Origin of the sequence: Nocardioides sp., assembly GCF_030019515.1 — a bacterium.
GTDB lineage: Bacteria > Actinomycetota > Actinomycetes > Propionibacteriales > Nocardioidaceae > Nocardioides.
In genome coordinates, this window is the sequence record NZ_JASEEQ010000007.1 from 1 (window position 1) to 57,671 (window position 57,671).

At 65.2% G+C, this 57,671-nt stretch carries 49 protein-coding genes (1 of these 49 running past the window's edge); 25 read left to right on the forward strand and 24 right to left on the reverse strand.

The window, feature by feature from the left end; translation table 11 throughout:
• The coding region (locus QMC84_RS11235) for a hypothetical protein (protein ID WP_300374881.1) at positions 1-187 on the forward strand (187 nt) is incomplete at its 5' end.
• A 150-nt stretch (positions 188-337) separates the two neighbouring features.
• Here the strand turns inward: QMC84_RS11235 and QMC84_RS11240 are convergent.
• A complete protein-coding gene (locus QMC84_RS11240) occupies positions 338-1,885 on the reverse strand; it encodes an SIR2 family protein (RefSeq protein ID WP_300374882.1) in 1,548 nt (515 codons plus the stop codon).
• A gap of 198 nt (positions 1,886-2,083) precedes the next feature.
• On the opposite strand from QMC84_RS11240, the gene QMC84_RS11245 reads away from it, so the two are divergent.
• Positions 2,084-2,857 (forward strand): HD domain-containing protein, encoded by a 774-nt coding sequence (locus QMC84_RS11245; RefSeq protein WP_300374883.1) that lies wholly within the window; start codon positions 2,084-2,086, stop codon positions 2,855-2,857.
• Positions 2,858-2,959: 102 nt separating this feature from the next.
• Here the strand turns inward: QMC84_RS11245 and QMC84_RS11250 are convergent, their stop codons facing one another.
• The 5 genes from QMC84_RS11250 to QMC84_RS11270 are packed head-to-tail and all read right to left on the reverse strand — an operon-like array spanning position 2,960 to position 8,698.
• Positions 2,960-4,612, reverse strand: coding sequence for a TM0106 family RecB-like putative nuclease (locus QMC84_RS11250; protein ID WP_300374884.1), 1,653 nt, complete (start codon positions 4,610-4,612; stop codon positions 2,960-2,962).
• A 15-nt stretch (positions 4,613-4,627) separates the two neighbouring features.
• On the reverse strand, positions 4,628-5,377 hold the full coding sequence (locus QMC84_RS11255; RefSeq protein ID WP_300374885.1) for a hypothetical protein: 750 nt from the start codon (positions 5,375-5,377) through the stop codon (positions 4,628-4,630).
• A gap of 3 nt (positions 5,378-5,380) precedes the next feature.
• Complete coding sequence (locus tag QMC84_RS11260; RefSeq protein WP_300374886.1) at positions 5,381-6,199, reverse strand: hypothetical protein; 819 nt, start codon at positions 6,197-6,199, stop codon at positions 5,381-5,383.
• Positions 6,200-6,229: 30 nt separating this feature from the next.
• A complete protein-coding gene (locus tag QMC84_RS11265) occupies positions 6,230-7,690 on the reverse strand; it encodes an ADP-ribosylglycohydrolase family protein (RefSeq protein ID WP_300374887.1) in 1,461 nt (486 codons plus the stop codon).
• Positions 7,691-8,698 carry a YbjN domain-containing protein gene (locus tag QMC84_RS11270; RefSeq protein ID WP_300374888.1) on the reverse strand — a complete coding sequence of 336 codons (1,008 nt, stop codon included), beginning with the start codon at positions 8,696-8,698 and terminating at the stop codon, positions 7,691-7,693.
• A 67-nt stretch (positions 8,699-8,765) separates the two neighbouring features.
• On the opposite strand from QMC84_RS11270, the gene QMC84_RS11275 reads away from it, so the two are divergent.
• The 5 genes from QMC84_RS11275 to QMC84_RS11295 are packed head-to-tail and all read left to right on the forward strand — an operon-like array spanning position 8,766 to position 12,830.
• Positions 8,766-9,467: a hypothetical protein gene (locus QMC84_RS11275; protein WP_300374889.1), complete on the forward strand. Its 702-nt coding sequence runs from the start codon at positions 8,766-8,768 to the stop codon at positions 9,465-9,467.
• A gap of 52 nt (positions 9,468-9,519) precedes the next feature.
• A complete protein-coding gene (locus QMC84_RS11280; RefSeq protein ID WP_300374890.1) occupies positions 9,520-10,701 on the forward strand; it encodes a hypothetical protein in 1,182 nt (393 codons plus the stop codon).
• Positions 10,702-10,741: 40 nt separating this feature from the next.
• Complete coding sequence (locus tag QMC84_RS11285; RefSeq protein WP_300374891.1) at positions 10,742-11,773, forward strand: hypothetical protein; 1,032 nt, start codon at positions 10,742-10,744, stop codon at positions 11,771-11,773.
• Complete coding sequence (locus QMC84_RS11290) at positions 11,766-12,260, forward strand: O-acetyl-ADP-ribose deacetylase (RefSeq protein ID WP_300374892.1); 495 nt, start codon at positions 11,766-11,768, stop codon at positions 12,258-12,260. Before QMC84_RS11285 ends, QMC84_RS11290 begins: the two co-directional genes overlap by 8 nt.
• Positions 12,261-12,281: 21 nt before the next feature.
• Positions 12,282-12,830, forward strand: coding sequence for a hypothetical protein (locus QMC84_RS11295; protein WP_300374893.1), 549 nt, complete (start codon positions 12,282-12,284; stop codon positions 12,828-12,830).
• Between the two features lie 287 nt (positions 12,831-13,117).
• Here the strand turns inward: QMC84_RS11295 and QMC84_RS11300 are convergent, their stop codons facing one another.
• Both QMC84_RS11300 and QMC84_RS11305 read right to left on the reverse strand, forming a co-directional pair.
• Entirely contained in the window at positions 13,118-14,305 is a 1,188-nt protein-coding gene (locus QMC84_RS11300) for a hypothetical protein (RefSeq protein ID WP_300374894.1), read from the reverse strand.
• 2 nt (positions 14,306-14,307) lie between these two features.
• Positions 14,308-14,565, reverse strand: coding sequence for a hypothetical protein (locus QMC84_RS11305; protein ID WP_300374895.1), 258 nt, complete (start codon positions 14,563-14,565; stop codon positions 14,308-14,310).
• Between the two features lie 98 nt (positions 14,566-14,663).
• Here QMC84_RS11305 and QMC84_RS11310 point away from each other — a divergent pair, with 98 nt between their 5' ends.
• Positions 14,664-15,161 carry a helix-turn-helix transcriptional regulator gene (locus QMC84_RS11310; protein ID WP_300374896.1) on the forward strand — a complete coding sequence of 166 codons (498 nt, stop codon included), beginning with the start codon at positions 14,664-14,666 and terminating at the stop codon, positions 15,159-15,161.
• 643 nt (positions 15,162-15,804) lie between these two features.
• Positions 15,805-16,080 (forward strand): hypothetical protein, encoded by a 276-nt coding sequence (locus tag QMC84_RS11315; RefSeq protein ID WP_300374897.1) that lies wholly within the window; start codon positions 15,805-15,807, stop codon positions 16,078-16,080.
• Positions 16,081-16,932: 852 nt separating this feature from the next.
• Here the strand turns inward: QMC84_RS11315 and QMC84_RS11320 are convergent.
• The 6 genes from QMC84_RS11320 to queC form a co-directional block, all read right to left on the reverse strand.
• Positions 16,933-17,691, reverse strand: coding sequence for a 7-cyano-7-deazaguanine synthase (locus QMC84_RS11320; RefSeq protein WP_300374898.1), 759 nt, complete (start codon positions 17,689-17,691; stop codon positions 16,933-16,935).
• On the reverse strand, positions 17,636-18,913 hold the full coding sequence (locus QMC84_RS11325) for a PfkB family carbohydrate kinase (protein WP_300374899.1): 1,278 nt from the start codon (positions 18,911-18,913) through the stop codon (positions 17,636-17,638). Before QMC84_RS11325 ends, QMC84_RS11320 begins: the two co-directional genes overlap by 56 nt.
• 508 nt (positions 18,914-19,421) lie before the next feature.
• Complete coding sequence (locus tag QMC84_RS11330; RefSeq protein WP_300374900.1) at positions 19,422-20,210, reverse strand: GTP cyclohydrolase, FolE2/MptA family; 789 nt, start codon at positions 20,208-20,210, stop codon at positions 19,422-19,424.
• Positions 20,211-20,213: 3 nt separating this feature from the next.
• Positions 20,214-20,582, reverse strand: coding sequence for a 6-carboxytetrahydropterin synthase QueD (gene queD, locus QMC84_RS11335; RefSeq protein WP_300374901.1), 369 nt, complete (start codon positions 20,580-20,582; stop codon positions 20,214-20,216).
• Positions 20,579-21,214, reverse strand: coding sequence for a 7-carboxy-7-deazaguanine synthase (queE, locus tag QMC84_RS11340; protein WP_300374902.1), 636 nt, complete (start codon positions 21,212-21,214; stop codon positions 20,579-20,581). The genes queD and queE overlap by 4 nt, the downstream gene beginning before the upstream one ends.
• Positions 21,211-21,909, reverse strand: coding sequence for a 7-cyano-7-deazaguanine synthase QueC (queC, locus tag QMC84_RS11345; protein ID WP_300374903.1), 699 nt, complete (start codon positions 21,907-21,909; stop codon positions 21,211-21,213). The genes queE and queC overlap by 4 nt, the downstream gene beginning before the upstream one ends.
• Before the next feature lie 103 nt (positions 21,910-22,012).
• Between queC and QMC84_RS11350 the strand changes: the two genes are divergently transcribed.
• From QMC84_RS11350 to dbpB (QMC84_RS11365), 4 genes are read left to right on the forward strand one after another with little or no spacing between them, the layout of a single operon-like run.
• The gene (locus QMC84_RS11350) at positions 22,013-22,879 is read left to right on the forward strand and encodes a hypothetical protein (RefSeq protein ID WP_300374904.1); all 867 of its coding nucleotides are present in this window, start codon (positions 22,013-22,015) and stop codon (positions 22,877-22,879) included.
• Complete coding sequence (dbpB, locus tag QMC84_RS11355; protein WP_300374905.1) at positions 22,876-24,012, forward strand: DGQHR domain-containing protein DpdB; 1,137 nt, start codon at positions 22,876-22,878, stop codon at positions 24,010-24,012. Before QMC84_RS11350 ends, dbpB (QMC84_RS11355) begins: the two co-directional genes overlap by 4 nt.
• On the forward strand, positions 24,009-25,238 hold the full coding sequence (gene dpdA / locus QMC84_RS11360) for a tRNA-guanine transglycosylase DpdA (RefSeq protein WP_300374906.1): 1,230 nt from the start codon (positions 24,009-24,011) through the stop codon (positions 25,236-25,238). The genes dbpB (QMC84_RS11355) and dpdA overlap by 4 nt, the downstream gene beginning before the upstream one ends.
• The gene (gene dbpB / locus QMC84_RS11365) at positions 25,231-26,337 is read left to right on the forward strand and encodes a DGQHR domain-containing protein DpdB (RefSeq protein WP_300374907.1); all 1,107 of its coding nucleotides are present in this window, start codon (positions 25,231-25,233) and stop codon (positions 26,335-26,337) included. The genes dpdA and dbpB (QMC84_RS11365) overlap by 8 nt, the downstream gene beginning before the upstream one ends.
• A 227-nt stretch (positions 26,338-26,564) precedes the next feature.
• Here the strand turns inward: dbpB (QMC84_RS11365) and dpdD are convergent, their stop codons facing one another.
• The 10 genes from dpdD to mobF all read right to left on the reverse strand — a co-directional run bounded on the left by dpdD (position 26,565) and on the right by mobF (position 48,476).
• On the reverse strand, positions 26,565-28,601 hold the full coding sequence (gene dpdD / locus QMC84_RS11370) for a protein DpdD (protein WP_300374908.1): 2,037 nt from the start codon (positions 28,599-28,601) through the stop codon (positions 26,565-26,567).
• Positions 28,598-29,119 (reverse strand): phospholipase D-like domain-containing protein DpdK, encoded by a 522-nt coding sequence (gene dpdK / locus QMC84_RS11375; RefSeq protein WP_300374909.1) that lies wholly within the window; start codon positions 29,117-29,119, stop codon positions 28,598-28,600. Before dpdK ends, dpdD begins: the two co-directional genes overlap by 4 nt.
• Entirely contained in the window at positions 29,116-33,510 is a 4,395-nt protein-coding gene (gene dpdJ / locus QMC84_RS11380) for a protein DpdJ (protein WP_300374910.1), read from the reverse strand. The genes dpdK and dpdJ overlap by 4 nt, the downstream gene beginning before the upstream one ends.
• Complete coding sequence (locus tag QMC84_RS11385; protein ID WP_300374911.1) at positions 33,507-34,196, reverse strand: hypothetical protein; 690 nt, start codon at positions 34,194-34,196, stop codon at positions 33,507-33,509. Before QMC84_RS11385 ends, dpdJ begins: the two co-directional genes overlap by 4 nt.
• The gene (gene dpdH, locus QMC84_RS11390) at positions 34,189-37,227 is read right to left on the reverse strand and encodes a protein DpdH (protein ID WP_300374912.1); all 3,039 of its coding nucleotides are present in this window, start codon (positions 37,225-37,227) and stop codon (positions 34,189-34,191) included. The genes QMC84_RS11385 and dpdH overlap by 8 nt, the downstream gene beginning before the upstream one ends.
• Entirely contained in the window at positions 37,224-38,108 is an 885-nt protein-coding gene (locus QMC84_RS11395; protein WP_300374913.1) for a hypothetical protein, read from the reverse strand. Before QMC84_RS11395 ends, dpdH begins: the two co-directional genes overlap by 4 nt.
• A 1-nt stretch (position 38,109) precedes the next feature.
• Positions 38,110-40,680 (reverse strand): protein DpdF, encoded by a 2,571-nt coding sequence (gene dpdF, locus QMC84_RS11400; RefSeq protein WP_300374914.1) that lies wholly within the window; start codon positions 40,678-40,680, stop codon positions 38,110-38,112.
• A complete protein-coding gene (gene dpdE, locus QMC84_RS11405) occupies positions 40,673-43,915 on the reverse strand; it encodes a protein DpdE (protein WP_300374915.1) in 3,243 nt (1,080 codons plus the stop codon). The genes dpdF and dpdE overlap by 8 nt, the downstream gene beginning before the upstream one ends.
• Positions 43,916-44,043: 128 nt before the next feature.
• Positions 44,044-44,580, reverse strand: coding sequence for a hypothetical protein (locus QMC84_RS11410; RefSeq protein ID WP_300374916.1), 537 nt, complete (start codon positions 44,578-44,580; stop codon positions 44,044-44,046).
• Positions 44,581-44,996: 416 nt separating this feature from the next.
• Positions 44,997-48,476, reverse strand: coding sequence for a MobF family relaxase (mobF, locus tag QMC84_RS11415; RefSeq protein WP_300374917.1), 3,480 nt, complete (start codon positions 48,474-48,476; stop codon positions 44,997-44,999).
• Positions 48,477-48,813: 337 nt separating this feature from the next.
• Between mobF and QMC84_RS11420 the strand changes: the two genes are divergently transcribed.
• The 12 genes in view from QMC84_RS11420 to QMC84_RS11475 are tightly spaced (at most 44 nt apart) and all read left to right on the forward strand, a layout consistent with a single transcriptional unit that may run on beyond the window.
• Positions 48,814-49,428 (forward strand): hypothetical protein, encoded by a 615-nt coding sequence (locus QMC84_RS11420; RefSeq protein WP_300374918.1) that lies wholly within the window; start codon positions 48,814-48,816, stop codon positions 49,426-49,428.
• Positions 49,416-50,375: a hypothetical protein gene (locus QMC84_RS11425; RefSeq protein ID WP_300374919.1), complete on the forward strand. Its 960-nt coding sequence runs from the start codon at positions 49,416-49,418 to the stop codon at positions 50,373-50,375. The genes QMC84_RS11420 and QMC84_RS11425 overlap by 13 nt, the downstream gene beginning before the upstream one ends.
• Positions 50,376-50,406: 31 nt before the next feature.
• Complete coding sequence (locus QMC84_RS11430) at positions 50,407-51,078, forward strand: SAF domain-containing protein (protein WP_300374920.1); 672 nt, start codon at positions 50,407-50,409, stop codon at positions 51,076-51,078.
• Complete coding sequence (locus tag QMC84_RS11435; protein ID WP_300374921.1) at positions 51,078-51,845, forward strand: hypothetical protein; 768 nt, start codon at positions 51,078-51,080, stop codon at positions 51,843-51,845. The genes QMC84_RS11430 and QMC84_RS11435 overlap by 1 nt, the downstream gene beginning before the upstream one ends.
• On the forward strand, positions 51,842-53,314 hold the full coding sequence (locus tag QMC84_RS11440) for an ATPase, T2SS/T4P/T4SS family (RefSeq protein WP_300374922.1): 1,473 nt from the start codon (positions 51,842-51,844) through the stop codon (positions 53,312-53,314). The genes QMC84_RS11435 and QMC84_RS11440 overlap by 4 nt, the downstream gene beginning before the upstream one ends.
• Positions 53,311-54,168 carry a type II secretion system F family protein gene (locus tag QMC84_RS11445; RefSeq protein WP_300374923.1) on the forward strand — a complete coding sequence of 286 codons (858 nt, stop codon included), beginning with the start codon at positions 53,311-53,313 and terminating at the stop codon, positions 54,166-54,168. Before QMC84_RS11440 ends, QMC84_RS11445 begins: the two co-directional genes overlap by 4 nt.
• Positions 54,165-55,067, forward strand: a complete 903-nt coding sequence (locus QMC84_RS11450; protein WP_300374924.1) for a type II secretion system F family protein — start codon at positions 54,165-54,167, stop codon at positions 55,065-55,067. Before QMC84_RS11445 ends, QMC84_RS11450 begins: the two co-directional genes overlap by 4 nt.
• 44 nt (positions 55,068-55,111) lie before the next feature.
• Positions 55,112-55,300: a hypothetical protein gene (locus QMC84_RS11455; protein ID WP_300374925.1), complete on the forward strand. Its 189-nt coding sequence runs from the start codon at positions 55,112-55,114 to the stop codon at positions 55,298-55,300.
• A 22-nt stretch (positions 55,301-55,322) separates the two neighbouring features.
• Entirely contained in the window at positions 55,323-55,676 is a 354-nt protein-coding gene (locus QMC84_RS11460) for a TadE/TadG family type IV pilus assembly protein (protein ID WP_300374926.1), read from the forward strand.
• A 38-nt stretch (positions 55,677-55,714) separates the two neighbouring features.
• Positions 55,715-56,098: a pilus assembly protein gene (locus QMC84_RS11465; protein ID WP_366145745.1), complete on the forward strand. Its 384-nt coding sequence runs from the start codon at positions 55,715-55,717 to the stop codon at positions 56,096-56,098.
• Positions 56,095-56,520 carry a pilus assembly protein TadG-related protein gene (locus QMC84_RS11470; protein WP_300374928.1) on the forward strand — a complete coding sequence of 142 codons (426 nt, stop codon included), beginning with the start codon at positions 56,095-56,097 and terminating at the stop codon, positions 56,518-56,520. Before QMC84_RS11465 ends, QMC84_RS11470 begins: the two co-directional genes overlap by 4 nt.
• On the forward strand, positions 56,517-57,671 hold the 5' portion of the coding sequence (locus tag QMC84_RS11475) for a LysM peptidoglycan-binding domain-containing protein (protein ID WP_300374929.1). Its footprint extends 1,944 nt past the window's final position; only the first 1,155 of its 3,099 coding nucleotides appear in the window; its start codon is at positions 56,517-56,519; its stop codon lies beyond the right edge, outside the window. The genes QMC84_RS11470 and QMC84_RS11475 overlap by 4 nt, the downstream gene beginning before the upstream one ends.

The following is a 57,671-nucleotide window of genomic DNA, read 5'->3' on the forward strand; positions in this document are numbered from 1 at the left end:
ACTCCTCGTCAGCGACCGCGAGCAGTCAGCCCCTGATCATCGGTGGATCGAGGCTAAGGCGCCGTCCTCGGAGAGGCGGGCCGCTGGCGGGCGACCTCGCCAACCTGCTCCGGCACCACCGCCGCTGGCGGCTGTCGCACGCGAGCAGAAGTGGTTCAAGGTCGACGCCATGCCGTCGTACGTCTGAGGCAGCGGTCCGGCTCGGGCGCGTTCCACCGTCGAGCGCCACGCCGGCCCTCAGCTACCCGAAATGGGACGCTCCAAATGACCGCTGGTCGACAGAGGGGAGCCGGTTTGGCCCGGCTCCCCATCCGACCCGACCCGAACGTCGACTGGCTCAGCCGACATCGGGAGGCGCGCCCCGTCCCACAGGCCGTCCGTCATCCCCCTCACTCGATGCACCGAAACCTTCCAGAGCGTGCGCTAGCGCCGCCCAGCCTTCATAACGCCTGGAGCGCTGCCCGACCCTCTGCGCAAGACCACGGATTTCGCGTGCGATTTCCCGGTCCTCCTTGGTGGGCAGTAGGCCCACAAAGCGTTCGTCGAGGAGCCAAGTCGTGTCCTGACACGCGTGCATCGCGACACCATCGAGGAATACCTCAAGCTCGCGGGCCGACCCGGGAAGGATGCCGTCGCCCATCCGCAGCCATCTGACCTTGCCCTCCCACAGCGCCGCACGCGCCTCGTCCCCCGACACATCGAGGAGCGTGGCGAAGGGTTCGCTTGATCCATCGCGGCCGCTAGTGCGGTAGTCGTCGACCTCGAGGAGCAGCCGTACGACGTTGTCGTCCTTGAGCGAAAGTCCCACCATCAGCATGTGCCGTGTGAGCGCAACAGCCTGCAACACGGACGCCGCTGGCTTGACCCGGGCGTCGTACCGGACAAAGTCGCTGCGCGTGAGAACAATAGAGGTCGGGTCATCCAGAGAGCCGTGCATCTTCAGCAGCCAGTGCTCGGATGGATCACCCACGGTCGCAGGAAGCGTGCGCAGCTCCAGGTTCGGGTCCGCAGCGCGGACAGCGCGTTCGAAGAGTGAGTCGTAGTTGGTCGTCAATGTCTCTCGCGTCCGAAGGCCGGCCAGGAGTGCGTGGGCCAGCGACGGCCGCACCGTCCGATGCATGGCGGCCACTACCGCCGGTCCCAGCTGACCGCTTAGCAGCCGGGAAAGCAGTTCGGCTTGATCCAGTGGAGACTCCGCGAGCTTTCTGACCTGCGAGAGGACGCTGCGATCCTGGTTTGCCCCGAGCTGATCGATCAGCTCCTCCCACGACGGCAGCCCTGCCGGGATGCTGGCGCCCGCGCCGATCATCAGAGCCAACTGCCCGCGGGCGGCGAGATCGCCCAGCCGGCGCTGCCCCCGATCCGACGGCTCACTTGATCGCAGGGACTTCCGCTTGTGCTGCACCGCGGCATACACCGATCGGTCTGGTGTGACCACCACGACGTCGATTTCATGCTCCTGCACGGCGTGTTCAAGGGTCTCGAGGAGGGCGACGACCACCTCGCCCTGCCGCCCCGCGAGACCACCGAGCCCGATGCCCAGGACCGGGACGGCCACCAGCGGCAGCAGCCGTCCCTTCATTGGCTCGAGACCGCTCTCGGCGATCTCCCGCATGACAGTCGCAAGCCTGGCGGCGAGACCAAGCGGTCCAACGTCGTGCAGGTGAGAGTCGCCGACGTCGATGAACCAAACCGGCATTCCATCCGCTGCCCGGCCATAGCCACCGGGCGACCACTCCGAGGGCTGTAGCCGCCCGGGATCGCGGCCTAACAGTTCATCCCAGTGAGGCTCCACAACGAAGTACTCATCAGTCGGGATCACCGCTGCATCGTGCACGAGGTCCTCGATACGGCCGTTGACGACGAAGACATGACCACCGCTCATGAGCTCATCTTGGGCCTCGCCGGATCGTGCCGGAAGTGGTGGGCCACTCAACACGCGCCCCACGAGCAGGCCCGCGCCCGGTCGAGGGGCCTGGTCCCGGGCTCACGGCGTTCGAGTATTGGATTGACACCCGACCTCCAGGGAGTCTCCTGTCCCTGTCCGGGCACATGTGTCGACCGTTCTCTCTACCGTTGACGTATGGACCACGAGCCGATGACCTTGGAGGACGCGCGAGCGCTCGCCCAGACCGCGCACCGCGGGCAAGAAGACAAGCTCGGCGTCGAGTACATCCAGCACGTCGAGGCGGTCGCGGCGGGGCTTCTCGACTTCGATCTCGACATCCAGATCGCTGGCATGCTCCATGACGTTCTCGAGGACTCCCACTTCACTCTGGACGACCTCCGAGCACGGGGTGTCCCCGAGCGGTCGTTGGCGGCGATCGAGATGGTCTCCCGCAACCTCCACCCGGACCTGAGCTACGACGAAGCGATTCTCCAGATCAGCACCTCGTTGGACGCCACGCTGGTGAAGATCTCGGATAATGCACACAACTCCCGACCCGACCGAGTCGCCGCACTGGAACTGGTCACTGGGAAGCCGACGAATCCGAGGTACGCGCGAGCACGCGAGGTTCTCTACGAGGCCGCGCCGGCTGACCAGGTCGCCAAGATTCTGCGCAGAGTCTCGCCACCGCTTTTTCGCGAGCTGCCTGCAGCCGCTGTCGTGGTGGACAGCCTTCAAGAGTTGTTCGCGATCTTCGACGTCGCGGACCTCGACGGACTCGCGGGGTCCATCGGTGACAACCTCGACCCGGACGTGTACCCGGGCGACGACCCCGAGTCCGCTCCTGAGCTGATCGTCGGTCGCTACGGCTTCTCGCTCGAGTTCCCGACAACGCTGGCCGCCTTCTGGGACGACGTCGACCAAGCCGAGCAGTGGGAACTCGATCGAGTGGAGGCCACGGAGCCATGACCGAGCCAGACGTGTTCGTCTGTTTCATACGATCGGGACCGGGTGCAACTGACGGGCATCGCGTCGTCGGCTCTTGCTGGCACGGCCTGCGACTTGAGACTGTCAGAGGCCGTTACGGATCGCAGCGGTGGCGCGAACGTCGTCCTCGTTGTAGGCGAGGATGCGCTTCTGTCCTGAAAGGCGAGCAACCTCATCGTTTGCGGCGCGCGCTTCCATCAACCAAAGTTGAGACTGGAGCCCGCCTGGGTCCTCGTCTCGCCAGTTGAAGCCGAACTCCGGTGCGACTTTCTTGATCCCGAGTCCGAAGAGGCCGAAGTAATGCTCTCGGATGATCGGAAGCAGATCGACAAAGTGCGCAAGCAGGTCCGCGACCGCAGGCTCGCCGAGGAGCCGCTTCAGGTAGGCCGGCTCGGGGTGGGCGTAGTGGTAGACCAATAGCGACTGTCCAGCTGCAGCGGCGGCGGCGATCTGTCCTCGCAGCCAGGTCGCGAAGCTCTCGGCAAGTGCGATCGCTCCGGCGTCATCGAGTTCCCTCCACGCGACGACCGGGCGGTAGACGGGTTCCTCACCTGCACGGTTGACCAGCGCGCCCCAAAGGTAAACGTGATCGTCGGGGTCCCACTCGATGTCGAAGTCGATCTCGACGTCGGCTCGTGGGACGGAGATTGGTCCCGTCGTTTCACGTTCGAGATTCCGCCCGTCGCGGATCATGCGAGCGCGCCGAATTGCGGTCATGAGTCGGCCGAGTGGGTCCTTGAGATGGGTGACTTCTGGGAGGTATGACGCCTGCAGGGCGGGATCGCTCGGGTCGAGGCCCGCGAGATCCTCGATGCTCACGACCCCGGCGTCGGCCAACGCGGCCCATTCCCGGACGGAGAGTCGACCGGACTTGATCTGCCTGCTCGCCACAGATTCGCCAGCCACGTCGCGGCAGTAGTCGAGCCACGGGCACGACTCGCACTCGTCGGTGAAGATCGGCTGGACTAGAGCCGGTTCGCCGGAGGCCGCCGCTCGGGCGACCTTGAGCCGGAACCCCTGCTCGTGGTCGTAGCGTTCCAGAGCCGACCGCTTGGCGGTACCGCGGGAGCGGGAGTAGGTCTCGAACAGGGCAGTGTCGAGGTCGACCCAGGTGAGTAGCCGACCGCTGGTGGTCAGGTCGGGGACGATGTCGCTGCCGATGATGAAGCCCCTTGGAGGCCCTTGTGGCGCGCGTCCGATCGCCTCGAGCATTCGCCAGTAGTGGGCCAGTTGAAGGTAGTCGTCGAATCGTGCGGCTGTCTCAGCGCCGAAGCCGTTGGCCGTGAGGATGTCACTCGGGTCTTCGATGGTGGAGTAGCTCAACGTTCCCTTCGCTCGACGCGCGACAATCCGGTGACCTTTGACGTCTCCGGGCAGGTAGCCGCCCGACGTGCCGAGCAGAATGTCAGGGCGGCCGGTGCGCCCACCCTCGGTGTCGTCGGGAAGCCAACCGCCGAGGATCACGTCGACGTCGTCCTCCATCGCCTGGACGGTGGCGGCGATGGCGTTCGCCTTGCCGCGCACGTCGGACAGGTCGACGTACCGCGAATCAGCCAGGCTCGCCTCAAGTTCGTTGAAGATGGTGACCTCGAATGCGATGCCGGCGTCGAATCGCATCTGGAGGCTGGCAGGGACCTCCCACTCGACCTTCTCGATCGACGGGTCCCATTCGTTGTGAACCCTCCGAGCACAGCGCTTGGCGTCGTACCCGGTCAGAAGAACGGGCTGTTGCGACATGAGCACCTCGGTCGTTCAGCAGTTGACGTAGCGGATCGGGTTGGCGTCGCCCTTCTTGTAGAGATGGGCGACGCTGGTGTTGAGGTATGCCGCCATCTCGGCAGCAACCTGCCCACTGAAGCCCCAGCGGAGGCCATCCTTGTCCGCCTCTTCAGGTGTCCAAGGACGCCAGGCATCGATCTTGTACACCTGGCGGATCACGCCGTGGTTTATCGAGAACGCGTACTTGGCGAGGTTTCGCCGCTCGCCGATCTTCCACCAGAAGCGGGTCGCGCGGTACAGCTCGTCGGCCGTCATGGTCGGCGTCCACAGACCCGGGATCTTGATGAGGAGCGACGGCTCGGTGATTTCGGGGGCCCGTGGGGCGTCGTAGAGGCTCGTCACGACGTTCGCGCTCGCGAGCCCGCGTGTCGAGTGGTGGTGGCCGAGCACAGCGTTGGCGAGCGAGAAGTACTGGTTCTCTTGTCCCGTGTCGACAAGCCGGTACGCATCGATGACGGCGGCTTCAACCTCATACGCGAGCTTCTCAGAGGACAGTCCGTGGCGGAGGATAAATGCTTCGACGTCGTGACCTCCGGCATGGATGCTGCGAATCAAGTCGAGCTTCGCGCTGAGTTCCCCGTCGGTCGCGACGATCGCATCTTGGGCGTGCTGGAAGACGCGGTTGCCTTTGCCCTTCCCGATGTAGAAGACCCGGCCGTCCAGCGGATTGCGCAGGGCGTAGACGTACCACCCGATCTTCTCTGCCACGTACGGGCTGAACATGGCTTACCCCTTGTCCTTTGCCCACCACAGGAACGCAGCGGCGTGCTGTTGGTGCTTGAAACCGTCGCCTAGCAGCGCAAGCAGGAGGTCGTTGCTCCACAGGATCAGGCGGCCGATGGTCCAGTTGACCTTCTCTGGGTCCGGGAGTTCGAGCCCCCAGATCGAGCGGGCGATCTCGCGTTTGCCGGCCTCGCCGGTGTACTTGAGGATCGTGAGGTACCGGTCGGGGTAGGCAATGCAGAGCACCTTGGTCAGCAGCGACTCCTTGAAGCCCTTCATACCGAAGGACTTGGTGTCCTGGATCAGCGCGGTGAGGCGGTCCTCTAGGTCGACCGGTGAAGTGCCCCGCAGGAGATAATCGATGACCTTGCCGACCCGATCGGCGCCTGCGTCAGCGCCCATCTCGTTCCAGGCGTCGTTGAACACGGACATGTTGCCGGGGTTGGCACCAATGTTGCTGTTGGCGAAGTCCTTCAAGTCCTGAGGATCCGCGGAACGCAGGCCCTCGGCGCTGAAGACTTGCTGATACTTGGCCCAGTACGGTGCGACATTCGGCTCCGGCTCCGGCTCTCGCTTCAGGAACTCAGCCTTTAGCCCCCCGGCCCGTGCCAGTCTGTTCGGGTCGACATCGTCTGGCTTGGGGAACCGCTTCTTGATGTCGTCGAGCGTCGGCAAGGCGACCTTCTGCCGCGCCGGCTCACCGCGCAGCCACTCATACCCGCACTCCGCGCAGCGCAGCCTCCGCTGGGTTCCCGTGAGCGTCTCGACAAGCACGACGTGGTCGTCGGTCTTGCAGGTGGGGCAGTCGAGATCAAGCGCCATGGGTCGTTCCTTCCGAGGTCACAAGGCCATTCAAGCCTGAAGGCCGGACACTTCGAGGCGTTTGAGGGCAGCCAGGAACCCGGTGTTCGGCCGAGCCGCAGGCAGTACGGAACAGACCGCCTCACACGCCTCGGCCGCGTCGACACCGCGCAGCATGGCGTACGCGATGGCGACGGTCGGCGTACGACTCTGGGCAGCGACGCAGTGCAGGAGTACAACGTGACCCTGTTCGCGCAGCGTCGCGACCGTTCGAGCGGCATCCGCCAGAATGAAGTCGAGATTGGGATTCACGGCTGGGTCGGCGTGGTCGATGAGCCTGTAGGCGACGTGCTCGAGGTCGGCCCGGATCTGCTCATGGCCGACGAGACAGAGGCTGACGACGGCCGTGACTTCCTCCGGCACATTGTCGAGCGCGGAGGCGTCGGCGAGCACCACGCCGTCGTCGTACGGGTGCCGCACCAAGGTCTTTGCGGATCCGTACATCGAGTAGTCGATGTGGCCGGAGAAAGGCCAGTCGTAGACGCCAGGGCCCTTGTTAGCCGCCAGGTGGGCGAGCTCGACCAGTCGTTCGCCGCGGATGCCGGGATACCCGTGCGAAAGGCGTCGCCACTCTGCCGGTATGGCCGACGCCCCGTAACGCGCCCCGAGCAGCGCGCCGGCGATCGCCGCGACGGTGTCCGTGTCGTCACCGATCCGGACGGCGGTGACGAGGCTGTCCACGAGGTGCCGACACGCCTGGCCTTCCGTTGGTTCGGGGGTGTGCGTGATCGCGGACCATGCCGCTTGGAGCGCCGCGACTGCCCAGCCATTGGGCCGAAAGCGCCCGGGTTCGGAGCCCTCGGCTTCGTCGATGCGGTCGGTCCAGTAGGCCGCCGCCTCGTCGGTCAGGTAGTCGAGACCGGCACGGACCTCGAGTTCGGCGTGCAGGATCGCGTGGCGGATCGCCAGCGACCACAGCACGCAGGCCTCTTGCGCGTGGGGGTCGTAATGGGTCAGCGCACCGACCTTGCGTGCCGCCTCTACGAGGGCGACCGGGTCGTCCAGATACGGCAGCGCGACTGGCGCCGTGCGCATGAGCGAGCCGTTGCCAGCGGTGTGACCGGTCTGGGCGTGCAGGTCGTGCGACGTAGCGGTCATCGTCGCGGCCGTCGGATCGGCACCGACAGCGCCCAGGATGGTTCGCGTCTGGTTGCCGATGTCGGGCGGGCGGGAGTCGTACCACGCGCGGAAGTTGCGGGCGATCTGCGTGAGCGCTTCCTCGCTGCGTAGGTCGGCGCCCGTAGCGGCGACGTTCAGGATGGCCCAGGACATGGTGGTGTCATCGGTCCATTCGCCGGGGGCGAAACCGCCGAGGCCGCCGCCGATCATGCGGGGACCTTCGGGTCCGACCTTGGCCAGACCGAACTCGTATGGCGCCCCGAGGGCGTCGCCCACGGCTGTGCCGAGCTCGGCCCCGCAAGCACGGTCGAGTTGTGCGGGAGACAGCTTCATTCAGGCCACCTTCGCGCCGGTGCGGTAGGCCAGGTCGTCGCGGATGGACGTCATGGCCTCGAGGAAGAGGTCGAGCATCGCGTCCAGGTGGCTGGGCACGAACGGGAAGCCAGGAAGGACGAGGGTCTGCCAGACCGCCCGGTCGCGCAGGGTCCACCGGACCCAGAGGTTGTCCCGGTTAAGCAGGCCAATCTCAACCGCGGTAGCCCGACGTGAGTGCACGTCGTGCGCCACGCGGGCCATGATCTCGACGGCAGGCTGGTCCCCCCGGACCCGGACCCAGACCGGCTGGCCCAGGTGGTGCAGCACGAAGTCGCCGTCGTCATCGATGGGGGGTTCACCCTCGTACTTCTCGCGGAGCAAGCTCTGCACGATGTGGAGCAGGTCGTCCCGGTCGACCGGCTTTAGAGCCAGACGGTTCAGCACCGATTCACGCCCCCGGACCGTCCCCGCCGTCGCGGGAGCAGTCGGTTCGTCAACTGGAACCTCTGCAGTCGCGCACAACCCGAGAATGTCGGCGCTGTCCGCCGCAGGCCCCCACGCCTGATAGGTCAGCAACTGCGGGTGGACGACGCCGAAGTGGTAGCGAATTGCCCATACGACGTGGTTCGCGATCTCGTCAGCGCTGGTGACCGTCCGCTCGATGTACCAGTTCTGCTCGGTCGCGTCGTTGCCCGACCATCCCATCAGCGCGAAGAAGTCGGAACCATCCTCATCGAGCTGATACTGGGGCAGCAGATATGCGTTGCCCGAGACCTCCGCCCGGATCATCCGACCGTCGCCGAAGCCCGCGAACTGAGCGTACGGCGGACAGCCGGCGTCGCCCTCGGGATCCGGGTCGGTCAGCTCGATCAGCAGGTGGTCGCCCTCGTCCGGGTCGACCATCGTGGAGAGGTAGGCCGTCAGGTCCTCCTCCAGCTTCTCCCACAGCGCGTCGAGTTCCTCGATCGCGTCGCTGCCCTCTCGGGGCGTGCCGGCGGGCGTTCCGCCGTGATTCGTGTTCGTCATCTCGATCCCCCTTTAGCATCCTCGTGTCGCTAAACATTAGCACGTCAAGTGCGCTAATGTCTGGTATATGACGAGTCCGACCGATCTGGAGAAGTTCCCCCGCCCCGGAGTCACGGTTGACCTCGCGATCCTGACGGTAGTGGGGGCCTCCGACACAAACCCTGAACTGCGCCTTCTGGTCCAGGACCGCGCGGACCCCGCCGGCCGCGCCCTGCCTGGCGGGTTCATCCGGGAACGATGGACCGTCGCCCAGACCGTGGACGACGTTCTGCGACGCAAGGTCGGCATCAATCTGTCGACCTCCGTCGAACCGCGTCTGCTGCGCGTGTTCGACGATCCCGGCCGCGATGAACGGACCTGGGCCATCTCGGTCGCCCACTCGGTATCCATGCGCGAGGCTGACCTCGCCAATGCGGACGGCGACCTCGTCCGCGTGACTGGGGATGGTCGGCTTGACGGCGAAGGATCGCTGTTGTTCGACCACGACCAGATCGTCGCTGCCGCTGTGGAGTCGCTGCGCGAGCGGTACGAGTTCCGCTACCGCTACGTCGACGTGCACCCCGATCCGGACGGCTTCCTCCCGTCGCCGTTCACCCTCCACCAGCTCCGCAAGGTCCATGAGGCCGTCGTCGGCGCCGAACTGCACAAGGACAATTTCAACCGCCGCATGAAGCCGTTGCTCGAACCGCTTCTCCGCAAGGGCGAACCAGTGCTCTCCGAAAGCCTTCGCGGCCGCCCAGCAGCGCTATACCGTCGACAGCGTGGCTAGCGAAGGGACTGCGACGACAGCACCCCCTTGGAGGATCACGCACGTTAAGGGCGTGGAGGTCAGGCACAAGCGCGACCAGAAGAACTCGATCACCAACGCGTTGGGCCTCACCCAGTACGACGAACGCCTGGCCGGCGTCGTCGAGTCACCGAAGGCGAAGGACCAGATCTCCGCCCTACTGGACCTGATCGACCTGCAGCAATCCGGCGCTGAGGACTCACCAACCGGCGTGGCGCTTCTGTTGGCCTCCCCCGCCTCCGAAGCCATCGGCGCATTGGAGACATTGCGCAATGCCGTAGCGGCAGACGTACCGGTGGCGGTGCTCAGACTGGACGCCGTCTCGAATTCGTGGACGCCCGTAGAGCGCCCGGACTTCGACCTCGCTACCGAAGATCCGCACTACAAGGGTTGGCCGAAGTTGCTCGGCGCGCGTTTCAAGGCGCCGTCACTCGTGGAACAGCTCCTGGCGGCAGCGCAGACGCCGAAGCTTCGCGTCTATCCACAGCTAAGTGCCGTCGGCGAGTGGTCACTACGACTCGAGGGGCTGCAGGTAGGCCGGGTGCGCAGCAACAACAGCGGCTTCCTCGACGTCGGCAGGCTGGGGAAGGTCACCACGCCCGGCCAACCAGGCAATCAGAGCACAGAGAGAAAGACCTGGCTCGAGGTCCACAGGCGAGGGCGGGTCGACTTCGACGAGAAGGACCTCGTCACTGCCGCCGCGAAGGTTCAGGCGTTCGCGCAAGCGTGGCACGCGAAGGCAGGGGGCAAGGCAAACGAGCACGCACTCGAGTCGCGGATCTTGCGGGGCGACGTACCGGTCGGCATCGACGGAAGGCGTCTCGAGCTGATCAAACCCGACCCTGGAGTGAACTGGGGCAGTCAGTTCCCGACAAAGTGGGGACCTGGCGGACGTGCGCGCTACCTCGACGCTCTGCTCCGCGACCCTGCCGAGCAGGATGTGCCGTGGGCGGTGGAGATGAAGGTCGGGCTCGGCGGCGAAGGCCAGTACTACCGACACGCGGTCGCCCAAGCCGTCCTCTACCGCCACTTCATTCGCAATGCCGCAGACCTGCGCTTCTGGTTCGAGCACTACGACCTTGACGCGACGAAGTGTCGAGCCGCGGTCGTCGTGCCCGAGTTCAAGACGGCACACTGGGAAACGCGGCTCACGCGGCTCTGCGAGCTGTTCGGCGTCAGGCTAGCGACGGTCCCAGAAGCCGCCACCTTGCCCTGACCGCGGGTTTCTGTCGGTGGCTCCGGCAAGACTGTCCCTCGTGAGTGAATCGAAGCCCCAGCGAACGCCGCTGGCCGGGGAGGGACCCCGGAAGACGAACCCCTACGCAAGCGAGCACAACAAGCTCGCAGTGGCCTGGAAGCAGCGGTCTCTGACGCTGCCCGACGACGCCCGAGTGCCCGGCGTCTACGAGAGGCACCAGCGTGCCTACCCCGTGTGCCTCCCGATCGAGTACACGTCCCACAACCTGCTCCCCGAGGTTCGCGACGGCGCGATCGAGCTCTTCGTCGAGCTCGACATCCCCTGGCACGACTCGGTCGGCGGCGGGCCGAGCAACCACCTGCGGGACTCCCAGGTGCAGTGCGTGAACGCGCTGTTCCAGATGGTGAGCGACCCGGAGCGCATCAAGCTCGCGTTCGGCGGTGCCATCGACATCGCCGAGGTCCTCCAGATCGAGGAGAGCCGCTTCATGACGTTCGAGTACATCGGACCGACCGACTACTTCGGCGAGGGCATCCGGCACGGAAAGGACGTCGGTCGGCGACGCGGCACCAACTGCACCAGCGTCGACGCCGCCTTCCTCTACAGGACCTCCACCGGCGCAACCGAGCTGGCCCTCGTCGAGTGGAAGTTCACCGAGTCCTACCTGACCGCACTCGACCGCAACTCCGACTCGGATGCGATCAGGATCGGGCGGTACTCCGCCGACCTGGAAGCTGCCGATGGCCCGGTCCGGAACGACGTACTGCCCATCGAGCTCCTGCTAGACGAGCCGTTCTATCAGCTGATGCGCCAACAGCTCCTGGCCAACCGGCTGGAGCAGGCCCGGGCACACGGCGCGGACGCCGTGCGCGTGGTGCATGTGCTCGCTCCGGACAACACTGGCTATCAACACTCGCTCGTCCGTGCCGAGCACCGCGCGGCCGGCGGAAGCGTCGACGAGGTCTGGACCAAGCTCCTACGGACACCCGACCGCTTCCACCACGTCGATCCCGTGGTGTTCCTCGACCCGGCCGTGACAAGCGACGAGTACGTCGACCGCTACTCCCCCGCGTCGGCCGCCGATGCCTGAGGTCACCGTCGTCCTCGGCGACATCACCACTCAGGAAGTCGACGCCGTGGTCAACGCGGCCAACTCGCGGATGCGCGGCGGAGGCGGAGTCGATGGTGCCATCCACCGGGCGGGCGGCGACGAGATCCTGACCGACTGCATCGCCCGCTTCCCGCACGGGCTGGCCACCGGCAACGCCGGCTGGACCACCGCCGGACGAATGCCCTCCCGCTGGGTGATACACACCGTCGGCCCCAACTACCGCGCCGGCCAGACCGACCGCAGCCTCCTCGTCTCCTGCTACCGACGCAGTCTTGAGGTCGCCGACGACCTTGGCGCCTCGACCGTCGCGTTCCCGCTCATCAGCGCCGGGATCTACGGGTGGCCCCATGACGACGCCGTCCTGGCCGCAGTCAAGACGCTCCGAGCCGCCGAGTCCGACATACGTGAAGCGAGGATCGTCGCTTTCAACTCAGCCACGCTCGCAGGCGTGCAGACTCTTCTCTGACCACCGAGACAAGGACCTCCCATGGCATTTCAAGTCTGCCCGCAACAACCTTTCGAGGAGATCGACGGCGTCTGGATCAGCGATGAGGTCGGGACCGAGTTCACGTGCCCGCGCGCCGATCACGTAACGCCCGGGCCCTTCACCTGGTTCAGCTCACCTCCCCCACCGCCCGGGACGGATCTCTCCGGTATCGCCGAGGAACTCGGTCTCGGAGTCGAACTGCCAGCAGTTCTCAAGCAGTTCGCCGGCACTTGGGTTGAGTACGGCGTGGTTGAGCGAGCCTACGCGCTGGCCAACCCGAAGGACTGGGCCTTCCTCATGGACCGCTACAGCCACAGCGCCGTCGCCCCGAAGCGGTACACCGTCTCCGCCTTCCTCGCCGCCACGCTGGGCAATCTCGAGCGCACAGGCGTCGTCGCGTTCCACTCCGGGCCCGCCACCGGCCGCTGGTCCTACAACGGCTCGATCTCCTACTGGGCCCTCCCACCTGCTCCTGACTGGGTAGACCGCCAGTCCTGGGCCGACTCGGGCCAACCACTCGACTATGTTCCGGGCAAGACAAAGGACTGAAGGAAGCTGACAGCCGGCGCACGTGGACGGCTTCTGTTCTGCCGAGTCGCATCGCTCGCTGGTGTGTCACAGTGCACCTAGGTTGAGGCGTCGGGCTTCATTGGCGGCACGCTCGGAGGCGCGGGTGTAACGGACCAGCATGTCGACGCGAATCCAGCCCAATCGCCATGAGCCCCGATTCGGAGCCTCCGGCCGCGAGCCAGCGGTGTGCGGCGGTGTGCCGCAGTCGATTGAGGTCGAAAGTCCTTCACGTCTGCGCGGGCGGCCCGGCGGCGCAGACCGCGAACCTACTCGGCATCGGGACCAAACGACCAGTCTGCCGGGCGCACATCACGACCGAGATCCTCGCTCATGTCGCGCCAAAACTCTTCAAACTCGTCCGTGAGCTCTTGGCGTCTCTCCTCGAAGATGGCGTCCACAGTGTCTCCAAGGTGGGCGAGCCAGTCCCCGCTCTCGGCTGCGCAGTATGGGAGCCCAATCGCCGGCAGGTCATCCGGAGAGATGGCGCGGGCTGCTCTCAGGGTTGACGGGCGAAGGACGAGGTACTCGAAGGTGCGCCTCGGGCCGCGATCTCGTTCCTCAGCCCATTGGACCTCCTTGCGGTCCTTCTCGGCCAAGACCGCCGTCTCTTGGTCGCGGTTCAGGACCACCCAGGGACCAACCACGAAGTAGTCCTTGTCGTCTCGTTCCTGCGCCAGGTACACAAGGTCGCCTACCTCGGGCACAGGCGGCAGCACCGTGCGAACAGGCAGGACGACGACGTCCTCCTTGACGACGGCCAGCAGATTCCGCGGCGTCCGGATCAGGTGCACATCGACCTTCGGTTCCTCGTGGTTCCAGTGATAGCGATCGACGGAGTCTTGCCCGAACATCGTGTAAGCGCGGGGCTGGTGGTTGGCGAGCCGCACCTGCGCGGCGCGTCCGGCGAGCGCAGTCGCTCGCGTTGATGACGAAGCAAGCATTGACGCTTTCACTGCCCAGGCATCGCGCTGGGCGTCACCTTCTCGAGCGAACCCATGGGTGCGGGCACCGTCCGAGGTGGGGTGCCCGCGGACGACGTGCGACAGCTCATGGATGGCAGTGCTGCCCAGGACGGGCTCGAACTCGAGACCGAGTTCGTCGGCGATCTGCCGGACGGTCTCGCAGTCGAGGAAGATGCCGGGCGCTCCGTCGGGAACCCCGGCTGGCAGAACAAGGCTCGTCTCAGTGAGGTGAGCCACGCCGTGCGCGTAGAACTCACCACGAGCCGGGATGTCGTGGGCTGGCTGCTCACCGCCGGCATCCAGGAACTTCTCCTCCACGCGCACCGGGAACCGTTGCTCGTGCGTGGCACGGTCGCTGAGGAATACGTGAACAACGTCAGGCGGGTCGGGCAGCCCGAGTAGCTCGGAGAGATGGGCATGGGCTTTCGGCAGCCAACCCGTGAGGAACACTTTGGCCGTCGCGAAGTCGCCCTCATTGTGGATCTCGAACACTGTCACGACTCCCCCGGGACCTCGGGCTTGGCGTCAGGTAGGAGCAAGTCGAGTCCGAGCTCACCAACGGCAGCGAGCACATTCTCACGAGTCGTTGGATCGTCGGAACCGGCAAGTTTCACGGAATGGTCCAGGGCGGGGTCGACGAGCCCCCGATCGACGAACTCTTGCCACACCTTGTCGGGCGGAAGCGAACCGAGCAACTCCATGAGTCGCTTGCCCTCCTCCTCGCTTGGTGACAAGTTCCCGTGGCCGTCCATTCATCGAACTTAACCCGGTGGGGAATCTCTCCGCCAACGGTCGACAACCGCCCCTGACGCTTCGCGTCGCGTTATCGGGGCACAATGACTGAGCCGCTGTGCCGATCCTGGACCTGTCCTACGTGATCCCAGCAGCCAACGAAAACCGCTGGAGTGATCTGCTGGCGTGCTTGATCGCCACGGACCCGGACCCGATGGCCCGGCCCTCGATTTTGGAAGCTCGCGGCGACCCTTGTCGCGCTTGGGCAGGTCACCACGCCGTATTTGGCAGCGTTGATTATAAACCAACGGTTATAATCACCTACATGGCCCGTCGACCAAGGACCGACGCAGAGCGCGAGTTCGGCGCTGCGTTCAGTCGACTCCTGAAGGACGTTCGTGCGGCGCAGGGCAAGTCAGCGCGGGACGTGGCGCGTGCCACAGATCTCAGTACCGACAACATCTATGCGATTGAGCGGGGCGACGTCTTGTCGCCAGGCATCTACACCGCGCACCTCCTCGCTCGCGAGTACGGCGCCGACCTCAATGAGATGGCCTCCACCGCGCTGAGCCAGGTCCGAGCCTCCGATACGGGCACAGGTGCCCACGGTGAGTGACCGGGCGCGACGTGCCACCTATGAGGTGACGAACTCCTTGTTCGACCGGATCGACCGGATCGACCGAGAGTCAAACAGTGACGGAGCAACCATGACGATCTCGACACTCAGCAGGCAGTCTCAATCGACTACGTCAACCGGAACCGACCACGATGCCGGGCACGCTCGCTCAGGCGACGCGGTCGTCACTCTCACCAGTCACGCGACACAGCGGAGTTTCAGGTGGGGTCAGCCCTGGCAGCTAGGCAGCGCGGCCTACTGGGTTTCTAGGTGCGAGGAACACAGCGGCCCTTCAACGCGACACGCCTTCGGATCGAGCCTGGTCGAAGAGATCGCTGCATGCATTCTCGGCGGATACGGAATCCCTGCCAGGGTTGGTTTAGCAGCCTTTGCGTCCCTTCGCGATCAGGGACTCCTCGATGGACGGTCGGCGCCGACCGGCACGGAGTTGGAGCGTGCGCTCCAGTCGCCGATCGAAGTCGGCGGTCGGCTAGTCCGATATCGGTTTGCGAGCCAACGCGGCCACCGCCTCGCGCGCACCCTGTCCACGGTCGCGGCCGAACAGCCTCCCAGCGATCCCCACCAATTGCGCGCATGGCTCCAAGAACTCCCTGGGATTGGACCCAAGACTGCATCGTGGATAGTGCGCAACCACCTGGCGAGTGACGCGGTGGCAATCATCGACATCCACATCCAGCGAGCCGGGGTCATCGCGGGCGTCTTCAATCCGGCGTGGGAACCCGGCCGCGACTACGACGTAATGGAGGCATTCTTCCTTGCCTGGGCTGCAGCGGGGAGGGTCAGGGCATCGGACCTCGACGCAGTCATCTGGTCGGACATGTCAAAGCTAGGCCGGTCAGCCGCGCGCGCATTGGGCGCACCGCACGATTCGGCCAGTTGGTACGCGGAACAGACGTGACCTGAGGCCTTCCAGTGTCGAGGGACTCAGGTGCCTCCGCCGACGACCAGTCCACCCGCACTCACTACTAGTGGTCCCGCTTCGGAGGAAGCCTTGCCCGGTGAGTCGGCAGGCACCTGACCCGCTATGCCGACGATCGAACTATTCAGACCGAGGTCGGTAGCCACTAAGTGCATCACCGTGAGCAGCGCGCCAGCGTCACGCAAAAGTAGGGTGAGCGGCGCGGAGTATCGGCGCCGGACGCGATGAACATTGGCAATCAAGCAGACCGTCACCGGCGCAGGGGAACTTCGCCGAGCCGCTTCTGTCGCAGCGCTCTCGACTGCAACCGCGTACGCGTGTTGCTCTGCCGCGAGCGGAAATAACTGCACCCGATATGGCGCGAAGACGTACGGGCCCTCGGGCAAGCCTTGCACGGCACGAACGTAGACCAGAAGGTCGAAGGGGTGTGTGGCGCCTGCGGACGGCGAAGGCCGGTGCGACCACGGACCGCCGTCTTCCCCTTCACCGGGAGCGATCAGCCTGGCCGATCTGTACAGCAAGGTCACCAGGTCGGCGCGCGAGAGTGGCGCCAGCGCCGCCGTCTCACTGTGACGACTCTCCAGTATGTCCGCGAGATCTCGACTGGGCGCGAGCGAAGCCAGTCTGCGATCACCATCGTCGAGGCACCCGACCTCATCGCCCGTGCGCAGCGCCGGTTGTGCGGCAAGGTCGGCGATCCCAGGTGGCGCTGCTTCCGGCTCAAGACTCTGCGCGGAAGCAAGTGCGACCCACTCCGCCTCGCTCAGAGCTGGCTCACCGCCGGACGAAGACGGTGGGGTGGAGCTCCTTGACGACGTCATCTCTGCTCGTTCAATGGCTCAACATCTTGAGATCCATCAGTACTTGCTCTCGCTTCCAACAACCAGGGCACGCCGCACAGGGTGACTCAGATCGGTGGCACGAGTGCGTCCAGCCAAGCAAACCCTCATCAGCACCGGAGACTGTAACGAGTTCCACGGCCGACAAGTGGATCGCGGGCGCCCTGACGGCAATGCCGCCCTCCTGCATGCGGGTGACGCAATCAAGGGCATCGTAGAAGGCGAGGGTGCCGTCGACGTGGCGGGCACCGTCTGATTGGACCGTCGCTGTCAATACTTGTCGCAGTGGTGCTCCGTCCTTGGAGGTCCGACCCAGCGCCCATGCCGCGGCGAGGGTGCAGAGGAGTTGGTTGCGCAAAGGCCACCACTCTGGGGAGGGACTCGGAACGTTCGCGAAGGTTCTTCCAGAGCCGTCTTCGTCGGCTGAGGAATCGGGAGGACTCTCGCGCAGCAACAGTCCCGATCCCACCGACGCTAGGTCGACGGTCAGTTGCGCGATCCGGATACCGAGGTGCCCAGCGATAGCCCTTGCCGCCCGAACCTCCGCTACGGCTGGCCGCTGGCCGTAATCCACTACCAAAGCCCACGCGGGGCGGACCAAGGAAGCCAACGCCGCTGAGTCGATTCCACCCGAAAGAAGGAGCACCGCATCCTTACCCGCGTCGGGAGCCAACGAAGGTTCGGAGACCCTCGGTTCAATCACCCAGACTCTCCTCACCGACGCGATGGGTTGCACCGGCGCGTGACGCACCCAGAGCGCGCCACGCCGCGCGGTAAACCGCAGTCGAAAAATCGGTATGCAGTTCGCCGGAGAGCCCGGCAAACATCTTCGCGCCTTCCTTGTCCGGACTTGACGCGTATCCCACGCAAGGGATCTCCGCGCGCTCGGCATACCCGGTCTCGAACACAGTGCCGAAGTCACTTCCGTCGAGGAGTGCAAGTACCGAGCCGCATTGATTCAGTCCGTCAATGTCCTTCTGAGCAACCGAGGCGTCCCCGAGGCCGACATCATGGAACGGCGAGAACACAGAGACACCCTGTGCGGTCAACGCGTCCCGCGCTAGTTCAACGAGCAAGATCTCCCCCAGGCTGAAGAACGGGCCGGCCAAGTAGACGCGGGGGTCCTGGTCGCCCACCCCTGACTCCAGCGGAACTAGGCCGATCGCAGCCATTCGAGTGAGATTACCCGACAGAATCTCTTCGGGAAGCGCGTGATTCTGAGTCGAGCACCAATATGCAGCGGCAGCTGATCCGACGCGGGCGGCCTCGACCGGGTCGGCTCCCGATTCGCCCCACGCGTGGGCAAAACCTGCAGCGAATGTATCGCCAGAGCCGAGCGGCCAAACTCGTCCTGTGGGAAACGCTGGCACGTGGGTCGTCTGGACATCGCCCCCAGGCGTCGCAACATGGACGTCGGCGCCCGAGGCGCCCGCCTTGACTACCACGGCGACCGCGCCGGTTTCCCGGATCAGTCTGCCGACGGCGATATCCAAATCCGGAGACTTCCCGAAGACCCTCGCCTCCGTCGCATTCAGGACAAGCGCCAACTCATCCGAAACAAGACCGCCACGCTCGAGCGAGTTCCGGCCGGCGGGCTGCTGGGGATCGAGGACAAGTCGCTTCGCCCTGATCTCGCGCTCCACCGTTTCAAGCATGCCGAATGTGAGAGCGACATCGGCATCCCCCCTGAGGACCTCTCCCACAGTCGCCGTCGTACCGACGACTCGCGGTATCGATAGTGGAGTGAAGTACTCGAACGCAACGGGCTCGGACCTGGCCACGACGACGCGCTCGGCAACCCCGACCGCGTTGGCGACCAACTCCGCACCTATCGCGAGTTCGTCGTCCACGGCGGTCGTCAGTTGTGGTTCAGAGGCTGCCAATGCCGCAGCCGCGCGCATTCCGGATCCCTGGACAGTGTCCCACCCTGGATGGAAGCAGAGTTCGTGGTACGTGCCGCCGACGATCAGCATTACAGGCGGTTCGAGATCCGGACTGTGACCGCGCCACCACTGATCGATACAACTTCAGCGTTGTAGGCGTACCCATCTTGGAGGCATCGACTGAAGTCAGTCGCTCGCTGGGTGATCGCACCGACGCGAGCACCCGAGGCCCGAACGACGACGACGGCGGGCGGAGCTTCCTCCAGGACGAGGGCGAGGATCTCGCCGACGGTCAACGTAGCAACCTCGGTCGGGTCCGGTGACGCCAAGGTGGTTTCGATCGAAATGAAGCAACGATCAACTGCGCCACCGCCGTCAATCTCCTGGCCCCCGAAACCTCCGGTAGGCCCGCCGGCCTCACTGCTGCTGCCGCCGGCCCCGCTGTACGAAGCGCTGGATGGATTGCCACTCACCGATTTCTCCTTCCCAGAACCTGCGGGCTGACACCTCGAGAGCGTAGCCAGAAGGTCCGACAGAATCGGTCTCGGCTAAACGGCGCATCTCAATGTCATTGAATGTCAACTTGTCAGGCATCTCCTCACAGCTTTCTCAATGGCCAACTGACGCTGGCCACGGCGTCGTGGCTGTGGATGCTCTCGAAGTTTCTGACGCTCACCGAGTGAGCGAGGCCGAGCGTCCGGCAAGCTTCGGAGAGATCGCGGGCCATGTCTTCCACGAACGCAGGTTTGTCGTGCGCCCGCATTGTCACCACGCGTTCGTCGACCCGCTTGATGATCGGAAAGACAGGAGTGGACCCAACTTCGCGGATCATGTCGAACTGGCGCCTGACGGCCAACGGATACACGTCGTCCGCAGACCCTCGTACGGACAGTCCGACCCGGCTGCGCTGATTATGCGCGCCGTAGTCACTGATCGCTTTGCTGCATGGGCAAAGGCTCGTGACGTCGGTGTAGACCGTCGTCTCAACCTCTACGTCGCCGGTACTGATGCCAGCAACGATTGCGACGTCGCTGGCCTGCCAAGCTCGAATACCGGACTCCGGCGCGACCACCTCGAAGGCGATCGGTAGCGAGATGGCGAGCGCCACTGTTTCGACATCCAGTCGCGCCGCGGCGGCCTTAAGGATGGTGGGAAGCTCACGCGGATCGAACTCCCTCACGTGCTCGTGCACCAGTTCGATCATGCGGCTCATGTGGGTGCCCCGCCGGTCCGCAGGCAGTTGAACTGTGACGTCGACCGATGCCACACCTCCCTGCACGGTTGAGCCGTCGCTGAACTGAATCGGGTACCGAACGCCGGCGACGCCGACCTCATCGAGCTCGATGCCACGACCGTCGGGCTCGTCCTGGATGTCTGCGAGGTGCATCGCTCACGCTCCTCGGTATACGCAGCCAGACGTGCAGGTTTCACGCACCCGAACCTCGGTCATGTTCGGAAGCACGTCGATCAGTCGATCCCAGATCCACTTGGCCAGCACTTCGCTGGTCGGGTTCTCTAATCCCGGAATCTCGTTCAGGTAGTGGTGATCGAGTTGTTCCTCAATGGGCTTGAACGCCGCCTTGATGTCGCCGAAGTCCTGCACCCACCCGGTGTCCTCGCCGACGGGGCCCGCGACATGAACGACAGCCTGGTATGAGTGGCCGTGCAGACGCGAACACTTGTGGCCTTCGGGCACGTTCGGCAGCCTGTGAGCCGACTCGAAGGTGAACTCCCTGTAGATCTCAGAGGTGTAGGTCACGGTATTCCTAGGTGCTTGTGCGTCTGCAAACTCAGTTGCCATCGCGGGTGGTCAAGACAGAACTTCACGGCCAACTCGGTGTTCGCGGTCACGTCTGGACCGTCCATCGGCTGCACTCGGAAGCTCTCGAAGTCCAGGTGCTCAAACGCGGTCGGGTCGACACCGCCCTGCGGGACAACGAACTTGAGTTCGTGGCCCTTCTCGACGATGAGCTCCGAACCGATCTTTGGGCTGACGCAGAGCCAGTCGATGCCGGGCGGCGGAGCTACCGTTCCGTTCGTTTCAACCGCTACGTAGAACCCGCGCGCGTGGAATGCCTCGACGGCCTCGACGTCCAACTGCAGAAGGGGCTCGCCTCCGGTACAGACGACCATCGGTTGTCCGCCGCCATTCATCGGCCACTTCGCCGCCACAGCCTCCGCGAGCGCCTCCGCATCAGCGAACTTGCCGCCGCCCTCGCCGTCGGTGCCGACGAAGTCGGTGTCACAAAACTTGCAGATCGCTCGTTCGCGGTCGGCTTCCCGGCCGGTCCACAGGTTGCAGGAACTGAAGCGGCAGAACACCGCCGGTCGGCCAGCGTGCGTGCCCTCGCCCTGGAGCGTGTAGAAGATCTCCTTGACCTTGTAGGTCACGCGCCCGACTCCTGGTAGGTCAAGGGGTCACTCAGGCCCGCCTCCGCGAAACCTTTGAGGCGCAGGAGGCAGGAGTCGCAGTGACCGCATGGGCGACCTTCCGCGTCGGGGTCGTAGCAGGACGAGGTCAGCGAGTAGTCCACACCCAGTCGCTGGCCGATCTCGACCGTCTGAGCCTTCGTCAGGTCGATGAGCGGCGTGTGGATCTTCAGCGAGTTCCCCTCGACCCCGGCCCGGGTAGCCAGGTTTGCCATCTCCTCATAGGCGGCAATGAACTCGGGGCGACAGTCGGGGTATCCCGAGTAGTCGAGGGCGTTCACGCCGATGAAGATGTCGGTCGATCCGACGACTTCGGCGTAGGCGAGGGCAAAGGAGAGGAAGACCGTGTTGCGAGCCGGTACATAGGTGATCGGGATCTCGTCTCCAGAGATCTCGTCAGCGGTTCCATGCTTTGGAACGTCGACATCTGCTGTCAGCGCTGAGCCGCCGAAGACTCGAAGGTCGATGTCGCAGACCACGTGGCGCGCGACGCCGGCAGCGGCAACGACGCGCTGCGCAGCCGCAAGCTCCACCTCATGGCGCTGTCCGTAGCGGAAGCTCAATGCGTAGGGCTCGAAGTCCTGGTCCTTGGCGATAGCGAGCACCGTGGTGGAATCCAGTCCCCCACTCAACAGGACGACGGCTTTCCTCTTCATGCGCTACACCTCTCCGATCCACACACGCGCTGGGTTGCTGCCTGATCCAGAAACTACACGATAGAGTAGCCGCACAAGACACGTAGTTTTGGAGTGAGAGGTCATGTCGCGACAGAAACTGACGATCGTCGTCACCTGCACCGACAGGAAGTCAGCGACCCCGGCCCACGAACTCATGGCTCGCAACCTTCCCCCCGGACAGGTAGGCGAGCGCGCCCGGGCATGGCGTGGTGCACTCACCGGAGCCCATGGGACGACTCCGCTCCTCGATCTCTACAGGGGCGAGAGTTGGAGTCAGGTCAAGCTCCTCATCGCCACGGCGCAGGGGGTCGGGTACGAGCCTGAGGTGCTGGTTGCATCGGCCGGCCTTGGCTTGCGGTCCGTTCACGACCGGTCGTCCGCTTACGCGGCAACATTCAGCACTGGCCACGAAGACACCGTCGCGTCCTCCACCACGGAAGCACGAGAGTGGTGGGATGCCCTGCCACATATCGCCCGCGGGCGTCGGCATCGATCGATGTGGGTGCTCTCGGAGAACTACGCTCGCGTCATCGCGACGGACCTGACTGACCGGTTCGCGTCCGATGAACTCCTCGTCTTCGGGGGATCAAAGGAGATCCCCTCCGACGCTCGCATCGCTTCAGACCGGGCGCTACGACGCGCTCTCGGCGGTACGGCCACGAGCCTCAACGTCCGCATGGCGATCCAATGGCTTCGCCTGTCACGAGAAGGCTCGTTCAGCCCACACGCCACCGGCGCGTGGCTCGCCTGGGCCGATCGTGAGCGACACCGCGAGGTCTACAACAGGCAACAACTGACCGACGACGGCGTACTTGATTTCGTCGACGCCTTGCGGGCACGCACCCCTGGCGTTTCAAAGACCAGTGCGCTGAAGTCCCTGCGCGACGCTGGACTGGCTTGCGAACAAGGACGGTTCTCGATGCTCTTCCAGAAAGTGGCCACATCGTGACTGACCCGCATTGGTTGGTACGGCGAGCCCTCAAGGTCCTTCAGAGCGACGAGACACCGCTCTACCTCTTCACACTCGCCGCGGAGGAGGTCGACCTAGTAGCTGACGTGGCACGCATCGGTCGGGACGAAGCAGGGAAGCTCATCGGCTACCAACGCCCCGAGAAGCAGAAGCACGTCAAGCAGATTCAGGAGTACCTGGACTCCGAGAGCCCTGTGTTCCCCAACGGGCTGATTCTCGCGCTTCCACCGGAAGTCAAGTTCAAATCAAGCCGGGGTCCGGGAACCAGCGACGGACTGGCCATCGCGGGAACGCTCGAGATTCCGATCGCGCTCGACGACGATGGGCCGCGCCCAGCATGGATCGTTGACGGGCAGCAGCGGAGTCTCGCCCTCGCACGAACCAAGAACCGCCGCCTACCAGTGCCGGTCGCCGGCTTCGTGACGCAGAACCTTGAGGTCCAGCGAGAGCAGTTCCTGCGCGTCAACACGGTGCAGCCGCTTCCGACCGGGTTGGTCACCGAACTGCTTCCGGAGATCTCCCGTGTGCCCTCGGCGCGCATGGCCACAAGGCAACTGCCGTCCGCGCTGGTCGACATGCTGAATCACGACGTCGACTCTCCGTTCCGCGGCCTGATTAGGCGAGCGTCTACGGCGACGGGCGAGAAGAAGGCGGCCGTGGTGACAGACACGAGCCTCGTGGAAGCCATCCGCGAATCCATCGAATCGCCTTCCGGAGTCCTGTTCCCCTATCGCAACATTGCCACGGGCTCCACCGACACCGAAGGGATCCGCCGAGTCCTCATCGCCTACTGGGGCGCCGTCCGCCAGACGTTCCCAGAAGCCTGGGGCAAACCTGCGACGAAGTCGCGCTTGACTGGCGGCGTCGGCATCCGCGCCATGGGTCGGCTGATGGATCGCGTTATGACACACGTGCGTGACGATGACCCGGATGCTCAGCAGCAAGCTGCGGCCGAACTCGCGCTTGTCGCTGAGAAGTGTCGTTGGACAGGCGGCGTCTGGGAGGACCTGGGGCTCCCGTGGGACGACTTGCAGAACACCCCGAGACACATCAGTGCGCTCTCGAACTACCTCGTCCGCACGTACCTCGCAGAGCGGACCGGTCGAAGGTGAGGTTCTACTTTCCAGACAGTCAGGATCTGGTCAGCCCTTCCTACGACTTCCTCCGTGACGAGTACCCGGCCCACCGGGTACGGCAACGCGACGACCGCTATGCGCACGAGGTTCTCTCGGCAGCCCCTTACCACGGCATCCTGGTCAGCAAGTCGATCGTTGATGGATCAATAAAGGGTGCCGGCAAGTATTCGACTGCCCAACGCGCCCGCCTCCACCGCATGGGGGTGCATAGGTTTTTCCGACTCCCGTCAGGGGTTGAGGCGCTCGGCGACAACGGCGCATTCAACTACGTAGATGAAGCGGTTCCTCCGGTCACGGCGGCTCAGACCCTCGACTTCTATGAGGAGTGCGGCTTCGATGCAGGCGTGAGCACGGACCACGTGGTCTTCGGCTTCACGGAAGATCCCTCGAGCGACGACGTCAACCCCGATTGGGAGGAACGCCGACGCCTCACCCTCCGGTTGGCAGAAGAGTTCATCGCTCTAAATCGCGACCGCTGCAGCTCCGTGGAACCCGTAGGCGCAGCTCAAGGCTGGAGTCCTGAGTCCTACGCCGAAAGTGTCAGTTCGCTTCAGGACCTCGGTTACGAGCGCATCGCACTGGGCGGCATGGTCCCCCTAAAAACGAGCCAGATTCTCGCGAGCCTCACGGCGATCGGAGACGTCCTCAAAATCGGCACGCAGCTTCACCTGCTCGGGATCACACGCGTCGAGTCGATGGACGACTTCGCAAACTTGGGTGTCACGAGTTTCGACAGCACGTCGGCCTTCCGCCAGGCGTTCATGGACGATCGTAAGAACTTCCACACCGTCGAACGCGCCTACGTTGCCCTCCGCGTCCCGCAGGTCGACGGCAACCCCACTTTGAAGCGCGCCATCCTCGCTGGAAACGTGAGCCAGAAGGACGCAATCACCGCTGAACGCGAGACTCTCAAGGCGCTGCGCAGCTACGACGGGTCGTCCACGTCCAGACGGATCTGCCTCGACCGCCTCGGCGAGTACGAGGCCATCTGCCAATCCAAGAAGTCGTACCTAGCTGCCTACGAGGAAACCCTCAAGGCAGCGCCGTGGACCCGCTGCGACTGCAGAATCTGCAGAGACCACGGCGTCGAGATCGGGGTCTTCCGTGGCACGGAACGAAACAAGCGCCGCGGCTTCCACAACATGTCAGTCCTTGCCGCGAAGATGGCGCAACTCAAATCTCACAGGAGAACAGATGGCTGATCGCTACGAACTGCGACTGCCCGCCCTCCGAATCCGCCAAGGTGCGCAGTTCATCTACACATTCGGGGTAGACGGCAAGCGCATCCATGACTTCGCGACAGTCAGTCGCGTTCATCGAGATGACATCACTCTGCAGGGCTACCAACGTCCTGAGGTTCTCAGTCACATTAGGGCGATCCGGCGCTACCTCGAGTCAGATGGAGCCATGCTCCCCAATGCGGTCGTCGTTGCGTTCGACGAGAGCGTGAGTTTCGTCGAGTCCGTCGCGAGCAGTTCGGTCGAATACGTGTCCGCCGGAGAACTGGTCATTCCGATCGACGAGTCGTTGCCCGAAGATCAGAAGCCGGCCTGGCTGGTGGACGGGCAGCAGCGCAGCGCCGCGATCCGCGACGCCGACCTCGCGGAGTTCGGGATTGCCGCCGTTGGCTTCATTGCTCGCGGTGAGGCGGAGCAGCGCAGCCAGTTCATCCTCGTGAACAACACCAAGCCCCTCCCCAAGGGTCTGATCCACGAACTGCTGCCCGACACGATGGGTCACCTGCCGACGGCGTACGCCCGGAAGCAACTGCCCGCAGAGGTCATGGCTCGACTCAACTTCGGCAACCGAGCGGCCGGTGCGCCGTTCGCTGGACGCATCTCAACCCCGACGATGGCCGATGGTTACATCAAGGACAACAGCGTCCTGAAGATGATTGAGAACAGCCTCTACGACGGCGCCCTCTATCAGTACCGCGATCCTGAAGACGGATCCGGCGACGTTGATCAGATGGTCCTTCACCTGAACTACTTCTGGACCATCGTGCAACTTGCATTCCCAACTGCATGGGAGTTCCCTCCGACCAAGTCTCGCCTGACCCATGGCGCCGGCGTCCAGGCGATGGGCTACGTCATGGACGCACTGACCGACGGCGTCCCGACGGCGGAGTTCGCCGGCATGAACCTCGAGGCGACGATCGGCCGCCTTGGCGAACACTGCGCGTGGACGAGCGGCACCTGGGATTTCGGCGAAGAGCAAGTTCGTCGGTGGAACGGCATCCAGAACACTCCCAACGACGTCAAGGTGCTAACCAGTCACCTTCTCCGCGCGCTCAAAAGGTGACGTCAGTTCGCGGAGCGCAACTCTTCGAGCCCAGCCTCGACCACTCTCAGCATCGATGCGGCCCCGCACCCGTCCGGGTGACAGACCTTTCCGCGATCCGCATTGTCGATGATGAATCCGGTCGCGGCGTTAGCGGCGCGGCCGGTCGCGATGGCGATGAGGTCCGCCTTGCGGCTGTACTGGCGCCCGTCTCCTCACGGGCTACTTTCTGCGGGCGGTGCGCTGAGTCAGATCGACCAATCGAGGATCGCAGACTCGACGACTCGGAGCATCGAGCCCGACCCGGAGCCATCGGGAAATACGATCTTCGCATCAGGACGGGCGTTGTCAGAGATGAAGCCCGTTGCGGCATGAGCGGCCCGCCTTGTCGCGATGACGATGATGTCTGCCCCACGGGTCTGACCTTTGAGTGACTGATTGCCCACCTTCACCGCCGAAGCCGAGACACGCGCCCTCGGCCACTGCTCGTGGATGGCTGCCTGGACCCGAGCCAGGGTCCCCGTGTCCAGGCTGTACAACAGGATCTGCGGATCCAGTTCCGAGTTGCCGTCGGTCGCGCCGTCATCCTCCGCTTCGGCAACCTGTACGGTCCAGTCGAAGTCCAGGCCGACGTCGCCGCCGACGAGAGATGCCAAGCGACGGAGGGAGATTGACAGCCGCCGCTTCTGCTCGTTGAGGGGGGCGAGAAGGGTGGTGACCAGGTCGCTGCGCCCAGTTCCGTCGACAGTCGGCCCGCACACGACGGCGTCCGCGATGTCGAGAACCCGAGTGGCATTGGTGACGGCAACCCATTGCGGGGCGTAACTGCGGAGGTCGTCCAGCAGCTCGCGGTAGGCGGCCGATCCAGGTGCTCCGCGGAGGAAGATTTGAATCAAGGAACAGAGTGCGCCGAGGTCGCTCGGGGCGAATCGCTCGGCGAGCAGGTAGTGGCGGATCAACGCCATCGCCGTTGCTGACGCTGGGTTGTCCGGATCATCGGTGTCCAGGAACCAACTAACGCCGGCAAGCAGATCGTCGACAGCCAGTTCGGGGAGTCCGTCGACAACAGCCGCCAATTGTTCGTCGATCGAACAGGCAGGCGCCCATTCGTCGGCCGCCCCCGCATCGAGGCTGACCTGCTGTGGGGTCCCCAATTGTGCAACCCAGTCCAGCCATGATCCTGCGGCGGACGGAGGAGGTACGTCATCCTCCGAGGGATGAGGCTCGACCGGCTCCTCTGCTGGAGACTCGTACTGCCCGGCATCCGCTTCCTCGACCTCCGTGAGGACCGGCGTCAACGCTGGCGCAGGAGGAGGCACCGCCGTACCCGGTGCTGCCCCCAGAGCGGAAATCAGCGCACGAACGCTGGCAGCGACGCCAGAGTTCTCCTGGAGCGCAGCGGCCAGGAAGCGGTCCTGTCGCAGCAGCGCGACCAGCGCGCAGACAGTGGCGACGCCACCGTCCTGTGTGGCGTGCAGGGACGCGTCCACGAGCATGGCGATGTCCGGGTCGGAGTCGCGGATCAAGGTGATGGCCTCATCCACGCCCTCGGACTCCAACACCGGGACGACCCGGGCCCGAGCCCAGGCGGCGAGGACGGCCTCTCTGACCAGGCGCGGGGGTTCGGTGTAGATGAGTGTCGGCAAAGATCCGTGCGTCAACAGTTCGTGATCATGGCCGAGATGCGCGAGGCGGCGGATCTGCAGGAAGGCGACATTCTCGTGCGAGATCCCGCCGAAACCTTCAATCTCTTTCAGCAACGTCAGCGATGTCTGAGCAGCGCCGGAGGCCAGTGCTACATCGAACTCGCGCAGCATCCGTCCGACAGGACGCGCTGCGGTCGGCGTTCGCAATGAGGCTGCACCGAGCGTGCTGACCAAACGCTGGAGTGCTTTGAAGGTCGGGCCTGCCGTTTGTTGCGTCGGCCGCAGCACGAACGTGGTCCCCGGACCCACAAGATCCAGGATCGCCCGTTCGATCCGGTCGGCCGGGTCGAGTCGCGCTACCCGGCCGTCGAAGGGACACCAGTGATGGGCGACGGACGCTTCGAGGAGTGAACGGACCCGCCCTGCATGGGCGGTGTCCCAACAGATCACGTAAAGGGTCGAGGGAAGCGCTATGAGATCGCGACGCGGCAGGATTACCGGGCACTCGCCACGCTTGATCAGGGCGGTTAGGAACGGCCCGATCGTGCTAACGATCTGGTTGTTCGGGTCGGCATTGGGCCAGATGCCGTTGGGCGGACCGAAGAACCGGGAGACGAACTCGTCGGGCGTCAGGTTCACGACGACCCGCCGATCCATCGGGTCCGCAACTCGAGCCGCTGCCTGGCAGCCTCACCGGGGTCAACTTGGAAGTCGATGCTCTCCTCGTTGACTTGGACACCATTCCAAGTGAAGTTCATCGAGCCCTTCATCAGCCAAGTCCAGCCGACCAGGAACTTCTCGTGCAGGTCTGGACTCGAGTAGACCTTCCACGAATCGGGGTCACCGACGCTCTCGAGTCGTTCGATGAAGCGCCGGTTGTGCTGCTCCTCGCGCAGCGCAACGTGGACGTGGGTCCCCCGTCGGCTGAGCGCACCGAGCACGTCCGTCAGCGTCAGACTGGAGCGGGCGTCAGTTCCGAGGACGGCGTCGAACTGCCTGTAGGCATTATCGATCACTACGAGGTCCGTGACCCAACCGCTGACCAACCAGAGTTCCTTGCTCGGTGAGCAGAACTCGGAGAGCAGCGCGGCCGTGAGGACGTCACTGATCGCGAGCCCGTTGCGCGGTCGGGTTCGAACGGTGCGTGAGCCACTCATTGCAACTCCTCCGCCAGCGACAGGTGCGCTCGGACCAGGCCGTGCCGCTGGTTGATCGCCGTTACCCGGCCATAGACGCGAAGGCCGTTACGTTCCACCGGCGTGACCGTAGCGTCCCGCAGTGCCCCAGCGACCGTGGTGCGTTTGGGATACGGCGCCGTGAGGACGACGCGCCCGTTGCGCTCGACGGCCTCGACGTACCTCGCGTGCCAGTCCGGGTCGGTGACATCAACCTCCACCGTGCCGTCGCGCAGAGCCCGATCAAAGATCAGCCGTTCGACCACGACGTCTCGCCGGTACGGGTGCCAGTGCTCGAGGAGTTGGGAGCGCGCGGACGGTCCGCGCAACCACAGCATCGAGAAGGCCATGTCGGCGGTAAGTGGGGCGATCGGAAAGCCGAACCTGCCCTCGTTGGCATGGAATGCCACCGCACGAGCATCGAACTCCAAGCCGAGTCGCTCCTCCTCGGTCACCCAGGCCCGCGCCAGTTTCGCGACCAACTGGTCGATTGCCGGCTTCGACCCGGGACGCAGCAGTCGGGCGGCAAAGGTTGACACGAGCAGGTGACTCGGAGGGCCGTCATTCTCCGTCCACGCCTCGAGCAGTTGCTGGAGGGCGACGTCCATCGCGCCGATACCTTCGGCAGCCCGGAAGTCGTTCACGGTTGGCGCGAACGTCGAATTCGGGTCGGCCAGGTCCTCGACGAGCCGGCGCATTGCGTCGTCGACGTCCTCCGCCTCCGTCGGCGAACAGGCACGCGCAACGGCGTCCCAGAACCGACCCGGATTGAGCGCATAGTCACGGTGCAGCGACTCAAGCAGACCCAGCCCGCCGATGGAGGTCTCGGAGATGACCACTCGGAACCGGCGGTCGTCCTGGATCTCGACATCGACCATCAGGTCGGCATCCTGGGCGTCGGGCACGCACTCCTGAACGGCAGTAAGAACAGCGCAGCCGAGGGTGTCGACCAAAACACGATCGAGGAGTTCGGAAGTCTGCACGGCGAGGTCGTCGGCGACGAACAGGAGACCGTGTTCCTCGATGACGGTACACACCAACGGCGTCGCGACCAGGTCTCGCAGGCCCGCCAGAACGCGACTCTCGTCGATCCCGCTCTCCTCTGTCCGGTAGAGGACGGCGAAGAACTCTTTGAGGTTGGCAGCCCAACGTCCGTTTGCAAGCGCCGCGGTGACGTCCGCCGACACTCCCCGATCGAGACCAAAGGACATGTACGCATGCATATACACCTCGGTGAGCCAGCCGAGTTGGAACCCGTTGGCCACCTGCTCGAGCCGGGGGTCCTCAAGCACCCGCCGCCGGAACGCCAACGTCCGCCACGCAGCGGACGAGGGGAAGTCGCCGAGCCACTCTGCGGCGTCCTTGGGCAGTCGGCCGTCAAGGATCAGCCCGTCGACATCGAGTTCGAATCCGAGTGCGGCGGCCTGGCCACCATGGGCGTACCGCACCGAGAACGGCGTCCGGGTAGAAGCCTTGCCCCGCCGCTCCTGCAACTCACCGTCCGAGCCGATAGCCATACGCTGCACCCGCAGCGGCCCGCCCGTCACGTGCAGCGCGAATCCGCACCGATCTATGAGATCAGCCCAGGTCGAGGGCATCGGGATATCGACCTCGTGCAGTGCACTCTCGGCGTACTCGAACGCCGAGCGCCACACGGGTTGGGCGGACGAGCTATCGGCGACCTCCGGCGGCGGCCTCTCGAGCTTGAGCACCAGGGGCCGCACCACGACGAACTCCTCACTGCCTGCGGTCTTCCAGACTCCGAGGCCGTGCCCCTTCTCGACGATGTCCGTAAGGTCGAGGTCAGAGCCTGGCGCCGGAAGCCGCAGCCAGGTGCGGTGGCTGGCATGGCTGTAGCCGAAGCGTCGCCGGACCCGACCCGGAACCGCCTCGCGCAACGCCGCGCCGATCGCCATCGTCGCGCCCTCTTCGTCGTTTACCCGGAAGGGGAGCGCGAACCGAACGTCGGGGGTGTTTAGCGAGTCGAACAACGTGTCCGTCATAAACTCGGGCAGCGGCTCGCGGCCCTCGGCCCCTGGATCGACGTCTCCGGCCAAAGGCGTCCAGTTCGACTCCAGCCGACGCAACGCGGTGGGGACGACGGAGAGCAGGAGCGAGCGCGGTTCTTCCCGGAGTGCTGCCTCAGCCTCATCGGCGGAGATCAGTAGGCTTCGCCGCAGGTGAGCCGCGAGCTCGCTCTGGAGTTCGGCGCTTCCGAGCAGGTTGCTCAGCAGGGCGGCTACTTCGGTGGACCGGTTGTGCGCGTTCCCCTTGTACGGCGGCCTCAGAGCCCATCGCCCGTCGACGTTCATTCGGCGGGCGATCCAGTCGATGAGTGCGTGCGTGGCCTGGATCTTGATCACGAAGCGGTTGCCGACTGGGAGCGTGCGGGCGCCGATCTCGGGGTCGAGCAACTTCTCGTAGGTCTGGTAGGCGATCCGATCGCGGCCGTAGTCGGAGAGCACCACCGCCGTGATCGGGCGCATCGCCAGCCGACGACCCGCTCGACCCCGCCGCTGCAGGAAGGACGCCATGTCGCGAGGTGCCTTGTGCTGAATAACCGCCCCGACTCTCGGGTCATTGAATCCGACCTCGAGAGACGATGTCGCCACGATTACGTCCGCCGCGGTATCGACACCGGCGTCTTGGGACGACGTCCGAGCGACTCTCAGTTTCCGGGTCATGCGCTTCAAGTGAGCCGGCAGATCCCACGACTGGCCCTCGCGGTAGCGAACTCCGGCCTGAGGACCGTTGGGCGAGCGCAGGTCGGCAAGGATCTGACCGCCCGCCAGCCCCCGCGGGTCCTCCCCCTCAGCGTCTCGCAGGTTGTCGTGCAGTCGGTTGATCACGTCGAGGTCATCGGTGAACGCGAAAGTGACCGAGCCATAGATTCCCGGTTGGTTGTCCAGCACCCGCCCCAGCAGCATCGCCGTTTGGATGGTCGTGGAGAGCAACGATGCGCCGGATACCGGGTCTCCGCGCAGCACAATCCCGTACTCGCGACTCGTGGGCAGCAGGTCGATCGTCGCAGGGGCGATCACCTCGACGTTGGCTCGCTCCACCCCGGTCAGGTTGGAGAAGAAGTCCCCGGCGTCACGCAGCGTCGCGGAGAGTCCGACCATCACAGGGCTCGGTGCTCCATGCTGTCGGTTGGCGTAGCGCCATCGGCGGAGCATCAGCGCTACTTGGGCACCGTGAACACCGGAATAGGTGTGTACCTCGTCGAGCAGGACCAAGCGGGTGCCGTTCGAACCCTTCCAGCCAAGGACTCCTGCGAGGTTCGAGTCCGTCGACTGTTTGCTCAGCATCTCCGTGGTGGTGAAGAGGATGTCTGGCGGCCGGGTCTTTAGCGATTCCCGAGTCAGCGCGACAGTCCCCTCCGGTGTCTCCTTCCCGCACTTGGGGCAGACCAGTCGCTCGACGCCCTGCGCCCGGTCAGCGTCGGTCCACACCAGGTGACTGCCACAGGCGTCGTTCAGGCACGGAAAGTACGGAGCGACCCAACTCGCACCCTGTCGGGTCCACCCCCTATGCCCCTTGGTTTCCGAGAAGTCTTTTGCGCCGTATGGCGTGCCTCCGTACAGAAGTCCGATGCGACCGGTCCTGCTGCCCGCACCGCCGAGAGGACCGAGGTTTGTGATTACCCGCAAGGTCTCGCGAGCTTGATCGCTGAGGAGGGCATTGCGTGGGTAGAGCGCCAACGTGTGCGGACCTTTGCGACTAACGTCCATGTTGGCGGCGATATCGAGCAGTGCGGGTAGATAGAACGCCCGGGTTTTGCCCGAACCGGTGCCGGCGGTGACGATGCGCCCGGCGGGATTCGGGTCCCGGAGGGCGGACAGGATCGAACGGGTCGCATGGACCTGGAAACTGGCCGAGTCATCGCTGCCGACGATGCTGCGGGCCACAGTTGTCTGCGCCTCAGTCCAGCCGTCGAGTTGCTCCAGTTCGCCGATCAGCTCATCGGGTGTGACAGAACGCGCGGGGTACCGCCGCGGAGAGACCCGGAGTCGGTAGTCAGCGACCAGTGCACTCGATTGCCTCCACCAGCCAGCCTTCGTCTGGTCCTTGGGTAGGAGTTGACGCAGGTTCCGCAGCAACCTAAGCGTCTCCGCCAGACGGGTCCGGTACTGGGGCTGGGTTTCGGGCAGTTTATGCAGCAGGCCAGCGTCGAGAAGGTGCTCGAGGTACTGGTCGTTGGAGAGCAACACCGCACCCCGGTCGGCGTCGAGGTCCAATTGCACCTCGATCGCGCTATCGACCTCGGCCGCGCTGAGGAAGCCGTCGACGACGCCCCAGGAGAGCAGGCGAAGTTCGAGGTCCTCAAGCCGACTCAGAAGGTCAGGTACGCCCGCCCAACGGTCCTGGGTCATGTGGTACTCAAGAAGATCTGTTCAGCGAGTGACGCATCGTTACGAATCAACGCCAACTCCTCGTCCGTGACCTCGGACAGCCGCAGTCGTCCCCCGTTTGAGTTGAACCGTGCGAGCAGGGCGTTGAGGTCCCCGGCATCCTCGACATCCGCGAGAATGTCTTTCACATGATCCAAACTCAGCTTGAAGAGCGTGATGTCGGACTTGTTCGGCGGTGCGACCGCGACCAACCTCAGCTTTCGTATCCGCTCCTTGGCCGACGCCTGACCCACCCCGAGGCGAGGCAGCAGTTCCTGCGGAAGCGACGCGATCTGAGCGTCGGCCCACCCCCGCCACGCGACTTTGTCGCTTTCGCTCATCTGGGACCGGAGACTGGCAGTGTCCCGGACCCGTGCGTTCAAGTACTGAGCCGTAGGCCGACCTTGAGACGCGACCCGTTCCCGGAGTGCAGTCGCCGGCTTGTCTAGTTCCGAGACTGCTTCGACTGGAACTCCAGCTTTTCTCAGGGCGCGGTGCACGGCCAGGACACCCGCAAAACCTGTGAGTTCGGCGTCCAACTTGTTGAGCGCGGTCTGGGCTTGATTCTGATCCTGCGAGGCACCCTCATCGTCCCGCTTCGTTCGACCGATCGCCGCCAGTCGCTTGGCTCGTGACAGCAAAGTGCCGGTTGCTGCCGTGTCACTCATCCGTCCCATCCTCTCCCTCAGCACCCTGTTCGGGATCGTCTTCAGCCAGGATCTCGAACCACCGTTCGATCGCCCTGTCGATGTCGGCATCGAGGTCGGCCACTTCGCCCGCATCCGCGGCCGCGTCACGCAGTCCCGCATCGATCCATTGGCTGCTGGATTCCAGGTAGTTCGCGATCGCGACCAAGTCTCCTTGCACCTCCGTGCCGACGACCTCCAGCAGTGCGAACCCGGTCTTTGACTTCGCGGACTCCAACAACTTCTCGAGTTGGACAAGCCCGGCCGGATCCCAGGTCCGGGCCGCGGTGTTAAGGTCCGCCAGCGCCGCCAGGTTCGCAACCTTGACCAGGCCATAGGGCTGCCCGATCTTGGTGACGTCGAGAATCGCGTCGACGGTTTCGAGGTAGCTGACGCCCTGCGGCAGGTAGGCGCGGGTCCTTTCGACCAGCGCCGTCCAGTAGTCGAGCTGGGTCTGGCTCGCCCGTACCAACGCCTTGAGCTTCTTGTCAGCGTCCTCGCACCACGGCGGCACCACCTGCATCGCATCCGCGGCCACTGCTTTCTTGGCCTTCCGTACGATTTCGGTCAACCGATGTGCGTCGAGCGCGTGCACCGCACCGCTGCTGCCTTGAGCTGCTCCGACGCCGGCGAGCAGGCGATCAACCGCGGCATCGCGCGCGATGACGTACTTCTCGAATGCGTCCATCCACTCCGGTGAGCGAACCGAAGCGTCGAGACGTCCCTTGCCGTCGTTGCGCCAAAGCACGGCGTTGATCAGATCGAGATCGTTCGACTTCGCAGGGAACTGTCCGCAGGCGGCCGCGCCTCGCAATAACGACGCTGCAGCCTCGATGAGTGAGGCGTCGTCGACTGCGAGCACCTGCACGATTCGGTCTCGGGCCTCGACGACAGATCCGTCCACCAGCGCATCAAGACGCGGCAGCGCCTCTCCGGCCAATTGCGGCAAACCAGCACCGATGTAGACCAGACCGCGAAGCATCATCGCCATCCGTGCGGTGCGCTTCACCGTCACCAACGGGACCACGTTGAGATGCTCGTCGGAACCCTCGATAGAGACGCTTCGGGTGCCTGCGGGAATCGCCTTGGTGACGGTCGGGACGTCCGGGTCCTTGATGACCAGTTCGAACCAGTCCAGTCTCGCGATCAGAGCTTCCCGAACGATCGCTCGGATTTCGCTCGCCAGCGCCGGGGGCATCTTCTTGTCGTTCGCCCAGTCATCGATCGCTTCGATCTTCCTCTTCACAGACCGGGGAATGTCGCCCAGACCGTCACGCTCCCCCTCGCGCTCCCCCTCCTGATCTCCGTCGCGGTCGCGATCGCGATCGGCGCCGTCCGTGTCGAAGATCGTCTCAGGGATCGGTTCATGGCTGAACGCGGACAGGATCCCCGCGTCAATCTTCTTCCGGCCGCGATCGCCCCAGAAGTTCAGCAGCACGTCCAAGCGCCCGGCCTCGCCCTCGGAGTAGTCAGCCTGGATCTTCTCTTGGACATGGAGCGGCAAACGCGGGAGAGACATCGCCGTCGACTCCTCGGCGAGGAAGGAGGACAGCGGAAACGCGCCGTCGTCGATGACGGCAGCATTGTCGTTAAGGACGTCGCGGACCGCTCGGGAGAGCACCTTGCGTGGGTTGAAGTTGGCGCGTCCCTGGCCGTCCGGGGCTTTCTCTGCGCAGGCGTTGACGGCTCTGATGAGAGCCGGCCTGTTGTAGGGATAGAGGCCGTAACCCGCGCTCGACACACCAAAGGACTCGTGACATGACGTGCTGTAGATGCACGCCATACACGCGTTTGGCACATCCGGCGACGCGCTTTCGATAGCGTCCTTCCCGACCCGGGCTGCGTTCAGGTATCGACCGACGAAGTCGACGAGTTCTTCGGTGTCGGCCCCCGCGAGATCAACGTCGACCTCGTAGAGCGGCGACGTCGGCTCCGCACGTCGACGGAAGGTGTCCGGGAGTGACTCGTAGTAGTAACCGGCTGTCACGGCCATCATCGTCCGCACGGTCGCGTAGCGCTCTTGGCCCTTGACGACGCCGACTTCGACGATCGCGTCGAGCAAATCGCGGCGTACTCCCTGGATTAGGGCAACGTCCTCGATCAGCAGAACGATTTCTTGGCCGACCAACTTCTCCCGAATCCGCATGAACGCCTGACTCACGTCGCCGACGCCAAGGCTGGCCGCCTTGGTCACAGCTACGTCGAGGAGTTCATTCAGCATCCGCACGGCCTCGGCCTGCATGGCGGCATTGCTGGACAGTCGGGTAAACAGTTTCTGGGTGGCTGCTGCGGCGTCCTTGAGGTTCGCGAAGTCGACTATGTCGAGCGGGAGTTCGTCGACGGTGAACTCGAGCGGCACGTCGGGTTCATCGGGGTCGCGACCATGCAGTGCATGGTCCGCTCGTCGCTTGATGAAAGAACCGGGGCGGAGAAGGTGCCGACGGAACAGTGGGTCGAGAAAGAACAGACTCAGCCCATTCTCGCCGACCAGTGGCATGCCGAGTGGAGTCTGTGACTCGTGAGTTCGGAGAGCTTCGGCCAACTCGGCGAGGATCTTCTGTTCCATCTGCTCCACAGTGACACCGCTGCCGAGGCTGCCAGCCCTCCGACGGATATCGTCGAACTCGGGGTCGGTCTGGTCGAGGAGGAGCCTCTCGATGACGTCCTTCAGGCTGGTCTCGGTCTTCTGCAGGTAGATCACGTGCCGCTTCGGCTGCGCGGCGATGTTGGCGTGGGTCCAGCGCACCAAGTGCGACTTGCCCGCTCCCGACTCGCCTAGGACGGTCGCGACGAGGACCCCGTTGTTCGGCTCGCTATTGAGGAACTCGTCGAGGACCTGGCGCTCGTTGACCGTTTCGATCGCGTCACGGCCGCCCTTGCCGCCACGACGGGTGATCCGCAACGGCGTGTGCGTTGCGAGCAGCACGGCGTCCGACGGTGTGGCGGCTTCGGTCGGGATGGTGGCGGTGACGACCTCCGGGGACCAGCAGACGAAGTTGACTTGCGTACTCATCGCGCTGCCTTCTTGATCGTCACGGCTGAGACATATCGCGGCTTCCCATGCTCTTGGGCGTCCGGCAGCGCCATCACGCCCGAAGGGTCGGACTGATACTTCATAGTCAGAACCTGGCGCTCCTCGGCGCTGGCCAGGGCAAGACCGAACGCGCGAAGACCGGCATCCGGATCGTCTGCGAAGCCCGGATAGGTCGCGCTCGGGTGACCAGGCAGGACCGGCAGTTCATTGCGGAGGAACTCCACAAGACTGCCGATGGGGATTTGCTCCCCCTCCGGAAGCGGATCACCGAACGGATGTTGGATGGCGTCGATCACCGCCACCGTGGGGTCGGGAACCACTTTCGCTCCGGTCCCCTTCTGAGCGGACCCGGTGCTCATGGCCGATAGCGCCGCCCGTCCGAAGCCCAACGCCTCACACCAGGGTCGGAAGGTGTTCCAGCGCGCGCTGTTCGTGAACAGGCCCTTCGGCATCACTGGAGCCACGTTCACCTCGAAGTCCAGCGGCTCGGTCGGCGATTGACGCAACAGCCAAATCAGTCCGGCACGGACGTCGGGCGCGCCCTCGAAGCCTGCGCCCAACTCGTCGGGCGGCGTGACCAGTCGGTTGCGCAGCAATCGCAAAAACGCGTGCGGACCGGCAACCTTTTCAGCACTATGCAGGCCGTCGGCGGACCGCTCCACAAGTTTGAACTCGACCAGGCCGGCGAGAGCTCGCTTGACGTGCGCACCGTCGCCGGGAGTACGTGCTCGCATCGCGTCGGGAACCACGAGCGCCAGAACCTCGTCCTGCCCCAGATCCGGACTATCCATGACGGCCCGATAGGTCAGCCACATGGCCTGTGGGAAGCACGCTGCGGGAGTCGGGTTCAGGATGTCCACGTCACAGGCCCTTCAGGATTGAGGCAGCAGCAAGTGCGGAATCGGCGGTGTCGCGCAACATCCATCCAGGCTTGGTCGGATCGGGTGTGTCCTTCGGGCCAACAATGTAAGTGGGCAGGCCAAGTCTGACCCGGTCCTGGACTGCCATGTCGACCTCCGGAGCTGAAAGAAGCGCTACAACCGGCCCTGCGTAAGTGTGGATCAACGGCATCATCGAGTGCGGATCATCGTGGATGATCGGCGATTGGGCGACGGCGCGCTGAAGTTTCGCGGTCGTCTTCTCGGAGGCACCCCAGAAGACGTGCACCTGCCGCTGGGCGAACCGAAGGAGCAGCGGACTGATGTCCTCACCCTCGTCGTACCAGGCAAACAGGAACGCGTTCCCTGACCGCCAGGATTGCATCGGGTCGGCGTCCGCATGCGGGGCAGGCAGTGAAGGGCAGGGCTCGAGGGGGTGGCTGCCTGGCGATGTCTCCGGCGCGCGACGACACGCTGGGCAGCCCCGACAAGCGGGACTCGTGCCGAGTGACCCACCGTCGATCCTTACTCGGTAGTGGCGGGCGATGACTCGCCCGACGCATTGCTCTCCCTTGACCAGGGTGTGCAATGAGGCGAGGGCGGCGCCCTGGGCGGTCCGCACGTCGTCCCGGACACGACCGAGCGCCGCTCGCCACCCCTGCTCGCTCTGGTAGGTGCCGTTGACCAACTCGAATTCAATGAAATCGTCGATTTGTTCGAAGAACGCCGCACGCGCTTCTTCCTCGGCCTCAGACGTCAGATCCTCTTCCGCAACAAAGGTTGGCACTCTGAGTCGGATGATCTCGGCCTGTGCCATCAGGATGAGCGTCCGAACATTCCATTGCGCACTGCGACCGTAGCCCTCAACGAGGTAGGGCGGTAGCGTGCTCTTCCGCACTCGATAGCGAAGGGCGGTTAGCTTTGTCCCGGACTGGAGCAATCGCCGCCAACGCTGCCAACCCAACTCGTCCCCAATCATGGACACATCGTTGAGGCTGACGGCGATCCGACCGTCGTTGGGCCCAGTGCACAGGTACGCGACTGATGGTCGCCCGTCGCGGCCACCACGCCCGACTTCTTGGTAGTACCGGTCGATCGTCTCCGGCAGGCAGGCGTGCACCACCGTGCGAACGTTCGGCATATCCAGACCGAGTCCGAACGCCGAGGTGCCAACAACGACGTCCAGTGAGGTGGGCACCGTCTCGCCGTCGGTTTGATAGCCGCGCCAGCGCTCCATCACGGTACGACGGTCATCATCCTTCGACTTCCCGGTCACACACTCGACACGAGCCAACCCGGCGTCATGCAGGCGAGTGACCCAGTCCTCGGCGTCAGCGACGGTCGTGGTGTACAGGATCAACGGCCGTGGCAGGCAACTAACCGCCTCGAGGACATCGGCGACACGTGTCGCCTCGTCCAGATGGCTGTTGAGGAAGTACGCCGGCTCGGTGCGGATCTCCGATCCCCAGACCACGTCGACTGGGTCGTCGCCCATGGCGAACAGTCGGGTCAGCAGGTCGATCGGCCGCTGGGCCAGCGTCGCGCTCAGCATCAAGACCGACGGCTTCTTGCCCTCCGGCGCGCGTCCGTAGGCCTCCCGGATGAGCCCCGGCATCGTTTGGAACTCCGGTCGAAAGTCAGTGCCCCACTGGTCTACAAGGTGCGCCTCGTCAATCACGATCTGTTGCAGCATCCCAGCATCCGCACAGGCCAGCAGCGCGGGAGCGAGACCTGTGACAAGTGCTTCGGGCGAGGTGTACAACAGTCGCTGACTCCCCTCGCGCACGGCGTCACGCAACTGTTTCTTGACGTCAGGTGCAAGGCTGCCGACGTACGCGAACCTACCGAGCGGGCTCAGCTCCTCCCCCCGTAACTGGGCTTCTTCACTGGTACGACGCTCCATGTCGAGCGCTAGCACCACAGTCGGCACGACAACGATGGTGACCCCTCGGTCCGACAACAGCGCCTTGGACCAGGCCACTGCGGTCTTGCCCCGCCCGGTGGGCAGGGCAACGATAAGCGAGCCGCCGTCATTGAGGACCGCCGCGCGTGCGGCCTGGCGTTGTGGTTCGCCCCGGTAGTGGTCAAAGCGATGCGCCGACGTCCAGAATGGGTCGGCGACAACGAGATCCGCGTACACCGGGTTCGCGTCGAGATAGGTCGCGCGGACTTGCTCGAGAGCGAGTTCCGCCGCTGGCCCCTTGTCCTCTTCCGATCCGTGAGGCGCCCAATCCAGAGCTCGCACCGTCCGGCGTTGGCCGACGATCTGGCCGACGGCGCAGTGCATCGTGTCCCAATCGGAACTGGTCGGCCAGGGCGTGACGGCAGGCACAGCCAGGGCTGGATCGCCCGCGTATGTCACCTTGGCGATGATCAGTACTTGCCGGATCAAGCCGGCCAGGTCGCGCCATCCCGCAGCCTCCGTCCCGAGGTGGGGCATCGCATCGAGCGTGCGCCTACACGCGTCGCTGACCACCGAGCCGGTCGGACGGGTGTACGGCTCCGGCCAATTGTTGAGCGCCTGCTGAAGAACAGACAAATCGTCTCTAGACATACTCTTTCCAAGACTGTGCGGATACGACGACACAACTGACGCTGCTCACCCGTAGCACCGGAGCCGACACGGCCGCCTCGATTGCCCGACTGATCGCGATCTCGATCGCGAGCGATGCCGGGTCCACGACCAAGCCGGCCGCGCGCGTTCGGGCCTGGCTCTGCGCGATCAACTTCTCGGTGTCCCGGCTGACCTTTTGACCCGCACGACGCGATGCTTCGACCACGTCGGTCACTTGTTCGACGTGGTGTCGTGCATACGCGAAGCAACTTTCGGCCACCGATGCAAGATTCCCCTCGCCACCCAACAAGTTGTGAAGCGCCGGAATCCGCTCCAGGTTGAGATTAACGTCGCCCCGTTCCTTGCTCAGCGGTTGGCTGAGGAAATCGACGAAAGCCGGATCGATCACCGGTGCTTGAGCGTTGAGTGGGATCCACACGCGCTGGTGTTGGGGCGGGAACGCCGTATCCGCGCGACGCCTCGCGACCGGCTCCGCATCGCCGAAGCCGGCCATCGCATTGACGATCGGATCTAAGGCCGCCTCCACAACGAAGTCGAAGCCGAAGACGACGAGGGGTTCGTGTGGCCAGCGCCGATTGAGGCGCCACATCGCGACCGCCTGCCCCCTGTCGTCTAGGTTGAGCAGCGTCTCGATTCCATCCACGAACGGGTTGCCTCGCCGGAAGAGTCGCCGATGGGCGCCGGTCAACTTCCATCGATCGAAGAATCCGGACCGCGGGTTCGTGACGTTCATCAGTCTGCCGAGCAGGCGCTCGCTCAGTAGTGGCTTGTCCTGATAGTCGCGGTTAAACGTAATGCTGCCGTCGCGGTTCGTGCGACTGACGAACCGGAATCCCTCGTGACCTTCGATTAGATTGCGGAAGGCGCGCTCGATCCCGGCGGCGTCCTCTTCGTAGTGCGCGATGGCTTTCGCCATCGACTCGCCGTCGACCTGCGAGCCGTAACTCGACTCGAGCGCATCAAGTTCGTTGATCCGCCTTTTCTCGCGCTTCAGGGCATCCCGGATCGACCCACTGCGCTCGACGAATTCCTCGACGCCGTCGGCCAGCAAGGCCATCCAGAGAGCATCGACGAGATCATCGACCGCTTCCTGGAGTGCAGAGAGCGAGCCGTCAAAGATCTCGAACCCCTTGACGAGCACCTTCAGCCACGAGGTGAGGATGCCTTCGGGATCGTCGTCGGCCATGACGAACTGCGTAGCCGACTGCTGGTGCCCATACCTGTCTAGTCGGCCGATACGCTGCTCCAACATGTTCGGGTTCCATGGCAGCCGGGCGTGGAAGGCCAGGTTAGCGTCCTGAAAGTTCCGGCCGACGTCTCCGGTTTCGTCCACAACCAGCACGCCGCCCGACTCCAGCCAGGCCGTTGTGGCTGCTTCGCGCTCCCCATCGTTCTGATCGCGTAGGTGAGAATAGACGTGCTTCACGACACCCTGGTCTACCGGGATCTGCGCGGCTAGATCCTCGGCCAGAGCGCCACGCCCGCAGAAGACGATCGCCCGCGTAGGCGCAGGACAACGCTTCGCGATAGCAGTCGCCAACACGCCCAGACCATCAGTGGCCTCATGTTCACGCATGGCGTCGAGCAGATCCGCCTCAAACTCGAGAACCGGGGCCGCGTCGAGGGCCTCACGCTCGATCGGCAGCAGCGCTTCAGGCGTCTCCCGGCCGTTGATCCTGTAGTCCAGGAGGTTGCAGAAATCGGACACTGGCCCGCCGACCCGGGAGAGAAGCACCGCCAAGGTTGGGCCGTACGGAGAGGGGTCCAGCCCGTGATCCAGAATCGCCTCCCCACATCGGCTAGCCCACTGAGCGATGACCGTCGCACCGGCCGTGGCCTCGAGGGATTCCAGGCGGGCAACCTTCGGTCGGGTACGGCCAGTGAACTCGAACGGCGTGAGTAGTCCTTCGTCGTCGAGGCTCTGCATCTCGACGACGTGTCGCCGATTGCGAATGACCCGATGGTGCAAACGGTAGGTCTCGGACACATGGGTTCGTACCGCAGCGACGGCGCGGCGGAGTTGCTCCATGTCAACGTCGTCGGGTTCGGTGCCCGGGGGGCCGTACACATCCAGAGCGTGCTGCATCGAGACTTGAACTGCTTCGTCGGCGGGAATCTGGCGTCGGATTTCGTCGAATTGGATCTCCAGCAAGCCCGGATTGTCTGCGTCCGGCTCCTCGTCCAGACCGAACACGGCGAGCGCGAGCGCGTGACGGGACTGTAGGAGTCGCTCGAACGACTCGAGGTCCTCCCACCGGAACATTTGCGGGTCGAGCAGATGGAGGAGGGCAAGATGCGTGGTCGCTCCTCGGGAAAATGGGGTGGCCGAGAGCATCAACACTCGTGGTGCACGGTGGGCCGCCTCGGCCAGTTCGCGGTAGGGCGAGGCCATCGGACTCGGCGTGCGGGCGAGCAAGTGTGCTTCGTCAACGACCAGCAGATCGACGTCCGCCAACTCCGCCCATCCGTCGACGTCACCATGACCGACTATCTGGACCGGATTCGATCCTTCTGTCGTGGGGAAGTCATCGAGGTGGAACTTCGTGCGCAATTCCGCTTCCCACTGGGCGATCAACGCGTCCGGGACGATGATGCCGATCCGGCGATGACCGGACCCATCGATGAGCAACTGCCGCATCACCATCCCGGCCTGGATGGTCTTACCCATCCCGACTTCGTCGGCGAGAAGGTACCGCTGAACCGGGTCATGGATGATCCGGAGGGCCGCGCTGATCTGGTGCGCATGGATCCGGACACCCGCCGACATGATTCCCGTCGCAGACCCCGTTGCCGCTCGCTCAGCGAGTAGCAGTCGGCGTACCGGTTCGCGGACGTCCCTATAGCGAGGAGTCTCGTTGGCCCCCGAGAGCAGAACCTGGAGCGGATCCAGAGGGGGCTTCTCCCAACGGACGCAGAGTTGACTCTCGTGGAGGTCGACGTCGCCGACATTCGGCACCCGGATGAAATAGACGTCTGGACCTCCGCCAACGACGCGTCCAGCGCGCCAGCGCCCCTTGCCGTCCTGGAAGAACACGCGGGTCTGTTCGCCGAGCGGGACCCGACGTGCGTCAGCGGTCGGGAGCCAGACCGACCCCACCTCGGGCTCGGCCGCGGACTCGAAGAAGTCGATTCGAACCCTGTCGCCGTCGACCATGCCAACGCGCCCGAGACCAGGCGCCGTCGCATAAGTAGCGACGTTGCCAACCTCCAACATGCCTCCCCCGGTTCCACAAGGTCGATATCTCGATCAACCCTATTGGGAAGGCAGGACACACGGTGCTCAATGGATCAAACCCAGGTGCGTCGCCGAAACTACATCGACCCCGCGCACACTCCCGACGGCTACGCCACCGCGATTCGCCGCCCCCCGCCCCGCGTGATGAGTAGGAAAGTGCCGACGCAGAGTTGGAGTTGAGGCACGTTTAGGCAACACCACTTCTTGCTGATGTCCGTGGTCGCGTCGGGGAACCGCCCGTCTTGGCCGTCGACCGTAAGTTCGGCCATCTCCGCGACAAAGGCGTCGAGCCACGCCCTGTCGCTCTTCGAGACTCGCCGAGGCAGAAGCGGCACCGCCTGATTCCAGAGGCTGGATAGCTTGTGGCTTCGTGAAGACTGCTGGTGCTGCGCAAGCATGCGTTTCATTGCCAGTTCGCAGATGTGGTGTGCCTCGAAGAGGATCGGGCGAGTCAGTCCCCACCCGCCGCCGTCGGCAGCGGCAGCGTCAACAAGCAGCACCAAGGCGTTCGCGTGCTGGTCGATGAGGTCGTCCCACCCTTTGATTCGGCCGGTCGACTTGCTGGCGCAATGGCCGCCGCCCTCGTGGTCGCTGCGGTCCTTGTGCCTGAAGCCAAGGTGGCTCGGGTCCGGATAGTTCGCCATGCCTGAACCCTCGCAGCCGCAAGGACAGCCATCGGAAAGGCGTGACAGCACCGAGAGCAGCAAACTTGATCGAGTTCCAGAAGCACATCACGACGAGAACGTTCAGCCAACCGAGCCCGGGACGCTCGGCGATGACCGCCGCAACGCTCATGGCGTAGAGGTACGCAGGCGTGGCGACGAGCGCAACGGGAACCGCCCACTTCAGGCCGCGACGTGTGCTCAGTCGGTCGAGGGCGCGGTTGGTCGGCATGTAGAAGCGCAGGTAGCCGCGGATCGCGGCGCTTAGGTTCCAAAGCAGGGCAAGCATCGGGGCCTCTCCTTTCAGTTCGTACGTCGACGGTGGCGCTGCTCAACCCGGGCCGCGCCGGGCCGTGCGCGGAGTGGTGGATAACCGAGACCAACCTTGGCTTGTGGACCTACGCGATCGAGGCGCCGCGTCCGAGCACCCTCCTGTGCTCGATCTCGGGGTCCCCACTCTTCGCGATGGCCCGTGCCCGGCGGATCGCTTGTTCGGCTCGACCGGCGTCGCGGCCTTGGGCATCAGTCGCGGGTTCGTCTCCAAGGACTGTTCGAGCGCTGATTCCGTAGCGGTCGCGGTAGGCGGCAATGGTCGCGACCTCACGCATCCACCGCTGCTCGGCGTCGGGGTCGGGTGTCCGGCCGAGCCCCCTGACCCAGGGCGCATCGATGTCGACCGCGGATTCGGCGAGCGCACGTGCCCGATCCTCGATGAGGTGGGCGCGCTCCCGGAGAGCGTCCGCCATGTCCTGCGACATCGGACCGGCGGCGGCCGGAATCAACCCGGCGACAAGATGCGGTTCGGCGCCGCGCTTGCCGCGGCGGATTCGCCCGGTCTCGTGGCTGATGCGACTCATGAGGACGGCGCCACTGTCGATGGCATCAGCGAAGCCTCGCCGCCCGACGACCGATGGCAGGACGAGGTCGAGGTGGTAGTGGTTCGCCTCGGCTCGACGAAGCTCGGCCGTCAGCGGCCCGAAGGACTCCGACTGGACGATGTCGTCAACCTGCTCGCGTGTGAGTCCCGATCGATCGAGCAACTCGACCCAACGGTCCCGTTGAGCGGCAGCCGCGATCGTTTCGTACTCGGCGGCCAACTGGGCGATCGAGCCCCAGGCATCCTGCTCTGCACGGATCGTCTGATGAGCGGACAACTCAACACCCGTGTGTTGGAGGACGCCGCAGAGAACCGTTCGGGAGGTCACATCGTCCGGCTCCGGAGCAGCGTGGCTGTCGTCCGGTTGGTCGAGCGCGACGTACGCGGTGTTGCGCTCACGCCCGCGGGTCATCGACACGTAGAGGTTCTCTCGAGTGGTGGTGCCGGAGACAACGACATGGGAGGTGTCGACTGTGATGCCCTGGGCGCGATGGGCGGTGACGGCGTACCCGAGGTCGACGTGCTCGGCGACGTACGACGCAGGCAGAGTGACGGTGCCGTGTCCGGTTCCAGAGACCCTTCGCACCTCGGCGGAACCGTCCTTGCCGACCCGCAGGATCTGCCACCGGTCGCCGTTGCGCACCCAACCACCTCGCAGCGGCTTGAGCCGTCGGTCGTTGCGGCGGGTGATGATGAGGTCGCCTTCAGAGGCGTGGCTTCCGTCGACGAGCTGGACCTCGGTGCTGGCCCGAGTGTCGCCGTCGAGGATCCGCTCGGCCCGGGCCCGCTTGTTGAGCTCGAGGACGGCCCGCGCTGCCTCCGTGACCAGCACGCTGGATCGCCCGGAGTTGATGTCGGCACGCCAAGAGGCGTACGCGGCGTCCGTCATCTCATCGGTCGTTCCTTCCTTCAGACGGTCATGTTCGGCGTACACACCGATGACCTCGCTGCGTCCGAAGCGGAGATCGAGCGACGCGTCGCGCTCCCACTCGCTGACGAACCGATGCACCTCAGTCAGTTCGGCGACCTCCGGCCGTTCGCTGACGAGGAGTGAGAAGGCACCGCCGGCGTCGACCGACTGGAGTTGGGCCCAGTCGCCGACCAGCAGCACCTTGGCGCCAGCCTCAGCCGCGATTCGGCTGATCCGGTCAAGAGTCAGAGTGCCGGCGAGGGTCGCCTCGTCGATGATCACGAGTTGTCCCGAATGCATCGCGACCCGGCCGCGGTCAAACTCGTGGAGCCACTTGGCGGTGTTCTCGCATTCGATGCCGAGGTCCTCAGCCAGGACTTGGGCAGCCACGGCGCTTGGCGCGAGACCGACCACGCTGTCGCGCCCGTGCTCGGCGCGCCAGGCCCGTTGCAGAGCGTGCATGGCGGTGGTCTTCCCCGCACCGGCCGGGCCGACGAGCAGGTCGAGCTGGCGCCCAGAGGTGCTGACCTTCGCGAGAGCGTCGGCCTGGCTCTCGCTGAGACGGTGTTGACCGTCCTCCGTGGAAGCGGCTCGGACGACTCGATCGGCGCCGACAATGGGCGCATCTTTGAAGCGGCTCAGTTCGAGCAGCCTGTCCTCGGCGGCCAGTAGATCCGCCGATGAGTAGGTGGTCGAGTGGTGCGGCCGGAAGCGCGAGGTGCCGTCCGTGCGGCGGAACATGTCCGGGACCTGGGTGAGGTCGGGTGGGGTCAGCTTGACCGACCGGTCCTTGGCCTCGGCGACGATCAGCCCGACGACCTGCTCGCGGTCGTCGGCGCTTTGGAATCTCCATCCCATCGTTTGGCGTGAGGCCTCAGCCCAGAGGTTCCAGTGACGCCAGGTCGACCGCTTCTCGCTTACGGATCCGACGACGGCCACGGCGACCTGGCGGACTGCCTCCTGCGAGATGTCATCGGCGCGCAGTAGGCCTGCGGGTTGAGGACGGGCGCCCATCGGGCCTGTGATCCGGCGCGCCCATTCGGGGGCGCCCGTCCCAAGGATCTGACCCGCCCGTCCTCGCCACTCCTCCGTGAGATCCGCCAAGGATCGGATGGTCTTCTCGGGCCGCGTCGACAGGGTCGCCATGGCTCTGAACCGGATGATGGCCGCGGAGGACGGGCGCCCTCCGTGCTCGCGGACGTACGCCTCGACGAGGCGGTCGGTCTCCAATTCGATGCCGCGTGATCGGGAGGAGAACTCGTGGACCAGTTCGTCTGGCACGGGCGCCAGTTCCCAGGAGGACGACCGGTTGTCGCCGCGGGTTCGCTCTTCCCATTCGACTCCGAATGCGCGTGTCAGCCGGTCAGCCAGCACAGCGTTGTAGTGCTCCGACAGGGCGACGACGGACGCGTGGACGGGGCGCCCGTCCAGGCTGCGCCACCGCCCGTCCTCGGTCGTCCGGACCTTGTTGGAGACGACGACGTGAGTGTGGAGCTGCGGGTCGCCGAGACGTGAGTCCCAGTGGTCGAAGGCGGTCGCGATCACCCCGACCACGTCGGCTTGGGCGACGGCAGCGCTGCCCGCGCTGACGCCTCGACGGGTGGCGGCGACCTCGCGCTCGACAAGATCCATGACGTCTGCCACCGCGCGGTGATGAGCCTCGACGATCAAGGCTTGGGTGCCCTCATCTGCCACGCCCCAGAGAGCCGACACCGACTTCGGGACGCTGAACGTCAGGTCGTACCCGGCGACGGCCCGGCGGGCCGAGAGTCGAGCATTGGAGCCGTAGTCATCGGCCTTCGCGTCGTGCACTGGAAACGCGCGTCCGAGCGGCTCGCCAGTCACCGGATCGCTGCCCGTGCCCAGAAGCAACGCGAGCTGCTGCTCGCCCACGACATCGCCCTGGCGGATCTCCCCAATGCCGAGCGCGTGGAGTCCCGATCCGAGCCAGCGCCCGGGCGGCGTACCCGCCTCGGTGTAGTACCTCGTGAGCGGCGTTGAGAGCTGCCTGTTGCCGTCGCCGGCGGCCACGCTCCTGAGCAGGTACTGGTAGCCGGCGCCGGCTGACATCACGCGCATCGAGACAGTCACCGCGCCTCACCTCCTCGACCAGGAGGTGTCGGTTCAGGTCCACAACCCGCCGGCAGCGGGTGTCCATCCACAGTTGACGGCGGAGCCGGCCGGGCCTCGTTCTGCAAGAGGTGTAGGACGAAATCGAGGCTGGCTGGGAGTGAGGACGGGCGGGCCTCCACACCTACGGGGTGAACGGCAATGAGTCGACTCGGAAGGAGCTTCGGATGACGAACGGTTGCGCAGGGCCTATTTGTCGTGACTCAATAGGACAGATCGGCGTCCACGTCGGACCGCTGGCCGGACGCCGTCAGGACTTCCTCGGGGGAATCTCGGGGAGTTTCGCAGGGACTCGGCCATGACGAACTCACGAGGAGTACTTTCACTCGCGACCGCGGTGCTGCTGCTGGTCGCGGGGACGTCGTGTGCCAATGACGATGGCGATCCGACCGATCCGCGTTCCAATCCACCGGCGTCGAGCCCTTCCTCAAGCAGCCCGACGTCGACGTCTCCGTCAGAGTCCGCCACAGCGGCGGCAACCGCGACTGTGAACGACTACTACGCGATCCGGAACCAGCTGCGCCGTGACCCGACACAGCCGCTCTCGATGCTGAAGTCAGTCACGATCAGCACCGAGCTGATGACGCAGCAGACGCTCTTCAAGCGCGAACGCAAGCAGGGCCTTCACCAGACCGGCGAGACCAAGGTCGTCGAACTCCAGGTCCAGTCGGTCAACCTCGACAACTCCGATCCGCAGGCCGGCAAGGTCCCGACTGTTCAGATCGATGTGTGCTTTGACGTCAGCGGCGTCGACGTACTCGACGCAGACGGCAAGTCCGTCGTAACCCCAGACCGACCGGACACCGGATGGATCCGGTATTCGGTCGCGAACTATCAGTGGGACTCTGATCCCGATGGCGCGTGGCGCATTGCCTCAAGCCAGGACATCGAGCGAACGCCATGCGACGCCTGATCGCCGCTGCAGTCCTCCTCCCACTCGCTGTCGCGAGTTTCCTCGTCAGCGCCGGTGCACCGGCAGCGGCTGACACGGTCTGCCAGGTCACTGACCCGGAAACCGGCGTCTGCCTGATCTGGATCGAAGTCCCTGGGACCCCAGGTCAACCCGGCGAGCCGGACGACGACGGTCCGGAAGACACGGGACACGGACAGTCCTGCTACTGGGACGGGACGGCCCAGAACATTCACAAGCCACCGCCGGGGCCCGTCCCGTGTTCGAGCGAGTACGGCTATTGGTCCAACAACTACAACTGCTACATCCAACTGGTCGACCCCCAGCCGCCTGCCGGTGACCCGGCGTGGCAGGGACACGAACCGGGCGACGGCGCCGTGTACAGCTGCTACCAACCGCAGTCAGACTTGCTCATCTACGTCTGGTCTGCCGATCCACCGCCCAACTCAGGCGCCGGCCCCACGCCGCGGGAAGTCGCGACGCTTGCGATCGACCAAATGAACCTATCGGCGATCAACATCGGCATCGCCCCGAAGCCAGGGCCCGGAAGCATCGGGATCGTCGGCATGCCGGTCTGGATGTGGGCGGCCAACCCCGACAGCCACACGGTCGGGCCGATCAACGCCTCCGCGTCGGCTGGCAGCATCACCGTCACAGCTACTGCTCGTCTCCATCGCGTCACGTGGGACATGGGAGACGGAACCGATGTCACCTGCAATGGGCCGGGCACGCCGTACAAGGCGGAATACGGCGACCGTTCGTCACCAACGTGTGGCCACACCTATGAGAAGTCGAGCGCCGGCAAGCCCGGTGACAAGTACCCCGTCACGGCCACCTCGGACTGGGTGATCACCTGGGCCGGCGCTGGCCAGGGCGGAACGATCCGGCTGAACGGCCTGTCCCGTGCTGTCGAGATCTCCATCGGAGAAGCGCAGGTGCTCGTGAACTGAGCGAGCTACGCAGCAAATCAGCGAGGGAACAATGACCACATCGATCCGGGACGACAAGACGGTCCGCCGCGAGCCCAACTCGGCTGACGGCGGGATCGCACCTCCTCCGAAGCTTCGACGCAAGCCCGGGATGGTCGCCATCGCGATCGTCGCCATCTGCCTGGGTGCAGTGGTTGCGGGCTGGACCTGGTCTGCGACGACCAACAGCCAGGAAGTCCTCGTCGCCCGAACCGACATCGAACGAGGCGCCATCATCGAGGCGAGCGACCTGACCACGGTTCGACTGAGCTCCGACCCGGCACTTACCCCGGTGTCAGCCGACAAGTTCGAGTCCGTGATCGGCCAACGTGCGACCTTCGACATCGCGAGCGGATCAGCACTGACGCCCGATTCCTTCTCCACCGCCTCTCTGCCGCCGACGGGCCAGTCGGTCGTCGGTGTCGCGCTCACATCGGCCCAGGCGCCCGGGCTGGCGTTGCACTCTGGCGATCACGTCAGAGTCGTTGTGACACCGGCCCCGGACGGCGATGCTCCAGGCGGCACTCCGGAGTACAGCGACGCCGAGGTTGTCGCAATGCACGTCAACGAAGAGACGGGCGAGACGGTCGTCGACCTGCTGGTTCGACACGAGGACGCAGCGGTGCTGGCGGCTCGGATCGCCACAGGCCACGTTGCTCTGGTCCTGGATTCGCGAGACCGCTGATGGCCGTCATCGCTCTCACCTCCGCTTCCGGCTCCCCCGGTGTGACCACCACCGCGGTGGCGTTGGCGTTCCTCTGGCCTCGTCCGGTCGTCTTGGTCGAGGCCGATCCGACCGGCGGCTCGGCCATCCTGGCCGGCTACTTCCGCGGCACCCGTGAGTACGACGTCGGCATCGTCGAGCTCGCACTCTCGGCGTTGTCGCCGTCCGACGCGCTGAGGGAGGCCATCCAACGGATTCCCGACACGCACGTCAGTTTGCTCGCTGGCACTCGCTCTCGAACCCAAGCCGCCGCATTGCGTGATGTGTGGGCCCCGCTCGCCGAGACCCTCGGACAACTCGAGGAGAACGGGCAGGACGTCGTCGTCGATGTCGGTCGGCTCGGGATATCGGGATCCCCGGCGCAACTGTTGGACGCAGCGGACCTGACTCTGTTGGTGACTCGCACCAACCTCCCTGCGCTCTCGGCAGCGCGGACATGGGCGGACGCGATTGCCCGACCGCCGGGCGATCTGCGGCAGGCAGGCATCCTGCTGATCGGCGAGGGCAAGCCCTACGGCGCCGCCGAGGTGAGCTCGGTCGTCGGTCAGCCTGTGGTTGCCAGCATCGCTGACGACGCCGAGGGCGCTGCGGTCTTCCATCGCGGATCTCAGCAGCCGAAGCACTTCGACACCGCCCCGTACGTCAGGAGCATTCGGGCCAGCATCGAGGCGATACATGGAGTCATCCAGCGGCGCCGTACCGCACTCCTCGCGCAGGTGAACTCATGACTTCCGGCCGGTTCATGGACGACCCGCGGTCCCTGCCCCTTTTCGCTCAAACTGCGGCCGACTTCGAAGAGAACGCAGCCCCGCGGCACGTCGGTTCGGTGCTACGCATACCGCTCGCGCCACCTCAGCCGGCCGAAGGCGTCGACTGGCAACTGGTCGCCTCACTCCGCGCGAAGGCCTCAGATCAGCTCAGTCAGGCAGTGGCAGCCGACAGGGGCAGGCTCGACAGGACGGGCCAGCAGGAGCTCGGGCGTGCCATCGTCCTCGAGCTCATCGACACGGCGATGGTCGACCGGGTCAATGAGGGTTCTGGCTCGATGTCACCGGCCGATCAGTCGCAGTTGGCACACGCGGTCTTTGACTCTCTGTTTCGACTTGGTCGGCTTCAGCCCCTGGTCGACGACGACCGCATCGAGAACATCATCATCACCGGCCACGACCGTGTGCTGCTCGAACTCATTGACGGCTCGCTCCTCGAAGGTCCCCCGGTCGCGGACTCCGACGAAGACCTCATCGACTTCCTGGTCTTCCTTGCCTCGCGCAGCGAGGTGAACGCTCGCGCATTCTCCGAGGCACAGCCTCGGCTGCACCTGAGACTCGACGGCGGATCCCGCCTCGCCGCTGCGGCGTGGGTGACCCCACGCCCCTCCGTCGTGATCCGCCGCCACCGGCTCATGGAAGTCACGCTTGAAGACCTGGTCGACCTTCAGATGCTGACTCCCGTCGCCGCGTCCTTCCTGTCCGCCGCAGTCAAGGCGAGGCGGAGCATCGTCGTATCGGGATGCCAAGGGGCAGGTAAGACAACACTCGTCCGCGCGTTGTGCGCCGAGATCGACCCGCTGGAGGCGATCGGCACGTTCGAGACCGAGTACGAACTCCACCTCCACGAACTGCCGGACCGCCACCGGATCGTGCACCCCTGGGAAGCGCGCCCCGGGTCCGGCGAGCGCGGCGCCGACGGACGTCAGGCTGGCGAGTTCACCCTCGACGAGGCGCTGGTCGACTCCTTCCGCTTCAACCTCGCGCGCCAGATCGTCGGCGAGGTTCGGGGCAAGGAAATCTGGGCGATGATCAAGGCGATGGAGTCTGGCGCAGGCTCCATCTCCACGACTCACGCCTCGGACGCCGTCGCTGCGGTCCGAAAGCTCGTGACCTGCGCGATGGAAGCCGGGCCGCACGTCACCCAGGCTCTCGCCACCAGCAAGCTCGCAGCGACAGTCGACCTGATCGTGCACCTCGACCTTCGGACGACGACCGGGGCCGGCGGTACGACGCGTCAGCGGCTCGTAGCCGAGATCATCGCGCTCGACCCGGGCGAGAAGGAGACCGGCTACGCGACAACTCACGTGTTCTCGCCAGACGCCAGCGGAGTCGCGATGCCGGACGTCCTGCCGGAGGCCTACCGGCGGCTCACCTCGCACGGCTTCGACCTCTCCGGCTACCTGCTCCAGCAGGGGCGCCCGACATGACCGTCCTCGTCCCAGCTCTCGCCGGCGCCCTCATCGTCGGTGGGCTGATCGCGCTCGTCGTCGGTCTCACCCCCTCTGAAACCGTGGAACGACCACCACGCAAGCGCCGCTTGAAGCCCATCCCCCGTCAGACCCAGCGACTCCTGGCCGCGGGGATCCTCTGCGGGCTGGGCGCCGTCATGGCGACGGGCTGGGCGATGGCGCTTGTACTCGTTCCGACCGCGTTCGTCGGCCTTCCCGCGCTCTTGTCGTCGGGTCCGGCGCAGTCCCGGATCGGACGGCTGGAAGCCATGGAGGAATGGACGCGCTCGCTCTCCGGTGTCCTCACGGTTGGTGTCGGTCTGGAGCAGGCACTGGTGGCGACCATGCGATCCACACCAACCGCGATCGCGCCCGAGGTAAGCCGACTGGTCGCTCGGCTGCGGGCACGCTGGCCCACCGAGCAAGCACTTCGCGCATTCGCCGACGAACTCGACGACTCCACCGGAGACCTCGTCGCCGCCAACCTGATCCTCGGCGCCCGTCGCCGCGGAGCCGGTCTCGCCAGCGTGCTCGACGGTCTCGCCGAGTCTGTCGCTGCAGATGTCCGTGCCCGGCGGCAGATCGAAGCGGATCGTGCAAAGCCTCGCGCCACGGCGCGTTGGGTGACGATCATCAGCACGAGCGTGCTCGTCGTACTCGCAGTCTCCGGAACGTACGTCGAGCCTTACCGGAGTCCGCTGGGCCAGGTGATCCTCGTCGGGCTGCTCGCTGCCTACGCCGCAACCCTCATCTGGATGAAACGGATGGCCATCGGTCGCGATCTACCGAGGTTCCTTGGGTCCAGGGCCATGCCGGCAGGTGACCCGACATGACCGCCGGTCTCATGACGGCCCTGGCCAGTGGCGCGCTCATCGCGTTCGGCCTGGCGCTGATCGTCATCCGCATCATGCCGACCGAGCCAGACCTCGCGGATGCTCTCAGCCGGCTCGCGCCCGGTAACCCGCGGCGGGTCGGGACCCCAGCGCTCGCGCCGCACGGCAAGGAGCGGCTCGGGCTATGGGCGATCAAGTCCCTTCCCACTGGGCTCTGGGTACGCACCCCGACACGTGAGCTTGCCGTTCTTCGCATCTCGGTGGCGCAGTTCTACGGCGACAAGATCGTCTTTGCGTTCCTCGGTCTGCTGATTCCGCCGCTGCTGTCCCTGTTCTTCAACCTTCTCGGACTGGGGCTCCCGATCACCCTGTCTGGCGCGGCCTCGGTCGGCCTCGCCGCAGTCATGTTCTTCCTGCCCAACTACAACGTGATCGACGAAGCGACAAAGGCTCGGCTCGAGTTCGCGCGTGCGCTTGGTGCGTACATCGATCTGGTAGCTCTTGAGCGCAACAACGGGTCTGGCGTCCGACAGTCAATGGAATCGGCCGCCTTGGTTGGCGACTCGTGGGTCTTCACACGGCTCTCCGAGGAGCTCACCCGGTCCCGGTGGTCGGGCCAGCCGCCGTGGGATGCGCTCCGCACGCTCGCCGATGAGCTCGGGCTGCCCGAACTCGAAGACTTCGCCGACATCATGCGGCTTTCGGGCGAGGAAGGTGCCAGCGTCTACGCGCACCTCCGTGCCCGATCCGCCGCGATGCGCACGGCGATGCTCAACGACGAAGTCGCCGAGGCCAACGCCGTTGGCGAGCGCATGACGATCCCGGGATCTCTGCTCGGAGTCGTATTCATGGCGCTCCTCGTCGCGCCGTCCCTGCTCCGGATGTTCAGCAACACCTAATGACCAGCCCGACGGGAAAGGACCGCGGACAGGAAGGAATCGAGATGAATCGACTGATCGGACTCCTGATCGGAGTCGTCCTCAGCGCCGACGCACGGATGCGTGCGCGGACCGAGCGCGGCTCCGTCACTACGGAACACGTCCTCTGGGCCGTGGCCGTGATTGCCATCGTCGGCGTCGTAGTGGCTGCGGTGAAGGCCTATGTCACGGCGCAGGCCGGCAACATCAAGTAGGCGCAGGGACGAGCGCGGGTCGGTGTCGATCCAGCTCGTAATCCTGCTGCCTGCGCTATTCGCGGTCATGTTCCTGGGGATGCAGGCCGCGCTGTTCTACCACGCCCGCAGCGTGGCGATCGCCGCAGCGCAGGAGGGTGCTCGCGCCGCCAGCGCTGAGTCTGGAACGCGGTCTGATGGCGTCGCTGCCGCAGGCGCGTTCGTCTCCGATGCCGGCGGCGAGGACGTCTTGTCGGGCGTCAGCGTGAACGCTGATCGGACGGCCACGACAGTCACCGTGACTGTGACAGGACGCAGTCTGAGTGTCATCCCGGGCTGGACGCTGCGAATCGAGCAGTCGGCTTCGCTGCCCACTGAGAGGATCACGGCGCCGTGAACCGGCGTGACGAGCGAGGGTCTGCCGCCGTCGAGGCGGTGATCGGCGTGCCTGCCTTCGCTCTCTTCGTCGGGCTGATCATCTTCGGCGGGCGCACTGCCATGACTCACGGAGCTGTCGAGTCCGCCGCGGCCGACGGCGCGCGCACTGCCTCGATCGCACGAACGAGTCATGAGGCCCGCTCGGGCGCCGACGAAGCGGCGCGGGCGAGCCTGGCGAACCAAGGCATCGACTGCATCACCGTCGAGGTCTCCATCGACTCGTCTGACTTCGCGGGGCCCGTCGGCTCCCCCGGGTCCGTCGAGGTCACCGTCTCTTGTCGCCTCAACCTCGGAGATTTGGCCGTCCCCGGGGTCCCCGGATCGCGGACCGTGACGGCCACGGTCACCTCGCCGCTTGACTCGTATCGGGAGCGGTCGTGACCCGCCGCACGCGTGACGAGCGCGGGTCCATCAGCGTCTGGCTGGCCACCGCGAGTTTCGTGATGATCATGCTCGTCGGCCTTGCCGTCGACCTCGGCGGTCAGGTGCATGCTCAGCAGCGAGCCCACGACATCGCCGCGCAAGCGGCTCGGGCAGGCGGCCAGCGCATCGAGGCAGCCGCCGCGATTGAGGGCCGCTCGGTCGACGTCGATCTGGCCGCCGCCCGGAGTGCCGCCAAGGAGTACCTCGCGGCTGCTCACGTCGAGGGAACCGTCGTGATCACTGGCGGCGACACCGTCACGGTGACAGTGACCGACCACTACGACCCTCAGTTCCTCGGGGCCATCGGCATTTCGGACCTGACCGTCACCGGCGAGGCATCCGCTCGGGTTGTACGAACCATTGGAGGCACGGAGCAATGACGACACTCGGCCAACGGATCCGCGGGTTATTCGCCTGCCTTGCCCTGCTCGGGCTGGTCGCGGCGTTCCCGGCCGTCCTCATCGCCATCGGCTTCGCCCCGTGGGACGCGGACTTCGCCGAACTCCGGCGAATGCTCACCCGACCAGATGACGGGAGCCTCGCGTTCGCGGCCTTCGCAGCCGTTGGCTGGGGCGCGTGGGTCGTCGTGACTGCATCGGTGCTTCTGGCAGCCGTCTCGGAGGTCCGCCGAGCGCCGGCGCCCGCGCTGCCCGGACTCGCGATGCCCCAGCATTTCGCAGCACAGTTGGTGGGCGCCGCCGCCCTGCTCTTCGCGGCCGCCCCGACCATGGTCGCCGCTCTGCCGATTCCGCCTGCGCACTCCGTCGCCACGGTTGCGCCTGAATCGCCGACATCGATGGGCGCCGTGGCGGTCGCGCCCGTGTCAGCGCCGCGCGCATCTGACGAAACCAAGATGACCGCGGAGAAGCCACATACGGGCAAGTACACCGTCGCCCGAGGCGACAGTTTGTGGCGGATCGCCGAGCGTGTGCTCGGGGACGGCGCTCGCTTCACCGAACTCGTCGATCTCAACGCCGACGTACTGGACGGGCACCCGGACTTCATCACGCCGGGAACCGTTCTTCGCGTGCCGATCGTCGAGTCGAGTAGATCCGAGACCGTCGTGGTTGAGCCGGGCGACACGTTGTCGGAGATCGCCGAGCAGGAACTCGGAGACGGCACTCGGTATCGGGAGATCTTCGAGGCATCGCGCGCTACCGAGCAGCCCGACGGCGCCCACTTGAAGGATCCCGATCTGATTCGCCCGGGCTGGGAGATGACGATTCCGCATGGGGCCGAGCCGGCTCAGCCTCACGTCGACGATGCCACGGACGCGACCCCTCCAACCACAGAGCCGCCTCTTGCTGAGGAACCCGAGGTCGAAGTCGCGACCCCTCAGGCTCAGCCGACACAGCCCGCGGCCGAGCATGCCCAGCCCGGCGCCGATGCGGACGAACCGGCGGCCGACGGCGCGCCCGCCTGGCTGCTGCCGGGTGTGGCTGGCGGGCTCCTCGCAGGTGCCGTTCTTATGGCCGTGCGCGCACATCGCCGCACTCAACTCCGTTACCGCCGACCGGGTCAGAGGCTTGCC

What these genes read in the sequence shown, in the direction of transcription:
- QMC84_RS11240 (WP_300374882.1), bottom strand. Translation starts at nt 1,885, where the DNA reads ATGAGCGGTGGTCATGTCTTCGTCGTCAACGGCCGTATCGAGGACCTC.
- QMC84_RS11245 (WP_300374883.1), top strand. Translation starts at nt 2,084, where the DNA reads ATGGACCACGAGCCGATGACCTTGGAGGACGCGCGAGCGCTCGCCCAG.
- QMC84_RS11250 (WP_300374884.1), bottom strand. Translation starts at nt 4,612, where the DNA reads ATGTCGCAACAGCCCGTTCTTCTGACCGGGTACGACGCCAAGCGCTGT.
- QMC84_RS11255 (WP_300374885.1), bottom strand. Translation starts at nt 5,377, where the DNA reads ATGTTCAGCCCGTACGTGGCAGAGAAGATCGGGTGGTACGTCTACGCC.
- QMC84_RS11260 (WP_300374886.1), bottom strand. Translation starts at nt 6,199, where the DNA reads ATGGCGCTTGATCTCGACTGCCCCACCTGCAAGACCGACGACCACGTC.
- QMC84_RS11265 (WP_300374887.1), bottom strand. Translation starts at nt 7,690, where the DNA reads ATGAAGCTGTCTCCCGCACAACTCGACCGTGCTTGCGGGGCCGAGCTC.
- QMC84_RS11270 (WP_300374888.1), bottom strand. Translation starts at nt 8,698, where the DNA reads ATGACGAACACGAATCACGGCGGAACGCCCGCCGGCACGCCCCGAGAG.
- QMC84_RS11275 (WP_300374889.1), top strand. Translation starts at nt 8,766, where the DNA reads ATGACGAGTCCGACCGATCTGGAGAAGTTCCCCCGCCCCGGAGTCACG.
- QMC84_RS11290 (WP_300374892.1), top strand. Translation starts at nt 11,766, where the DNA reads ATGCCTGAGGTCACCGTCGTCCTCGGCGACATCACCACTCAGGAAGTC.
- QMC84_RS11295 (WP_300374893.1), top strand. Translation starts at nt 12,282, where the DNA reads ATGGCATTTCAAGTCTGCCCGCAACAACCTTTCGAGGAGATCGACGGC.
- QMC84_RS11305 (WP_300374895.1), bottom strand. Translation starts at nt 14,565, where the DNA reads ATGGACGGCCACGGGAACTTGTCACCAAGCGAGGAGGAGGGCAAGCGA.
- QMC84_RS11325 (WP_300374899.1), bottom strand. Translation starts at nt 18,913, where the DNA reads ATGCTGATCGTCGGCGGCACGTACCACGAACTCTGCTTCCATCCAGGG.
- QMC84_RS11330 (WP_300374900.1), bottom strand. Translation starts at nt 20,210, where the DNA reads ATGCACCTCGCAGACATCCAGGACGAGCCCGACGGTCGTGGCATCGAG.
- queC (WP_300374903.1), bottom strand. Translation starts at nt 21,909, where the DNA reads ATGAAGAGGAAAGCCGTCGTCCTGTTGAGTGGGGGACTGGATTCCACC.
- QMC84_RS11350 (WP_300374904.1), top strand. Translation starts at nt 22,013, where the DNA reads ATGTCGCGACAGAAACTGACGATCGTCGTCACCTGCACCGACAGGAAG.
- dbpB (WP_300374907.1), top strand. Translation starts at nt 25,231, where the DNA reads ATGGCTGATCGCTACGAACTGCGACTGCCCGCCCTCCGAATCCGCCAA.
- dpdK (WP_300374909.1), bottom strand. Translation starts at nt 29,119, where the DNA reads ATGAGTGGCTCACGCACCGTTCGAACCCGACCGCGCAACGGGCTCGCG.
- dpdJ (WP_300374910.1), bottom strand. Translation starts at nt 33,510, where the DNA reads ATGACCCAGGACCGTTGGGCGGGCGTACCTGACCTTCTGAGTCGGCTT.
- QMC84_RS11385 (WP_300374911.1), bottom strand. Translation starts at nt 34,196, where the DNA reads ATGAGTGACACGGCAGCAACCGGCACTTTGCTGTCACGAGCCAAGCGA.
- dpdH (WP_300374912.1), bottom strand. Translation starts at nt 37,227, where the DNA reads ATGAGTACGCAAGTCAACTTCGTCTGCTGGTCCCCGGAGGTCGTCACC.
- dpdF (WP_300374914.1), bottom strand. Translation starts at nt 40,680, where the DNA reads ATGTCTAGAGACGATTTGTCTGTTCTTCAGCAGGCGCTCAACAATTGG.
- dpdE (WP_300374915.1), bottom strand. Translation starts at nt 43,915, where the DNA reads ATGTTGGAGGTTGGCAACGTCGCTACTTATGCGACGGCGCCTGGTCTC.
- QMC84_RS11410 (WP_300374916.1), bottom strand. Translation starts at nt 44,580, where the DNA reads ATGGCGAACTATCCGGACCCGAGCCACCTTGGCTTCAGGCACAAGGAC.
- QMC84_RS11420 (WP_300374918.1), top strand. Translation starts at nt 48,814, where the DNA reads ATGACGAACTCACGAGGAGTACTTTCACTCGCGACCGCGGTGCTGCTG.
- QMC84_RS11425 (WP_300374919.1), top strand. Translation starts at nt 49,416, where the DNA reads ATGCGACGCCTGATCGCCGCTGCAGTCCTCCTCCCACTCGCTGTCGCG.
- QMC84_RS11430 (WP_300374920.1), top strand. Translation starts at nt 50,407, where the DNA reads ATGACCACATCGATCCGGGACGACAAGACGGTCCGCCGCGAGCCCAAC.
- QMC84_RS11435 (WP_300374921.1), top strand. Translation starts at nt 51,078, where the DNA reads ATGGCCGTCATCGCTCTCACCTCCGCTTCCGGCTCCCCCGGTGTGACC.
- QMC84_RS11440 (WP_300374922.1), top strand. Translation starts at nt 51,842, where the DNA reads ATGACTTCCGGCCGGTTCATGGACGACCCGCGGTCCCTGCCCCTTTTC.
- QMC84_RS11445 (WP_300374923.1), top strand. Translation starts at nt 53,311, where the DNA reads ATGACCGTCCTCGTCCCAGCTCTCGCCGGCGCCCTCATCGTCGGTGGG.
- QMC84_RS11450 (WP_300374924.1), top strand. Translation starts at nt 54,165, where the DNA reads ATGACCGCCGGTCTCATGACGGCCCTGGCCAGTGGCGCGCTCATCGCG.
- QMC84_RS11455 (WP_300374925.1), top strand. Translation starts at nt 55,112, where the DNA reads ATGAATCGACTGATCGGACTCCTGATCGGAGTCGTCCTCAGCGCCGAC.